Origin of the sequence: Paraburkholderia sp. SECH4 (assembly GCF_030511745.1) — a bacterium.
Classification (GTDB): Bacteria; Pseudomonadota; Gammaproteobacteria; order Burkholderiales; family Burkholderiaceae; genus Paraburkholderia; species Paraburkholderia madseniana.
This window is the reverse complement of the sequence record NZ_JALOCP010000003.1, coordinates 230,687-288,357: the sequence shown is the minus strand read 5'-3', so window position 1 is coordinate 288,357 and position 57,671 is coordinate 230,687. Positions and strand designations below refer to the sequence as shown.

Below are 57,671 nucleotides of genomic sequence, written 5' to 3'. Positions count from 1 at the left end.
CTGTTTGCGCTGCCCTACTTCGGCCGCTACAGCAGCCGTCATAGCTCACAGCGTTCTGTCGGCGACCAGGAGGCGCCGCTCGCATGAACAACGCCCCTATCGTGCGAGCTGAGCCTGCCTGGGCGTTGGTGACAGTCTAGCGGGTCGAGAACACTGAGATGCCGCCGTTGGGGAATCCTGCCGCGCCGGCCTGGAACGGCACATACACTTGCCCAAGCGAACTGTCGATGGCGACCGAATGCGCGCCTGTGCCCACGGGAATCTTAAATAGCAACTGCCGTGACGCGCCATCGATTACCCCCATCTGCGGGCTAAACCCTGAGGCGGCAGCAGTACCGCTGGTGACATAGTGCCGGGCCGGCAGGAAATAGCGATTGGAGGCCGGATCGTAATTGACCTGGTCCACCCCGCCAAATGGCAGGCTGGCTTGAATTGCGCCACTTGTACGATCGAGGATCAGCGTGATGAGGGGATTGCCGGCGGGTGGATCGCATCCAATGAGCACGTCGTTATTCGGACCGAGCACGATGCCCGTCGGTCCGCATTTCCCTAATGGAAACGACTTGCTGACAGCAGGACTTCCCGCCGCCGCGGAGCTGGCAGTGATGACATCGAGTTCGCCATCGGGATTGGCAGCGGTCCCGTCGTTGTTGATCAAAAAGCTTTTCGAGGCTGGATCATATGTGCATGCTTCCAGCCCCGACGAACCGTTGAAAGGAAGCTTTACCAGCACCGTTTGTGTCAGCGTGGAAATGAACGTGACGAACGGCGGCGAGTCTCCAGGGCTCGCGTACATCACGAGATGATCGTCAGGATCGTAGCAACCCTCATCGACGCGCTGTCCGGAATTACTGATGGTGATGGTGTTGACCGTCTTTTGCGCAGCCGTATCGATCACCTTGACCGAGTCGACGTCGCCGGCATAGATCGTGTTCGTGCCGGTGATACCTACAATACCGTCGGGACCGGACTCGTTTGTCGTGGCGCCGGCACCGATGAATGGACCCGGAATCTGGGCGATCAACGTGTTCGATTTGGTGTCTACGATATCGACTGCTTTGTTGTTGCGGTCGGTGAGAAAGTACTTGCCGGCCTCGACGTAGCCGATGTCGAAACTGAATGGCGGGCTCGAAGCATTGGGCACGGCGATGTTCGTCAGTAGCTTTGGCGATGTCGGTGTGCTGATGTTGTCTCCACCTCCACAGCCGGCCAATGCGGCCGCAGCGAGTAATATCCAGGCCATCCGGCGCTTTTCCATCGATTCGTCTCCTTTCCATTTATGGGCTTGACCGCTGGTCCACGGATTGGCCTGAGTATTTGAATTTCCCGCCGCTCTCGATCGACGAGCCATTTCTTAAGGAATCTTAAGAAATGGCTATCTGTACAGATAGCCCTATTCCCCATCGATGCGGCTGTATGGCTCACACAATGGCGGCGCGGCGGAAAATCGGAAAGTAAAACTTATTTATGGTCTGTATTCAGTGAACGCCATACCTGTAATGGATCTGAAACATTCCGTCGCGTTCGCTCATCTCGTCGATGTTCGTGTTTTCAGACGACCGTCCACTCAATACGCCGAAAGAAGTAACCAACGATGGCTTGTGAGGCCCGCGAGTTTCAGTGACCGAAATAGATCGAATGAGTATTTACGGTTGCCGTCGGCGCGCCCGCCTGCGATGAGCCATCCGACGTTCCGCCTACATCCGTGCTCCCCTGCGCCGCAACATTCTGCGCTTGGACACGCGCCTCTGCTGCCTGGATATCGTCTGGGTAGTGCACATCTTTGGCGGCCGGCCGGTACCCGGCCTGTTCTAGTCGAATCAGATCCGCGCGTACTTCCGCCCGCGTCAGCGGAGCCGCAGCCTCCTGCGCGAAAGAGGCAACTGGAGCGGCGAATACGCCGGCAATCAACGCTGCATAGATAAGGGTCTTCATGATGAAATATCTCCCGAACTTAAGTTTGGTCAGCTTCACGCCACTATGACTGAAGCCTCCGATCTCACCACCTCGTGGAAGCGGGAGTGAGTGTTCCTTATTCTGTACGGCGAAGATGGATGCACGCTGACGCTCACATTACAGTGATGTCATATTCGCTTCAGCAGCCCCCCGTTTCTTGCTGCAAGAGTGAAGATCAAGGGGTTATCCTTCGACACTCACTGCGATACAGGCACGTCGATCGTTGACAGTTATTCGCCTGGCATTTTTTGAGCACGAACTTTGCACTTGCCACAACTAGTCCGTTGTTTCACGCTGGAAATATAGCCATGGATTATTTTGCCGCGGTACGGGCCTTCATTAACGCTGCAGAACTGCAGAGCTTCAGCAAGACGGCCCATGAAATGGCAGTCAAGACCTCGACCATCTCGCGCTACGTAAGCGAGCTCGAAAAGGATCTGGGCATTGCCCTGTTCAACCGGTCGACGCGAGGGCTCGTCCTGACAGAGGGCGGCAGACTGTTTCGCGAACACGCCATAATTGCCCTGCAGGCGCTCGATGACGCGCGCCAGGTCACGTCATCGCTGAATCTCACACCGCAAGGCGTGCTGCGCGTCACGATGCCGTCGGCGTTCGGACGCCGGCATATCGTGCCGCATCTGCCGGCGTTCATGACGCGCTACCCCGACATCGGCCTCGATATCGTGTCGACGGATGAAACGCTCAACATGATCGAAGCCGGCATTGACGTGGCAATCCGTATCGGCGTGCTGCCCGACTCTTCGTTAATGGCCAAACGCATTGCGCCGCATCGTCGCATAGTCTGCGGCAGCCCGGCGTATTTCAAGCGCAGCGGAATGCCTCGTGTCCCTGAAGATCTGGCCGCGCACGATACGCTTCGCTTGTCCCTGCTGCCGGACGACAAATGGTCTTTCACGCGCGTCGCGGATGCACAGGCGTCGCCGGAACAGGTGCTGGTGGAATTGCAAGGGCGCTTGCGCGCAGACGACTCCGAAGCCGTATTGGAACTCGCTGTGGCCGGCTGCGGCCTAGCGCTCCTGCCGACGTGGCTCGCGTCTACGGCCTTGCGCGAAGGGCACCTTCAGCACGTGCTGCCTGAATGGGAGGCGCGCACGGGGCGAGCCGAACCAGCGGTCTGGGCGGTCTACCCGCCGAAGAAAATCGTCTCGTCGAAGGTACGCGCGTTCGTGGATTTCTACGCCGAGATGTTTGGCGAGCCGCCGTACTGGGACGACTGACTCGCATTGGCGCTTAAGCCTTAACGGGCGAAGCGGATGTCGAGCGTGCGCAGCCAGGTCTGCAAGCCGGCATCCTGGATCGGAATCACATAAGCGTTTTCGTTCGTTTCATTGAAATGCGCATGCCAGTATCCCGGCGGCGTAACAAACGCCATCCCGGCTTCCCAATCGACGCGTATCGGATTCGCGATATTGCCGTTCTCATCCAGTTCGCTACCGACCAGCGTATAGACGCCTGGCTTGCCCCCGGCGATGAAGTCGAGTGCAATCGACTGGTGACGGTGCGGCTTCTGAATTGAGTTGGGCGGCACAATGCCGAACATGGCCCACAACACATGCGTGACCGTTCGCGTCTGCGGGAAGTTAGCGTTGCCCATCAGCACGCTGATGCGGTTGCGGCGGCCTGCATTGGCTTCTTCCGAGACCTTGCGCAATTCCGCCTGCGCCTGGGCGGCCGGATAGAGCGTCGGCGCAAAACGCGCGCGGACGCCGGTCGTGCCGAGATACGTGAGCAGCGGCGCATCGTTGACGTAATAGAGCGTGGCCGTCGCGTCGGCGGATAGCACAGCGGCATCGCCGCCTGGCAGCGTGAAGAAATCGCCCTGCGCGAACGGGAAGCGGGTTTCGGCCTGCGTCACGCTGCCGGTCCCGCTAATGACGTAGCAGACCTGCGAGGTCGCGTTCGGGGCAAGCGTCAATGCGTCGCCTGCGTTGATGCGCAGGAAATTGGCGCTCAAGCCGGGACCGGTCGCGGGGCCGGGGCAACCCAACTCCGCGGAGAGGTCGAGCGGCACGACCCGGGTTGCGCCATCCGCGTACAGCGACGACGGGAAATTGCGGAAAGGCACGCGCGAGATGAGCTTCGCGCCGATCGGATTGGCGGACGACGTGTACTCGAAGTATTGCGCGTCCAGGGTAGCAGTAGCGGGTTCGGCGAGAAGCGCCGGGGACGTCCTGGTTAACATGGTCTGCTCCTTTGGGTTAGGCGGGCTTCGTCCGGGTCCCCTCATGAAGTTGGGGTTAGCGTCCGAAAGCTGACCTGACTATAGGTGCGGGCCGCTGGCCTCAGAAGTGCCGGAAATCGAAATCACTTTTGCGTAAAGGGGTATACCGCGCCGGGCCGCTTTTGAAAGCGCGCGTGGATCACGCCCGACTCGAATGCTCGCGCACGTAGCGGTCCCGTGTCAGTTTGTCGTTGCCCGCATTGCCCGATATTCGCGTCGCACGATATCCATCAGTTCCTCGACGGACGTGCTGGCTGCTTCCCGCTGGTAAGTGACACGTCCGCGCTGCATCAGCATCACGCGGTCCGCGATGTCGAGCGTCTGAGCGTAGTTGTGCATGATCATGATGATGGACAGGCCACCTTTATTCTTGAGTCGAAGGATCAGGTCGATGATCAGCCCAGCCTCGCGGGCGCCCATTGCGGCGAGCGGCTCGTCAAGCAGCAATATCCTGGCATTTGAATTGACCGCGCGAGCGACTGCGATTGCCTGTCGCTGTCCGCCGGAAAGTTGTTCAACCGGCAGGTCGACCGAAGGCACGTGCACGCCGATCTCCTCAAGACACTCCGCGGCACGAATACGCATGGCGCGATTGTTCAAGAGGCGAATCGGGCCTCGACGTATGATTTCCCGATTCAGAAACATGTTGTGATAGATGCTCAGCGAATTGGCGAGCGCCAGATCCTGGTAGACGCATTCAATGCCGAGTGAACGGGCGTGATCGACCGAGCGAAGCATGGTTTCCTCGCCACCTACAAAAAGCTTGCCGCTGGTCTGCTGATGAAACCCGGTCAGAATCTTGATCAGCGTCGATTTGCCCGCGCCGTTGTCGCCAAGCACGCCAAGGATCTCGCCTTGTCTTAGCGTCAGCGACACGCCGTCGAGCGCGGTAACCGCACCGAAGCGCTTGACAATATCTTCGCCGCGCAGCGCCTCCAACACCTCGGACATCACAACTCCCCTTTGCGCGCGAGACGAACCACGTGGATGTTGAAGATCATGGCCCCGAGGATCGCCGCGCCGAGAATCATGTTGAAGGTGAAGGCGTTGATGCCGATCAGCGTGAAACCGTCGTTGAGAATGCCAAGCACTGCCGCACCGATCAGCCCACCGATGATCGTGCCCGATCCACCGGCGAGCGGCGTGCCGCCAATTACGGCTGCGGCAACGGCAAGAAACATGATCTGGTTACCGCCCGCTTGCGGATCGATCGAGGTGATACGAAAACCCTCCAGAATCCCGGTCAATCCGGCCAGTAGCGCGGCAAGAATAAAGTTGCCGAGCTTCAGCCGCCTGACCTGTATCCCTGCCTCGCTCGCACCCAGCGGATTCGCTCCCGACGCGATCGTATGCAAACCCCAGCGTGTATGACGAAGCAGCACGTGCATGACCGCGGCAATGGCAAGCGTCCAGATGATCTCGCTGTATCCCCATCCCCCCATGATCGCAGCGAATACGGAATCCTCCGGAGGCGAAACCGGCGTACCTCGCGAGATCGTCAGCGTGAGGCCATTTACGAAGAACAACGTACCGAGCGTCGTCACAAAGGATGGGATGCGCAGGTACACCGTCACGGCCCCGTTAATGAGCCCGACGAGGCCTGCCGCAATGACGCCGGTTAACATCGCAAGCCATGCCGGCAGGCCTGCCTCGAGGGAAAAATGCATGATGAAAGGCGCAAACGCAAAAACCATCCCGGCGGAAAGATCGATCTCTCCCCCGATCATCAGCATGATTTCACCAAAGGCAATGATCGCCACCGGGGCGATGAACTGCGAGAGATTCTGCAGACTCGCGCCGGTCAGCAAGAAGTCGTGGTTGACCGTCTCGAAGTAGATGCAAAGAATGAGGGCGACGGCAAGGATGCGAATCTCGCTGGAACGCCCGAGCGCGCTTGACCAGCGCCTCGGACGTGTAGTGGGTGGTTGATCCGGCACGGCAGAGGTCACCCTTTGATCGCGCCTGTGCGTGGCACGATCTGGGCTTTCGTGCTTTTACCTTCATAGCGCGTCGAGGTGTTCAGGTAAGGATCGACGGTGCCCTTGGTGACGAATTTCAGACCCGTGTTGATATTGGCCGGCCCAACGAGGCCGCCGGATGAGAGAAAGATGAAGGCCTCCAGCACCGTATAAAAACCCTGTACATAAGGTTGCTGGTCGATCGTGAAGTCCAGGAAACCTTCGTGGATCAGATCAACCGTGCGCGGCAACAGATCAAAGCCGCCGCCGTGCACACCTTTGGCGGGCAGGTTGGATTCTTTCATCACCTCGGCAACGCCCTGGGTGCTGCCCGCATCGACGGCAAACATGCCTTTGAGATCCTGGTGGCCGAGAAAGAAGGACTTGATCTTCGATAGTTCTTCGTTGACCGTCGCGCCCGTTGCGATGGTCTGCACGTCGATCTTCTTGCCCGATTTCTTGATTGCGGCCGCTGCACCGTCAAGCCGTGGTTGAATGTTGAGCTGGCCTGGCGTTGCGATAAAGAGCGCGACGAGACCGCTGTCGATGAGGCTTACGATCCGCTCACCCATCTGGTAGCCAGACAGATAAAGATCCTGGCCGATATAGGCAAGGCGCGGATTCGTCGAACCCGAGGGCGCATCGGCGTTATAGGCGAACACGGGGATGCCGGCGTCGAGTGCGGCCTGGATGGGCTTGTCGAACGCCTTGGGATCGACGATCGGTACGGCGATTGCGTCAGCTTTCCCGGCAATCGCGGCGTTGACCGCGTTCACCATTTCGCCGATGTCGGCATTGGCCGAGCCGGTCCATTGATAGTCCATGCCCAGCAACGCGGTCGCATCCTGAATGCCGTATTGCGTGGGAACGAAGAACGGATTCGTTGTGACGTGGTTGACGAATACGATCTTCCACCGTTTGTGCGCCGGGAACGATCCGGCTTCCGCCGCCTGCGCCGGCGTGATCATTCCACCCATTAGCGCCAGTGCAGCGGACAGGCCCGCGCCCTGCAGCAATCCGCGACGCATGCCTTGCACTTCGTCCTTTTGGTCTTTGTCTTCCTTCGCTTGCGCCATCTCAGTCTCCCGTCTCTCAGTTGTTGAACACTTCAATGTCCATGACGGCGCAAGCAGGAAAAGCCCCGGCAAGAACAGCACCGGAGCCGGGCATCATTCCTTTCATGAAACCCACGTGCACGCGCGTACGCATGACTACCCTCCAGAAAATCCTATATCACGCCCTTTTGCCTACTAATCGATGTATACCCTTAACTAGTCCGACTAATTAATTTTTTGCGGTGCAGCGCGGCGCTCCGCATTCGCGTCCAGCCGTGCAGCGCAACACGATGATGGGACAGGTCCGGATCGCTGGCTGCAGGTCGTGCGTTTTCGAAATGATCTGCACGATATGCAGCTTTAATAGTATGACTATCGAGTTGGCGCTCGGAAAGCAAGGGACGTGAAGAACAGTAAGCGCCCGCTGCGCTCTGCCCGGGGGTTCGACTCAGCCAACCCGTTCGCATCAGGGTTGTGTCTGAAACTGGCTACCGGTTTCCAGAACGCGCTCGGCGTCTGCGCGTGCATTGTCGAGCTGGACCAGACTTGCATGCCGCGCGCCCAACGGGTCACGACTCTGGATTGCAGTGAGAATCGCCTTGTGCCGCGGCAACGAAAGCGCGTGTGTGTCGGGATGACGGCTCGTCAGCTTGATCGATTCCGTCAGGGCAAGTGACAGCATGTTGCCGATATAGGCCAGCAGGTCGTTGTGAGTGGCCGCCATGATTGCGCGATGAAACTCGAGGTCAGGATCCAGTAGCGCGCTTGCGGTTTCCGCACGCTCCATCTGGTCGTAAGCCGATGCAATGCGCGCAAGATCGTCGCTTGTTGCAGCCGTGGCGGCAAGTGCCGCCGCCGCGGGTTCGATAACGCGGCGCACGGTCAGGAGCGAGCTGAAGAACTCGCCTTCCGGAACACTGTTGATCGTCCAGAACAGGACATCGGGGTCAAGCATGTGCCACTCCGCGCGAGGCTTCACAACACTGCCTACACGCGGTTTCGACACGACCAGCCCTTTCGCCACGAGCACACGGGTGGCCTCGCGCAGCACGGGGCGGCTAACGCCATAGCGCTCGCATAAGTCGGCCTCAGCAGGCAAGCGCTGGCCCGGCTGTACCTTGCCGCCGACGATATCCATGCCGAGCTCCTGCACAATGCGGCCGTGCAAGCTCTTGCGCTGCTGCAGATGACGATAGTCCATGGTCAACGATCGCAGTCGTGTCCGGCTCGGTTTTGCGCCGACCGGTGCGGCGTTCTGGATGGCACTTACCTCATCGTCGGCACGGATAGCGGTGGGTAGCGCGGAGATACTTGCCGGTCCAAGCATAGCACGCGACATTTGGCGCTAATACTGTTCGATTTGCCCTGCTGCAATGTCCTCGAGCGATCTTCCGCGTGTCGGCACCCCCATGAGTACCACGGCCATCGCACCGGTCAGCAGCACAAGCGTTGTCGCACCGAACACCCCGCCAAAACCAAGCTTCGGATAGACGTACCCGACAAGAATAGGCGCTGCAATCGCGCCCAACCGGCCAATTGACGAAGCGAGCCCCGTGCCCGTTGCGCGCACGTCGGTGGGAAACACCTCCGGGGTATAGGCGTAAACGCCGGCATAGGTGCCGTTCATGAAGAACGACAGCAGGATGCCCGACACCATGATGCCGGTATCCGTACGCGTCAATGCAAGCCCAAGCGCCGATACGCCGCCCAATATCATGTATGACGCGATCGTCGCCTGCCGGCCGATCTTCTCGTTGAGCCACGCACCTGAAAAGTATCCCGGGATCTGTGCAATGTAAATCACGAGCGAATACGAAAAGCTTCGCGTGATCGTCATTCCGTTCTGAACCAGCAAGCCGGGAATCCACGTGAAAAAAGCGTAATAGCTGAACGTGATGGATAGCCACATCAACCACGTCATGGCTGTGATGCGCGCGAGTTTCGTCGCCCACAACGCCTTGACGTTCGCGACGATCGAGGCTCGTCCGGCTGCGAGCGGAACGGTTCCGTCACGCACCGGAGACAGCGGCTCCAACTGCACGCCCGCTTGGGTGACCTCCGCCTCCATCCTCGACACGATCGCATCGGCCTCCGCGTGCCGGTCGCGCGCCTCCAGCCAGCGCGGCGACTCGGGCAACGCGCGGCGCCACCACAGCAGCATCAGAATGGGCAGCGCGGTGATGACCATCACGGCGCGCCATGCATTGGGTGCGAGCGGGATCACCAGATAGCCGAGCAATGCAGCCGCTACGAAGCCGAAGGAGAAAAAACCCGCGAGGCTGCCCGTGAAACTCCCGCGATACCGCCGCGCCACGAACTCCGAGAGAAACGGCGCGACGATGGCGCTTTCCGCTCCCGTTCCTAACCCGGCGACAATCCGCGTCGCGAGAAAAAATCCCCAGTCGTTCGCCAATGCACTGGCAAGCGACGCGACACAGTAAATCACGAGCGCATACATCATGACCTTGCGCCGGCCGATGATATCGCCGAGCATGCCCGCCAGCATCGCGCCGAAGAAATAGCCCATGAACGTGCCGCTTCCCAGTACGCCCGTCTGTACGCTCGTCAGCCCCCATTGCGTGCGCAACACCGGCAGCAGGAAAGCGAGCACGGCGGCGTCCATCGCATCGAAGGTGTAGCCGAGGCCGCCCATCAATAGCAGACGGCGGTGAAAAGCTGAAAACGGCAGGCGCTCGATGCGGGCGGAAATCATCGTCATAGACAGGCTCCGACAGGGACTGCGGGGCGCCGCGGACGCAGCGTCAAACGGTCAAACTCTTTCGAGTTCGTTGACGAAGAGCCGGCCATCCTTCATCACGAGCGGAATATGCTCACCCTGACCCAGCAGACAATCGACGGACTTCAGAGGATTGCCATCGACCACCAGCACATCGGCATGGGCACCCGGCATGATTCTGCCGAGCTTGTCCTGCATGCCCAGCACTTCCGCGCCAACGAGGGTCGCGCTTGCGATCACCTCGCCCGGTGACAGAACCTCCGCCAGGATCCGGAATTCATCGCTTTGCAAACGCTGTGCCTCGCCGAGCAAGTCCGTGCCGAAGCCCATCTTGACCCCGGCGCGCTTCATGATTTCGATCGAGTGCATGCCGGCGCCGTGCACGTCCGCGACCTTGGCAATACTTTCGGGCGGCAAACCATATTTCTCGCCTTCGCTTGCAAGGGCATCGTAAGTAACAAGGGTCGGCACGACATACGCGCCATGCTCCGCGACGAGGCGGGCGGTCTCATCGTCAATCAGATTGCCGTGCTCGATCGTGCGCACGCCGCAACGCACCGCGCGCGCGATCGCTGCAGCCGTATAAGCATGCGCGAGCACATAGGTGCCACGCCCCTGAGCTTCCGCTACGATCGCGCGGATCTCATCTTCGGAGTAACCGAATGCGCCGACCGGATCGGTCGGTGACGCAACGCCGCCCGAAGCCATGATCTTGATCTGGTCGGCGCCCATCTGCAGTTCCTCGCGCACGGCCCGGCGCACTTCATCGACGCCGTCCGCCACGCGGCCAAGCGCCCCCACGCGCACGCAGCATCCGCAGGGTGAATCGGGCGGCATGTAGTCGGAGCGGGCGCGCGGATCGGCGTGACCACCGGTCTGGCTTAACGCGCGGCCGGATACGAAGAGGCGCGGACCTTCGATCAGCCCTGACTCGACCGCCTGCTTGAATGGATACCCGGCACCCCCTGCGTCACGCACGGTGGTGAAGCCGCGGCGCAGCATCGCACGCATGATCGGCACGGCGCGCAGCGTAACCAGCACGTTGGGTAGCGTTGCAACGCGCGGCAGGTTGAACTCGATCGCGACGACGTGCACATGCAGATCGATCAACCCCGGCATGATCGTTTTGCCTTTCACATCAATTACGTGCGCGCTGCCGCTTTTTATCGGCTTGTCGGAAACCTCGCGGATGAAACCGTCCTCGATGAGGACTTCGAAGCCTTCTAGCAGATCAGGATGGGTAGGGTCGAGAAGTGCGCCGTTACGTAGGAGGAAGGTGGTCAACGGTTGTCTCCTTCAGGTTTCGATCGCAGCGCCCGGCATCCTGCACTCACCTCGAGTATGCAGACGGGCGTATGGAAGCGCTGCCAGAGTAGTCGTCGGGATCAGTGTGACACGCATCACGTCTGTGCGCTGACGAACACGTTGTGCGAAGCGGCACGCGATTGCCGGTCAACGGGTCATGCTGCGCCGCGACGGCTTCACGAAGGTGCCGTAAAAATGCTGAAAAAGTTTTTCCCACATATTGATCTATTGGACAACTCAGCATTAAGATGAGTGCCATGGCGCGCGACATGCCACCCGAACGTGAGGTGACAGCCTGCAGCAGCCATCCCCGAATTGATCCTGCTCGCGTAGCGAGGCCAACGGATCACGTTCCCAGCAAAGCAGGTTTAGCCAGGAGACGGCGATGCTCAGTCCGCATGAATTCGCGACCCTCATGCTACTCAAGGATGCGCCGGATTGGCTGAGTCTGGACGGTTCCGATCTGGAAGCGCTTCTGGACCGTCAGCTCGTCACGCTGGAGAACCTCCCTTCCGGGCAACAGCGCCCTCTCATCACTCACGACGGACAGATGTTTCTGAAGGCTGCCGCTCGTATCCTGAACGACGAATGACACGTATCGCTTGATCAGTTTCACAGTCAAGGAGTGTTCCGTGGCCGAATCGTGGACAGGAATCGTCGTGGGGCTGTGTGGGTTGAGCGCCGCCGTGCTGCTGGTCGCCGTTCACTATTGGCGCGAAATGACGCGGCGGCGCAAACTCAGCCGAATGGACCATCGCGATTGCTGGGAAGTGATGCGCCACAGGCGCTGATGGCAAGTGCACGTCGCTAACGAAAGATGTATGCACACCCGTTGCCCGGAATCCCAGAATATTAGAGGGCGAAGGTGCCTCGATACTTCTCGTCGGCATCCGAACGGGTATTGAATTCGACGAGGACGCCGCCCGGTACTTCACAGAAGAATCGCGAGCTGCGTTCATGCTTGAACACGCCGGTTTTCATCACGACGTCTGCTGCAACCATCTCGTCATAGAGCGTGCGCCGCGACGGCCACGTCCTCTTGCGGTGGCAAACCGTCACGCGCGAGGACTTCCAATAACACGCTGCGCACCGATCCGGTGCTGGCCAGCGCCACGCGCAGTTGCGGCCTGCTCTCCTCGACGTCGAGTAGCTGTGCAAGCGTAGGTCTCGCGAACTGCTGCCGCACTGAGACGCCGATCAGATGCCTGAACGCGATCGGTCCAAGTGGCGTGCCGCGCTCCGGATGACTTCATTTGTCTGCATGCGTCGTCATGCACGCCATTCATGTCGTTCATTTTTGTCCTGAATTTGACCGCCTTTTGCCTCGGCCATATTGTGCGGACATGCCTACCCCGTTCGCATCGTCGTACCTGCCGATCTGTGTTGTCGAGAGGCGGGATCTCCAACACTGTGATCTGCGAAATGCCATGAATCCTGACGCAACAGCTACGCTTGCTCCCCTATCCAATCTGCGTCCGACCAGCAAGGTTCGCCGCGCGGTGACGACTGCAGTGCTCGGCCAGATTCTCGAGTGGTACGACTTTTTTCTCTATGGAACCGCCGCCGCGCTGGTGTTCGGCCACCTGTTCTTCCCCATCGGCACCGATCCACTGACTGGGACCATTGCGGCGTTCGGCGGCTTTACGGTCGGCTTCATCGCCCGCCCGATCGGTGGCGTGCTCTGCGGTCACATCGGGGACCGATACGGCCGCAAGACGGTCATGATGCTGACGCTGTTGATGATGGGCAGCGCGACCGTCTGCATGGGTCTCTTGCCGACCTATCAGCAAATCGGCATCGCGGCCCCCATCATGCTGGTCCTGCTGCGCATCGTGCAGGGTCTTGCTGCGGGTGGGGAATGGAGCGGCAGTATTCTGCTCATCCATGAAAACGCGCCTGCATCGAAACGCGGTGCACTCGCTGCATGGAGTCCCTGCGGCGCAGCATTCGGCTTCGTTCTCTCCACCGTTGCGTTCCTGCTCGTCCAGACGCTGTCGTCTTCCGACTTTCTGAGTTGGGGCTGGCGCGTGCCGTTCCTGTGCAGCGCCGTGTTAGTCGCGCTCGGACTGTGGATGCGCCGCTCCGTGGACGAAAGTGCCGAGTTCGCCGAGGTCAAGGCCGCGCACCGCGGCAGCCGCATGCCGATTATCGAAGTGCTTCGCCAATGTCCACGTCAGGTGCTGACTGTTTTCGGCCTGCGCTTTGGCGAAGGCGCTGCGTCGTACATCTTCTTCGCTTTCTCGATTGCCTACGGCCGGTTTGTCGGCCTGCCATCGAGCTGGATTCTGGGTGGATTGACGGTGTCGATGCTGTTGATGATCCCCGTTTCGCTCGTAATGGGTCACGTGACGGACAAAATCGGCCGCAAGCCGGTTTATCTCGTCGGAGCGATCGCAATGGTTCTGGTCGCCTACCCCTACTTCCTGTTGCTCGGCTCGGGCGTGCTGTGGAAAGTCATCCTGGCGCTCGTCCTCGCCAACAGCATCACACTGGGCATCCTCGAAGGCGCTCAACCTGCTTTCATCAGCGAATTGTTGCCCGTGCATCTGCGTTTCTCGGGCCTTGGCATTGGCCGCGAGATGTCGTCGGTACTCGGCGGCGGCCTGTCGCCGATGATCGCGACCGCGCTGCTCGCTCACTACCGCAGCGCCACGCCAGTCGTCATTTATCTCGTTGTTCTCGGACTGATCACCGTACTCGCGACCTGTCTTGCGCCCGAGACTTTCCCAAAGACTCTGAGACTTCAGGCGAAAGAAAGCGCTTAACACCGTCAAGAGACGGCGCCGAGGCGCCGCCGCACCAGACGGATCGATTTTTCAATTCCTACACCCTGCCATCATGCAAAGCCTCCAGAGTGCCAGCCTTCCGACTTACGCCTATGAACCTCGCGTCATGGATCAAGCCGACCCGTATCCGGAGTACGCGGGTCCCCTTTCCCTCGATGTTCTGATCGAGGAAATAGAGCGTCGAAGAGACGAGTTCGATCACTTGTCGCATGTTCCGCGTGACATGATCGCGAAGATGAAACGCGCGGGTATCTTTCGGGCAAGTACGCCGCGGCGGTTTGGTGGAGACGCGCTGCCGCCGCCGCAGTTTTTGCGCATACTCGAGCGCATCGCAATCGCCGACGGGTCGACCGCGTGGGTCGCCGCGTTCGGATCGGCGAATACCTATCTCGCGTCGCTCCCAATCGAAACGCAGCAGCATATCTATGCAAAAGGACCCGACCAGGTTTTTGCCGGCGGACTCTATCCATTGCAGCCAGCCGCCAAAGTGCCGGGTGGCTTCATGGTCAGCGGCCAATGGCGATTTGCAAGCGGCTGCAAGGGCGCGGACTGGATCGGCGTAGGGATCGGCGGCACGCCCGCCAATTCGGGTGACACACGCGCAGGGAAACCTTTCACCGCCGTATTCCCCGCGCACGAAGTCGAGATCGTCGAGAACTGGAACGTCGTCGGCATGCAGGGCACCGGCAGCCATGATCTGCGGCTTCGCGACAAATTCGTCGACGCGCAATGGACATTCGTGCGCGGCGGCCAAGCGCTGATCGACGAACCGCTCTATCGCTATCCCGCCGTTGCGTACCAGGCGCAAGTACACGCCGCCGTCAACATCGGCCTCGCGCGTGCAGCGCTCGATCTGCTGACCGACATGTCCGGATCGACTAAAACCACCACCGGCGCCCCGCGTCTTGCCGACCGCGGTTACTACCGCTCCGGCCTCGCGAAAGCGGAGGCCAACTGGCGCAGTGCTCGCGCGTTCTTCTACGAGTCCGCCGAATCGACGTGGCAAACCATCATCGCCGGCGATCCTGTGACACAGCATCAAGCCAATCTGATGCGCCTCAGCGCAACGCACGCCGCACAAGTGTGTGCCGAGGTCGTGATGCAGGCGTATCAGTTGGCGGGCATCGCGGCGATCTACCGCGAGAATCGGCTGCAGCGATTGGTGCGCGACTCGATTGTCGTGACGCAGCACGCGTTCCTTGGAGAAGGCACCTACGACGCATCGGGCGCACTGTTTGCCGGCATCGCGCCGGTAACGCCGTATCCCTGATGAGGGCCATGCCACATGAAAGCGACAGGACAATCATGACGATCGACGACACCAAACGGCGTTTCCGCGATGCGATGGCGTGCCTGCCCGCGGCCGTCAACATCATCACCACGGATGGCCCGAGCGGACGTTGCGGGATTACCGCAAGCGCAGTCTGTTCCGTGACGGATGCGCCGCCTACGATGCTCGTTTGTATCAACCAGGCCAGTTATGTACACGATGTTCTGCATCACAACCGGAACGTGTGCATCAATGTGCTGGCTGCGGAATGTCAGGACGTCGCGCGTGATTTCGCGGGCATGACAGCCTGCTCGATGGACGAGCGATTCGCACGTCACGCATGGACGATCGGGCATCAGTCGGCCCCGGTCCTCTCGCATGCGATTGCAAGTCTCGAAGGCGAGATAGTCGACCTCAAGAGTGTTGGATCGCATTCGGTCATGTTTGTAGAAATCGGGCATATCTCGACCAGATCGGAGGGCGACGGACTGATCTATTTTGGTCGGCAGTTCCACCGCCTTGTGCGGCCAGAAGCAACGGCGCAATCCGTCGTAGCAAGTGCTCCGAGGTGAACGTGGAAGTCTGTCTGTTTCTTATCGGCTACCGCAATGGCATACATCGGGAGCCGCGCGACATCGATATATCGCTGATTCAGGCGGTGTCCCAGAACGTAGAAGGACTGCGGCGTTTCGTGATCCATCGCTCTGCGGAGTCGGCGAATGGCGACCCTCATTCAAACGAACATGCTTTGAAGCCACGCTGGGTGCTGCAGTGGTATTTCGACGATCTCAATCCTGCCGAAGCGGCGCTTCAACGCGGCGGTGCCACACATACGATCGTGGAGCAAGCGATCGACGCCGTCCAGGACCGCCTTGCACTCGCGCAGCAACTCATGGCGGTGAGAAAATTTGCTACGCCGAATGCCCCCGACATTGACGATCCGTCTGAGAAATGCACGTATCTCGTCGGCTATGAAGGAGAAGCCCAGAATTTCAATGCGTGGTTGACGCACTATCTGAAGCATCATCCCCCGCTCATGGCACAGCTGCCCCACATTCGTGAGCTGGAAATCTATACGCGGGTCGACTATCGGACCGGTTTAGATATTCCGCAAGCAACCGCCATGCAGCGGAACAAAGTGGTCTTCGACGATTCCGCGGCGCTGACCGCAGCGCTGGCCTCGCCGGTACGTGCGCAGATGAAGCAGGATTTCGACGCATTCCCGCCATACAGCGGACCGGCCTCGCATTTCCCTATGCACAGCATTTACGGTAACCTGCAGCGGACGTAAAGCCGGACGCGGATAGCCCTAAGCAGTAGGCGGCTGTCAGGTCCCGCCCTGCGAACCGGATACTGTCGCACCGAAAGTTGCGCGTCCGTCTTAACAGCCAGAGCCTGACGCAACGCGATCGTCAGACTCCTTCACTGCCGCGATCCGAACGTCATGACAAAGTCGCACTCTGGCATTACGGATTTGAATCTGCTGCGCGTGTTTCTGGCCATCTCGGATCTACGCAGCCTGACTGCCGCGGGCGAACGCCTCGGACTCACGCAACCTGCGGTGAGTCACGCGCTCCGCCGGCTGCGTGGGTTATTCGACGATCCGCTCTTCGTGCGCACACCCAGCGGCATGGTGCCCACGGATGCGGCACTGCGTTTGCACGCACCGCTCACGCAGGCGTTCGAGATCATCAACGGGGCAGTGCAGCAGCTCGCGAAATTCGACCCCGCTACGACGACGCGCGTATTCCGCGTGTCAATGTCGGATATGTCGGAGTACTTTTTCCTGCCGCCGCTGCTCTCGATGCTCGACCGTACTGCACGCGGCATCCGGATCGAGATCGCCAATGTCTCCGTCGATTCAGTGAGTGCCGCGATGCGCAGCGGTGAAATCGATCTCGCGCTCGGTTACGTTCCGGGTCTGGATTCAGGTTGTGTGAGCAGGACGCTATTCTTCGACGAACACGTTTGCGTCGTGCGGGCGGGTCACCCTTTGCGCAAACTGAAACCAACCAAAGAAGACCTCGCGGGTTTGCGCTACGTCTATGCGAGCACAAACGCAACCGGACACCGGATGGTTGAGCAATGGCTGGAGGAATTGAATCTGCGCCGGGATATCGTGCTGCGTCTGCCTCATTTTGTCGTTGCGCCCGAGATCGTTCAGAACACCGATCTTGCCGTCATTTTCCCAAGGAGCATCGCGCAGCGCTTTAACCGCAACAAGTCCTTCCGCATCCTCCCGTTGCCTTTCTCGTTGCCACGCATTGAAATTCAAGTCCATTGTCACGCCCAGTTCTCGGCGGATCCGGGAATCGCCTGGCTGGTCGACGCCATTTACGATATGTTTCATCAGGCCGGTTGACCGGATTTGCCCGGACGGCGCTAGTGTCCCGCGCGCAATCTTGCCGACGCCGATTCGAGATCACGCCAGGCCGGCTGCCCTGGCGCGTAGCGCGCGCGGATATACGACGCGAGTTCGGCCATCTGCTTGTCGTCGAATACATCTCCGAATCCGGGCATGTAGCCCAGCGATTCCGTTGCGGGCTGATCGATTCCGTGTTGCAGCACATGCAGAAGATTGTCCGGTGAAGCCTGGGCAACGCTCGTGTTCAGCCCCATCAACGGGCGCACGCCGAAATGGCCAACGCCGCCCGATTCCGCATGACACACCGCGCACGATGCTTCGAAAATGCGACGGCCGTTTTCGAAGCCAAGTGTCGTCGTCGAACCCGCGTCCGTAGCAATCGCATGCGCGGCCGCGGCACGGGCGGACACCTCCGCGTCAACGGGTGGCGACAACGACGCGACGTAGTGAGCCATTGCGCGCACGTCGGATTCCGGCAGCGTAGCGAGCCCGGCGACGACAGGTGCCATCGGTCCCGCCGCCACACCGTGTTCTGCAGAAAAGCCCGTGCGCAAATAGTCGAATAGCGCAGCCTCGGACCACGGCACCGGCGACGCACGCGAAGCCACCAGCGACGGCGCGTCCCAGCCTTCCGCACTCCCGCCCGACAGATACGCAAAACCGCCCTTCTCCGCGCCGATCGCATTGCGCGGTGTATGACACGCGCCGCAATGCCCCGCGCCGTCGACCAGATACTTGCCGCGATTCCACTGCGCCGAGCGCGTCTCGTCAGGGACGAACGCACGCGTGTCATGAAACAGCCAATTCCAGCCGGCCACCAGCCGTCTTTGATTGAGCGGGAATGGCAAGTTCGTTTTCGGTGGCGCGTTTTTGACCGGCGCTTGCGACATCAGATACGCGTAGAGCGCCATCATGTCGGACTCGCTCATCCTGGCGAACGCGGTGTACGGAAACGCCGGGTAAAGATGCGAGCCGTCGCGCGAAACACCTTCGCGCATCGCCCGCGCAAACGCTTCGTACGACCAGGTGCCGATGCCGGTCTGCGCATCGGGCGTGAGATTGGTCGAGTAGACGGTGCCGAACGGCGTGTCGAGCGCGAAACCGCCGGCATTGGTCTTGCCGCCCGGCGCGGTGTGGCAGACCGCGCAATCTCCCGCGGCGGCGATCTGACGACCGCGTTCGAGCGTGGCCGGCGACCACAGCGAAGTGTCGACTGAGGCAATCGGGGCGATCGGCGCCGGCCCCGGCAGGACCGAGCACGCGAGGCCGATCAAACCACCCATCACGCCACCGACGCCGCCCCCGGCCAACCAGCGCCGCCAACGCGACGGACGACGCGTTTGCGCAGGTGCCGCAGCCAACGTAGCGGAAGGTGCGTCGGCCAACGCGCGGCGGATGCGCTCCGCGTCGAACGGGGGCGCACGGAAACGCACGCCGGTTGCGTCGAACAAGGCATTCGCAATCGCGGCCGCGGCGGGCGCGGCAGCACGCTCTATCGTGTCGGCCTCCGCGCTCGTCAAGGTACGCGCCGTCCCGGCAGTCGACTCGTTCAGCGCTCTCCCCGTTACGCTCAGTTCATGCGACACCGCGGCATCACCATTCGCAGAGCCGGTTTCATCGTGGGCTGACCGGGCAAGAAAGCGCACGCCGGTGGAGCGCTCGATCGCATCGGTCACCTGCCATGACGGCACGCCCGAGACGCGCGCGGCACCCGGTTCGCCCGAACCACGGCCCGCAACCACGCGTCTGATCGCGACATCGCCAGTTTCACGATTCACGTCGACATCCACGACCCACGCCGTCCAGCTATCGGCACTCGGATTCGGCGTTGCAGTCGTGACGCGCACAGGCAAACTCCCCTTCTCATCCGACGATAGCGGCGCGCTGTGTTCAAGCGCTTCGCCGTCGAACGCGAAGCCGCGTCCGCGCACCCAGGGTGACGCCGGCTCAACCTGAGCCGCAAGCGCCCCGCCCCACGCGGCACGCTCGGTCACCATGCGGATCGTTTCGCGCGCGCCGCCGTCACGCTGCGCGTCGAGGTGCTGCAGGCGCAACGCGACGGGATCGCGTTGCAACGCATGGGCGAGTTCGTCGATGAACGATTCGCGGGCAAATGCATGCGCCTGAACAGGAATTGTCCGGGCCGCAGAAGCTTCGACCGCCACGGACGCCTGAGCGTGCCGGTATACCAGCAAAGGCACACCAGACTCGACGTCGTCATCGCACGCTGAAGCCTCTTTGTGTTCCAGCCGCGCACGGTATTGCCACGTTGTCATCGTGCCGTCGCGCTCGTGGCCGGTCTCGACCATCAGGTCCGCATAGGCCATGGCGGCCGCGTCGACCGTTTGCGCTTGTACGGGCCATTGATACCGTTCCGACCGGTACAGCGCCGCGCCGGACTTTTCGTCCCCGACAGATTGCGCACGTACAGACTCAAGCCCGCGATCATCCTCACGCACCGATACGAGGTCGTCACCGTTCTGATTCATGCGCACCTTCATGCCGCAGATATTGCGCAGCGCGACGCACCGCGTTGACGATCTCGAAGTGCGTGCCGCATCGGCACAGATTGAAGCGCAGCGCGTCGCGGATCGCGTCGTCGTCAGGCTCCGGGTTACGGTCGAGCAACGCCTTCGCGCTCATGATCATGCCGTTCAGGCAGTAACCGCACTGCGCCGCCTGTTCGTCGATGAATGCGCGCTGCACCGGGTGCAGCGCGTCGACCGTCCCTAGTCCTTCCAGCGTCGTGACTTCGCGCCCGATCGCAATACTCGCGGGCACGACGCACGAACGCGTCGGCTGGTCGTCGACGATCACCGTGCACGCGCCACACTGCCCGAGGCCGCACCCGTACTTCGGCCCATTCAGTTCGAAGTCGTTGCGCAGGATATACAGCAGTGGCGTATCCGGCGTGGCGCCCTGAACGGTGCGACGAACGCCGTTGACGGTGAGTGTCAGCGGACCGGCGGGCGGACTCGAATGCGCCATATCTGAGCCTGTTCACAAATGAAAGGGGACGACGTTATAGCGGAAGCACGCGGCGTGCTATGGCGCCGGCGCCGCGCGCTTCCGGATTGCATGCTTGCCACTCACACTCAGGCCGAAGCAACCTCGGCGGCCGGCGACACGAGCGGTACGTTGAACACGTCGTAGCCAAAGACCCACGACGGGTCTTCATTCGTACGCAGCCACGTGTTGTTGTGGGAGACCAGTTGGACCTTGGAGGCGCGCGTCGCACGATTCGCTTCGTACAGCGCGAAGGCACCCGCGTAATCGGTTGCGCCCACTTCGTCGAGGCAGCGCGTCAACATGGCTGCGTCTTCGATCGCCATCGCCGCGCCCTGTGCCATGTGCGGCTTCATCGGATGACATGCGTCGCCGAGCAGCACCAGACGGTCACGGCTCCACAACGGCAGCGGATCGCGTTCGAGCAACGGCCATTTCGTAATGGACGGCGACACGTCGATCAGATTCTGCACGTCCGGATGAAAGCCCGCGAACGCCTCGCGCATTTCTTCGCGGCTGCTTTCCATCATCGACACCCCCGCGGGCCACTCGGCCTGCGGCACGCCCGTGACGTAGTAGTACTCGTCGCGCGCCTCGGTCACGTAGTAGACCATCATGTGACGGTCTTCCGACCACCACTTCACGCACATGTCATACGGTTTGTGGCCGAGCAGCGACGCGGGGAAGACCGCGCGATGCGCAACATAGCCCGTATAACGCGGCGGCTCCGAGCCCAGCAGGTGATCGCGAATCTTCGAGTTGACGCCGTCCGCGCCGATCACGATGTCTGCCGTCTCGACCGAGCCGTCCGCGAAGGTCATGCGCACGTCGCTACCGGTGTCCTCGACAGCCTTCAGGCATTTGCCGAAGACGATCGTGCCGGGCGCCACCGCCTCGGTCATCAGCGCATGAAAGTCGCCACGATGGACCGTCAGATAGCTCGCGCCATAGGCCTTGAGCGCGTGATCGCCGAGCGGAATCTGCGAGATCGCTTCTGCCGTTTTCCAGTCACGGCTGTACCAGAAGTCGGGATGCGAGCCCATCAGGTTCAAAGCGTCTTCGCAGCCGATGCGACGCATGATCTTCATCACATTCGGCCCCAGGTGAATACCCGCACCCAGGCGCGAAAACGCCTGAGCCTGCTCGTAGAGCCTGACGTCATAACCGCTGCGTTGCAACAACGCGGCAGCCGCCGTGCCGCCGAGGCCTGCGCCGATAACGGCGATACGGGTTTTTCTCATGATGTTCTCCTGTTCGTGCGCCCGCCCAGCGACATGCTTCGACGGTCCGGTTGAGTTCGATTAAATGTAGCGTACACATTAGACATTCTTTCAACAACAAAAATTTTTCGTGCACTCGAACGCCGAATTTGTCGCCTATATACGTGCATTCACGCTTTCATTCCTCCTGCCGCTCATCTGGGGAATTTTTATTCTGTTGAATTTTTATAACGTACACACTAGACTTTGCCTCAACGCACGACGCCCTTCGCCGTCGCAAGGCGCCGGGCATCACTCACATTGACCGGAGAGCATCACAATGACCAGGACATACCGGATCGGCCAGATCGTGCCGAGCTCGAACACCACGATGGAAACGGAGATCCCGGCCATGCTGCGACTGCGTGAGACGATCCGCCCGCAGCGCTTCACCTTCCATTCGAGCCGGATGCGCATGAAGAAGGTCGTCAAGGAAGAGCTGGCGGCAATGGACGCCGAGTCGGACCGCTGCGCACTCGAGTTGTCCGACGCGCGCGTCGACGTGCTCGGCTATGCCTGCCTCGTCGCGATCATGGCCATGGGTCACGGTTATCACCGCGTGTCGCAGGCGCGCCTGACGCAACGCACGGCGGAAAACGGCGGGCAGGCGCCCGTCCTGACGAGCGCCGGTGCGCTCGTCGATGCACTGCGTGTGATCGGTGCCAAACGCGTCATCGTCGTGGCGCCGTACATGAAGCCCTTGACCGAGCTCGTGGTCGACTACATTCGCCACGAAGGTTATGAAGTCATCGACTATCGCGCGCTCGAAATCCCCGACAACCTGGACGTGGGCCGTCACGATCCCGCACGCTTGCCCGACATCGTCAAAAGCATGTCTTTCGAGCGGGCCGATGCAATCGTGCTGTCCGCCTGCGTACAGATGCCGTCGCTGCCGGCGGTCGCCAAGGTCGAGGCCATGACAGGCAAGCCGGTAATTACGGCCGCGATCGCCACCACCTACGCGATGCTGCGCGAGCTCGATCTCGAACCGATCGTACCGGGCGCAGGTGCCCTGCTGTCGGGCGCTTACTGACCGCCACCGCAAGAGGACGCACCATGACTACCTTCCTGTACGGCGCGAACGTTGCGGCCAACGGCATCCGTCAGCACTATCTGCGCTACGGCGGCGCCGACGGTTCACGCGCGAAACGCCCCGCTATCGTGCTGATTCCAGGCATCACCAGTCCGGCGATCACGTGGGGCTTCGTCGGCGAAGTGCTGGGCCGCACGCACGACACCTACGTACTCGACGTGCGCGGCCGCGGCCTGTCGTCGGCATCGCCGACCCTCGACTACAGCCTCGACGCGCAAGCCGCCGACGTGGCCGCGTTCGTCGCGGCGCTCGGTCTGCGTGAATTCAGCCTGGTCGGCCATTCCATGGGCGCGCGCATCGCGGCGCGCGCGGCGCTGCATGCGCCGCGCGGACTCGCATCGGTGGCGCTGATCGATCCGCCGGTTTCCGGGCCCGACCGCCGTGACTATCCGGGCAAGCTGCCCTGGTACGTCGATTCGATGGCCCTCGCGCGAAGCGGCACCGACGCCGAAGGCATGCGCGCGTTCTGCCCGACCTGGACGGAAGCCGAACGCCAGTTGCGCGCCGAATGGCTGCATACCTGCGACGAGCGCGCGGTACTCGCCTCCTATGAAGGCTTCCACACCGACGATTTCCACGCGGACGCCGCCCGTCTTACCGTGCCCTCGCTGCTGATGACCGCGCAGAACGGCGACGTGGTGCGCGACGAGGACGTCGCCGAACTGCAGCGCGCCACACCGGCGATGCTGCACGTACGCGTGCCCAACGCCGGCCACATGATTCCGTGGGACAACGCTGCCGGCTTTTACGCCGCCTTCAGCGACTTCCTCGGCGCGCCGCTCGCCTACTGACCGTAAAAAGGAACCATCGATGCCAGTCAGCGACTACCAATTGATCGAAGCGTGGAAGGAAGTCCTCACGCTGTCCCGCCTCGAGCCCGGCCAGAGCGTCACGATCCTGACGAGCCCGGCCACGCATCCGCAGACCTTGTCGTGCGCACTCATCGCGACGCAATCGATGGGCGCGATCGTCAATCGGCTCGATCTGCCGCCGGTGAACGGCGAGAAAGCGTTCAGCCGCGATTCGCTCGCCTATCTGGGCACCACGCCGCTCACCGGCAACGGCCCCGCGATCGCCGCGCTGAAAGCCAGCGATCTCGTGCTCGATCTGATGACCCTGCTGTTCTCCCCCGAGCAGCACGACATCCTGAAGTCCGGCACAAAAATCCTGCTGGCCGTCGAACCTCCCGAGGTGCTCGCGCGCATGGTGCCGACCCAGGCCGACCGCACGCGGGTGCTGGGCGCCGCGAAGCGCATTTCCGCCGCACGGGAAATGCGCGTGACGTCCCCGGCAGGCACGTCGCTCGTGTGCCCGCTTGGCGAGTTCGGACCCACCGCCGAATACGGTTTCGTCGACGAACCCGGCCGCTGGGATCACTGGCCGAGCGGCTTCGCTCTGACCTATCCCAACGATCGCACCGCGCACGGCACGATCGTGATCGATCGCGGCGACATCCTGCTGCCGCAGAAGCGCTATGTGAGCGAGCCGATCGTGCTGACTGTTGAACGCGGCTATGCGACAAAGATCGAAGGGGGTGTCGATGCCGCGTTACTGCGCGACTACATGGAAACCTTCAATGATCCTGAAGGCTATGCGATCTCGCATATCGGCTGGGGGCTGCAGCCGCGTGCGCGCTGGTCGACGCTCGGTCTCTACGATCGTGAAGCGACCATCGGTATGGATGCGCGCGCGTTCGAGGGTAATTTCCTCTTCTCGCTCGGCCCGAACAACGAAGGCGGCGGCAGCCGCACGACAACCTGCCACATCGATATCCCGCTGCGCCACTGCACCGTGCTGCTCGACGACGATGTCGTCGTGCGCGACGGCCGCGTAATCGAATCGACACTCTGAGATCTGATGCGATGAATGCTCCCCAAACGCACGCCGAAGCCCATGTGTATCAGCAGCAAGGGTTCGGCACACCGCTGCCCGTGCACGGCAATATTGGCCTGTTGATTGTCGACTTCGTGGTCGGCTTTGCTGATCCCTTTACATTCGGCGGCGGCAATATCGCGCCGGCGATTGCACGTACCGTGAAGGCGCTTGCACACGCCCGCGCCGCGGGTTGGCCGGTCGCGCACAGCCGCATCGTCTACGCGGAGGACGGCAGCGACGACAACGTGTTCTCGCTGAAGGTGCCGGGCATGGCGACGCTCACCGAAGACCATCCCAATAGCGCGATCGTGCCGGAGCTGACACCCGCGAAAGGCGAACTGGTGGTGCGCAAGACCGTGCCGTCCGCGTTCTTCGGCACGCAACTCGCGCCGTGGCTCACGCAGCGCGCCGTGCAGACGCTGCTCGTGGCCGGCGCGGTGACGAGTGGTTGCGTGCGGGCCAGCGTTGTCGATGCGATGTCGTATGGGTTCCGGCCGCTGGTGTTGTCCGACTGCGTCGGCGATCGAGCCATCGGCCCGCACGACGCGAACCTGTTCGACATGCAGCAGAAGTATGCCGCGGTGATGCCGCTCGCGGACGCGCTGGTCGCGATCGAGCAGCGCGTGCGTTGACGCATGAGCGTGGTACACACCTTGGGACCCTGCCCGTGAACCGCTCCGAACTTCTGGCAAGTGTCGGCCGCCTTGCCGTGATCCGCCGGCCGGCCGCGCCGGTCAGGCCCGCCGCCGGACAGCCTGGCAGCCTCTCGACCTACGTGCCGGACGTACCCGAGGTCTTCGTCGCGATACTCGATGACGGGCGGATCCTCGCGTTCAACGGTCACGTCGATCTCGGCACGGGCATACGCACATCGCTCGGCCAGATCGTCGCGGAAGAACTCGACGTGCCGGCGAAGCGCGTCACGGTACTGCTCGGCGACACCGCCGCCACGCCGAATCAGGGTCCCACGATCGCCAGCGCGACGATCCAGATTTCGGCGGTGCCGCTGCGTTGTGCGGCGGCGCAGGCGCGCGGCGCGCTCTTCGAACTCGCGGCGCAGCGCCTCGGCGTCCCCATCGAGCAGCTTGCTACCGACGACGCCCAGATTTTCTGCGCGGCCAACCCGGACGGCGCACGCGTGACGTTTGCCGAACTGGTCGCTGGCCGCAGCATGACGCTTGAACTCGACATCGGCACGCCCATCAAGGATCCGTCGACATACCGGCTCGTCGGGCGTTCATCGCCGCGCGTCGATCTGCCGGCGAAGGCGACCGGCGCGTTGACCTTTGTGCATGACATGCGCGTGCCCGGCATGCTGCATGGACGGGTGGTACGTCCGCCTTATAGCGGCATCGATAGCGGCGCTTTTGTCGGCACATCTCTCGAGCGGGTTGAACGCGAATCCGTCGCTCATATTGCGGGTGTACGAGACGTGGTCGTGATCGGCGATTTCGTGGGCGTCGTGGCCGAGCGCGAAGAACAGGCGATTCGTGCCGCACGCGAGTTGCGCGTCAAATGGAAGCCGCTGCCGCCGCTCGATTCCCTGGATGATCCAGGCGCTGCGATCTCCGCTGCGCCGGCAAAACGACGGCCTCTGCTGGAAGAAGGCGACGTCGAATCCGTGCGCGGCCTGCCCGGCACGATCACGCTGTCACGCACCTACGTGTGGCCTTATCAGATGCATGGCTCGATCGGTCCATCGTGTTCGGTGGCCGATTACCGGGAGCCCGGCAAGGGACGCATCACCGTCTGGTCGGGCACGCAGAACCCGGTCTCGCTACGCTGCGACCTCGCGACCCTCCTGCAACGCGACGAAGCCGACATCGACGTCGTCCGCATGGAGGCGGCAGGTTGCTACGGACGCAATTGTGCGGACGACGTCTGTGGTGACGCGCTGCTGCTCTCGCGCGCGGTCGGTGCACCGGTGCGCGTGCAGCTCTCGCGTGCCGACGAACACACGTGGGAGCCGAAAGGCTGTGGCCAGGTGGTGGACGTCACCGGCACGGTGAGCGACGACGGCCGTCTGCTCGGCTACGACTTCGCGACGCGCTATCCGTCGAACGATGCGCCGCTGCTCGCGTCGCTGCTGACAGGCGCCGTCGCCCCACAAGCGCGCGTCTTCGAAATGGGCGACCGCACCGCCGTCTCGCCGTACGAAAGCCCGCACCGCCGTTTCGCATGCGACGATCTCGCCCCTCTCGTGCGTTCGTCATGGTTTCGCGGTGTGTCGGCGCTGCCCAACTCGTTCGCGCACGATTCGTTCGCCGATGAAATGGCCGCGCTAACCGGCAGCGACCCACTGGAATTTCGTTTGCGCCATCTGAAGGACACACGCGCTGCCGAACTGCTCGAAGCGGTTGCCGCACGTGCCGGGTGGAAGCATCGCAAGCGCGGCATTGAAGCCGCTGACGAGCGCTATGCGCGCGGACATGGCCTCGCTTACGCACGCTACGTGCACAGCCGCTTTACAGGCTTTGGCGCGGCATGGTCGGCATGGGCGGTGGAACTCGTTGTTGATCGCGTGACCGGGCAGGTGCGAGTCGAGCGCATCACGGTCGGCCAGGACACCGGCACGATGATCAACCCCGACGGCGTGCGCCATCAGATTCACGGCAACGTGATCCAGGTACTGAGCCGCTCGCTCAAGGAGCGCGTGCGATTCGTCGACGGCAAGGTGGCGAGCCGCGAATGGGGCAGCTACCCGATCCTGACTTTTCCGGAGTTGCCGGCCGTCGATATCGTGCTGATGCCGCACCAAGGCGAACCGCCGCTGGGCGCCGGCGAATCGGCCTCCGTGCCGGGACCCGCCGCGCTCGCGAATACGATCTACGACGCGACCGGGGTGCGCCTGCTCGCGCCGCCGTTCACGCAAGAGACCGTGCGCGAGGGTTTGCGCGCCGCCGGCAAGCTGCTGGCGGCTGAACCGGCGCATGCGGCGAATACTTAGGAGCCACGCAAGACGATCGCGGCGTGACTCGCCTACTCGGCGTCCGAGTCCGACTCCATCATTTTGCGCAGCAGAAACAGCATGGCGACGCGCTCGCCCGCATTCAGCGCGCCGTAAGTGCGCTCCGTGACCTCCTCTGCGAACGGCACGGTGCGCTCGATCAGTGCGAGGCCCGCCGCGGTGGGACGCACGACGAGCTTGCGTCCGTCGTTCGGGTCGGCGCCCACCTCGATCAGCGCGCGCGCCTTCAGGCGCTCGACGACGCCGCGGATCGTCGCCTGATCGATTGCAGTTGCTTTGACGATGTCATTTAGCGAGCACGGTTGCTGCTCTTTGACCGCACACAGTGCGACGAACTGCGCGGCGGTCAGATCGGAATCGGGAATCGCTTCCTGAAAAATCGCGACATGCCGTTGATACGCACGACGCAACAAGTGGCCGATCTGATCGTGAAAGTCGTAGGAATCCTTGCGCGGCGCCATAGGGTACAAGGCCGGGCGGCCTGAAGACGAAAGAGAAAGAGTGTACACCCTCTAACCGGACCCTCAATACGACCTTGATCAAGCTGCCGCGTCGTGCAGCTGATTTGTAGCTAACACGCTTTACATTTTTCATGCACTTCCGCTGTACAGGAGGTACGTACACGCTCGCATAAAAGCACGAATTACAGGTATTTCTACGAGAAATTGAGCGAATCGATGAGGAAATTTTATGGGCTTTGGCCGGTATTTTTCCACACCGTATTTTTGAGCGTATACGCTACGTTTTTAGCGTGATACACAGACATCTGCAAGCGAAGTGCGAGTGATCTCTGTCGCACGACATCCACCTTTTTTCGCACCACCTTCCGGGAGTGGCAGTCATGGCGAATGTTTATCAGGGCAGTGCCGTGCTCGACACGAGCAGCACCGACAATAGCGAGCTCTATCGCAAGGTTACGATCCGTCTCATCACGTTCTTCTGTCTGTGTTATTTCGCGGCGTATCTCGACCGAATCAACATCGGTCTCGCGAAGCTGCAGATGCTCGACGCGCTCAAGTTCAGCGATACCGTCTACGGCCTCGGCGCAGGCCTGTTCTTCGCCGGCTATATCCTCTTCGAAGTACCGAGCAATCTGATTCTGCAGCGGGTGGGTGCGCGCTTGTGGATCGCCCGCATCATGATTACCTGGGGTCTGCTGTCGGGCGCGACGATGTTCGTCACCACGCCGATGCAGTTCTATACCGTGCGCTTCCTGCTCGGCGTCGCCGAAGCCGGATTTCTGCCGGGCGTGCTGCTCTATCTGACGCAGTGGTATCCCGATGCGCGCCGTGCTCGCATCGTGGCGCTGTTCATGGTCGGCTTGCCGCTGTCGAGCATGATCGGCAGCCCCATTTCCGGCTGGATCATGGCGTTCTTCAACGGCGCGCACGGCCTGGGCGGCTGGCAATGGCTGTTCCTGCTCGAAGCGCTGCCGTCGATTGCGCTCGGCATTGCGATCCTCGCGTGGCTGCCGAATAACATCGAATCCGCCCGCTGGCTCAGCGCCGCGGAGAAGAAAACGCTGCGTGCGAATCTCGACGCGGAGCCGTCCGGGAACAAGAGTCACTCGCTGAGCGGCGCATTCGTCGACTTCAAGGTCTGGGCGCTCGGCCTCATCGATCTGTGCGTGCTGCTTGGGCTGTACGCGACGAGCTTCTGGCTGCCGTCGATCCTGCGCGACACCGGTGTAGCAGATCCGTATCACATCGGTTGGCTGATGGCGATTCCGAATGCGCTAGCCGTGCTGAGCACGCTTTACTGCGGCGCCAGCTCCGACCGGATGCGCGAACGCCGCTGGCATATCGTGGTCCCGTTCCTCGTGGCGGCGGTTGCGCTGGTTATCGCCGGTTCGGGTCACCACGGCACAGTCGCGACGGTCATTCTGTTCTCGCTGATCAACGCGGGCGCGGCCGCTGCGATGCCCGTGGTGTGGTCGCTACCTTCGACCTTCCTGAAGGGCCCCGCTGCGGCGGCGGGTATCGCCTTCGCCTGTTCGATCGCGAACCTCGGCGGCTTCGGCAGCACGTATTTCATCGGCTGGCTGCGCGATACGTTCCATTCGCAAAGCGCAGGTCTGTTCGGCTTCGCCGCATGCATGATCGTCGGCTGCGCGCTTGCGTTGACCTATTCCGCCAAGCTCGTGAACCGCTGATCGGTTCGTTGCGATGCGCCCGCCTCGCTGCGGCGCATCGTAACGCTTGCCGGCGTAGCAAAAGAATCGCGGAGGGAAGCGGTTAGCAAGCCGGGTGTCGGCCTGTTTTATGGGAGTTTGCCGAGAAGAGCGCTGAATTCGTCTTTCTTTAATGCACGGAGCGTTTGCGTGCGGACATTGCCTGCGGCGCCGAGCGCCAGGCCGAATGACATGAAGCTTTGCTCATCCGGTGCTTCCACGATCGTGACAATGTCATATTGGCCCATCGTCCAGTAGATCTCTTTCATTTCACAGCCAAAACTCTTGGCCATCTCAGCCGCTTGACCGGCCCGCTGTGCGCTGTTTTTGACGGCGCGAATACCCTGATCAGTAAACTGTGCAAGAACCACATAAGTCGCCATGACGATTCCCCTTACGAATAGCACGAGTTGGGATTCAGACGCGCAGGCTCGACAGCGAACGCTACTGCAATCGAGTTGCTCGAAAGCGTTCTGCGCGTAACCTGATTCTAGGTAATGGAATCGCGTGTCACCGCATCAATCTCGACACGCAGCGTTTCCGATGGGAAAAGTTGCTCGGTGGTCGCACGAGCCGGACGCTACCCAGACCCTCCCTTCCCAAATGTTATTATCGGAAACATCGAACGCCGCGCAAGGCGAGCATTTAAGCCAGCCCCATGGACACCCACCTCACCAAACCCGCCGACCCATCGACAACCGACCTCGGCCGCCGCGTCCGCGCCGCCCGCCAGGCGCAGGACTTGACGCTCGAAACCGCGAGCCGCCTCTGCGGCGTCTCCCGCTCGACCCTCTCCAAAGTCGAAAACGGTCTGATGTCCCCGACTTTCGACGTCCTGCAGAAAATCGTGCTCGGTCTGAAGATTGAAATCGGCGAGCTCTTCGGCTCGACGCCCAAAGTCAGCGCCAGCGGCCGCCGCGCGTTGACCCGCAAAAACGAAGGCCAGCGTCACGCCTACCGCGGCTATCAGATGGAGTTGCTCGCCACGGATCTGGCGCACAAAGCGATGTTGCCGTTTCGCATCCGCATTTCGGCGCACACGCTGGATGCCTTCGATGACTGGGGCCGTCACGAGGGCGAAGAATTCCTGTACGTGATCAGCGGCAGCGTGTGTCTCTATTCCGAGTTGTACGCACCGACGCATCTGAATGCAGGCGACAGTCTTTACTTCGACAGCCGTACCGGCCACGCAGCCGTGTCCACTAGCGACGAAGACGCCGAGGTGTTGTGGATGGCAACCAGCGCCGACATCCCGCAGACGTCGGCTACCTCAGAGCCGGCGAAAAAATAGCGACGGCGCTACGGCCCCTTAACAGCGTGCCGCCAACGCCCGCTGCGCTAGTTGCGCGATATGCATCGCGTGTTGCCCGGTCCCCTGTTCGATCTGCTCCCGGCAACTGAAGCCGTTGGTTAGTACGATCGTTTCCGCGTTTGCCGCCGCAGCAGCACGCACCGCTGGAAACAGCGTGTCTTCGCCGATCTTCTCCGAAAGCGCGTGATGCTCGTCGTTAAAGCCGAACGATCCCGCCATGCCACAGCATCCCGTATCGAGCAATTTCCACTTCACGCCAAGCTTGTTCAGCAGCGCGGTATCGCCTTGCATACCGAACAGCGCCTTCTGATGACAATGCCCGTGCACGATCACGTCCGCTGCAAGCGTCGGCCAATCGAACGGCTGACGCGCGACGAAATCGGAAAATAGAAACGTCTGCGCCGACAGTTGCGTCGCTAAAGCGTGATCGGGGAACTGCTTCAGCAGTTCATCCTTGAACACCGATAAGCAACCGGGTTCGAGCCCGACCAACGGCACCCCCGCGGCGATGTCCTCCCCGAGATCATCGAGAATGGTGGTCAGCAACTCGCGCGCACGGTCGAGTAAACCGAAGTCATACAGCGGACGCCCGCAGCACAAACGGTTCTTCGGTAGCACGACGTGCCAACCCATTTGCGTCAGCACATCGGCCGCGGCCTGCGCGATCTCTGGCGTGAAGTGATCGTTGAACGTATCGACCCACAGGATGACTTTCTTCACGTCACCACGAGAACGAGCATCAAGCTCCGTCTGAGGCGAACGCCGGGCAATCTGTCGATACGTCCGCGTCGCAAACTTCGGCAACTCACGTGCTTGCGCGACACCGGCGACCCACTTCCCAACCGCAGCCAACCCAGGCGCCGACGTCATAAAATTCGTGAAACGCGGAAAGCGCGCCGCCCACGGCGCCCATTCGCCAATGCGCCCCATAAACAACGCCTGACGCGGTCGGCGAATCGTCTCGTAGTAATGCGAAAGAAACTCCGCTTTGTACGACGCCATATCCGTATGCGTCGGGCAGTCGGATTTGCAGCCCTTGCACGCGAGGCAGGTATCAAGCGCCTCTTTCACTTCACGGCTTTGCCAGCCATCGGTGATCACGTCGCCTTGCAGCATTTCCCAGAACAGATGCGCGCGGCCACGTGTCGAGAATTTCTCTTCACGTGTCGCACGAAAGCTCGGGCACATCGTGCCGCCTTCGAGCGAGCGGCACTTGCCCATGCCGATGCATCGTTCGATCTCACGCTGAAAACCGTCGCCTTCCTGGCTCGCGAAGGTGAGCTTCGTTTGCAGTGTCACGGGCTTGTAGGCCGGACCCATGCGCAGGTTTTCGTCGGCGCGATACGCATGCACGACCTTGCCGGGATTCAATCGATTGGCCGGGTCCCAGATCGCTTTGAATTGCTCCATCGCCTGCATCAGTTCGGGGCCGTACATGATCGGCAGGAACTCAGCCTTGGCCTGGCCGTCGCCGTGTTCGCCCGAGAGCGAGCCACCGAATTCGACGACCAGTTCCGCCGCTTCGCGCAGAAACTTGCGCCACGTCGCGACACCTTCCACGCTGCGCAGATCGAAGGTAATGCGCGCGTGGACACAGCCGTCGCCGAAATGACCGTATAGACTCGTCTCGTAGCCATAGCGATCCACCAGCGCCTGAAACGCACGCAGATAATCGCCGAGACGCATTGGATCGACCGCTGCATCCTCCCAGCCGACCACTGGATCGGGCGTGCCCGAATCCACCGACAAGGCCACCGCCGACGCGCCCGTCTCGCGGATCGACCACACCTTCGCCTGCAGAGCACGATCTTCGACAAGCATCGCGGACACGTTCGGTCCTGCTGCGCCCGACGAGAAATATGCCTCAGCGGTTTGCGCCTGATGCACGGCGTCGTCTTGCGTATCAGCACCGAATTCGAGCACGACCCAGGCATCGCCTTCCGGCAAGAGCGCGATCTCGTCCTTCTTCAACCCGCGCGCCTGCAAGCCGCGAATGATCGCACGGTCGAGCCCTTCGATCGCGATCGGCCCGCAGCGCATGAAATGCGGCACGGCGTCCGCGGCGGTGTAGATATCGGTGAAACCGACCACGACGATCACGCGTTTCGCCGGGCTCTTTACGAGCCGAACTTTCGCCTGCAAGGTCACCGCACAGGTGCCCTCGGTGCCGACCAACGCACGTGCGACATTGAAGCCGTTTTCCGGCAGCAGTTGATCGAGGTTGAAGCCCGACACGCGCCGCTTGATCTGCGGGAATTTCGCGCGAATCTGATCGGCGTAGGTGTCGCGTAGTTGCTTGAGCGCGGCGTAGATTTCGCCCTGGCGGCCACCTGCGGCGATGATGCGTTCGAGTTCGTCGTCCGGAGTAGGGCCGACCCAGAAACGGGCGCCATCGAAGGTTGCGATTTCCAACGCCTCGACGTTCTCCACCGTCTTGCCGGCCATTACCGAATGCGCGCCGCAAGAGTTGTTGGCGATCATGCCGCCGAGCGTGCAGCGACTGTGCGTCGCGGGATCGGGTGCGAACGTGAGGCCGTGTGCTTCGGCGGCGTCGCGCAACGTGTCGCAGATCACGCCTGGTTCGACGATCGCTACGCCCGCGACAGGGTCGACCGACACGACGCGGTTTACATACTTGCTCGCGTCGGCCACCACCGCGACGTTCACGCATTGGCCGTTCTGCGAGGTGCCACCGCCGCGCGGAAGAAAGGGCACGTCATTGCGGCGGCACGCAGCGAGCGTTTCGAGCAGATCGTCGACGTCCGATGGCACCACCACGGCGAGCGGGACTTGCCGATAGTTCGACGCATCCGCCGCATAGAGCGCTTTCGAGCCCTGATCGAAGCGCACTTCGCCGTGTACGTTGCGGCGGAGGTCAGCTTCGAGCGCCTGCATAACAGCAGCGGTCCCTTGAAAGGGCTTGGCAACGCGCGGCGCTTTTGACGGGCCATGAGCCGCGTCGCTCAACGAAGCACTCATGCCCGCGCCCTGCTCTTCATCCAATGACGTTCCCACTCCGCCTCTCATGTCTCGTGTCCGACGCTCGCGCTATCACCCTGCGCTTACAAATTAAGCCGCCTGGCTCGCGGTCATCTTGAAGATGCCCTGCGCGTTGCCCGCGTCGAAACGCAGGTCCGTTTCCCAGCGACGCGCGTCCTGATCGAAGGTCCGCTTGCGCGTGATGAACTCGTAGAACGAACCCGGCACCTCGCGCGTCACGATGCTGCCATCGGCCGCGCGGAATTCGCGCCGCACGATGTCCGCACGGTATGCGGTCTGAAACACACGGCCCGAACGCGAACGCTCGACTTCAGGCTTCATCGGACGACCCTTCGCCTTTTCGTCGTCGGAGAGCTTGAACACATCCGCGACGCGATCGGTAGCGTGATTGAAAGCGTTGCCCTCGGTCGCGATCCACGCCATTTCGGCCGACTCCTTCAACAATACTTCGTAATCGGCTTCGCGTGGCGTCTCATGCTGACGCGCGAACGCGCCAACGATTACCGGCAGCAACGCATGCGCCGCCTCGAGCGGCAACACGCCTTCGCGTTCGAGCTCCCACAACTGGCCGTCCGCTTGAGGCGTCAACGGATCGCGTGAGGCGCCGATCACGTTCGTCACCGCCTGCTGAAACTCTGCCGAGAAACGCTCGGGATGCAATTCGCTGACGAAGAACTGCGCGATCTCATCGGGGGCGTCATCGTGCGCCCAGGCGCGGCCGGTCATGCCCAGACGGTCGAGCGGATAACGGCCGTTGATGCTGAAGCCGAGCGGCCGCAGGATGCGCGCGAAGGCAGCTTCGCCCGGCGGCAGCGCGCCGCTCGCCGCCCAGCGCACCGTGCGCAATGCGCCGTGGTCGAAGTAGACGCTGCCGCCGCCAGCGATCGTCTCCTCTGTGTACTGCCGGCCATTCGCCGAGCGCGCCAGCAGGTCTTCGAACAGCGCCATGTTCATCGCCTGCGCCAGTTCGGCACGGGTGACGGTGCCGTCCTCCCATTCATTGAGGATCTGCGGATGGTTCAGGGTGGCGAACAGCCTCGCGGTTTTCTCTGCGCCGAGCAGTTTCAGCAGCAGTTGTTCGACATTCGCATTCTTGATGTTTCGCATATCGGTTCCGGGCGGGGTGCGGTGAGCACGCGTTCGTCTGTTTGAAGGTGGCCAGCCGGCGTGCCTTCAAGGCGCAAGCACGGCATCGTTGGATGCGAGATTATTCAAATTCGCAGCCTCGCCGTAAAGCGAGATAAAATCGCCACTTGATGCGTTTTTGGAATTAACGTGCGAAAGTTCAAGATCCCCAACATGGGCGCGCTGCTCGCTTTCGAAGCCGCCGCGCGGCACGAGAGCTTCACGCATGCGGCGCGCGAGCTATTCCTCACCGAAAGCGCGGTGTCCCGGCAGATCAATACGCTGGAGAGCAATCTCGGCGTGCGGCTGTTCGTGCGCGTCAAACAGCGCGTCGTGCTGACCAAGGCGGGCAAGGTCTATAGCAAGCAGGTGCGGCGCTCGCTGGAACAACTGGACCGCGACACGCTGTCGATCATTGCACATGGCAGCGGCGGTGGTTATCTGGAACTGGCGGTGCTGCCGACTTTCGCATCGCAATGGCTGATTCCGCGCCTGGCGGCATTCAATGCGCAGTATCCGGATGTGCGGGTCAATATGGGCGTGCGCACCGGCACCTTCCCGTTCGCCGAGACGCATTTCGAAGCCGCGATTCACTACGGCAAGCCGACATGGCCGGGTACTTCGGCGGACTTTCTGTTTAGCGAGGAAGTCGTGCCGGTGTGTGCGGCGAGTCTGCTGGCCCGGCCCGCGGAAACTGCGGCAGATCTGCTGGACTACCCGCTACTGCATTCCACCACCCGGCCTGACGGCTGGGCGTCGTGGTTCGCCAGTCTCGGTGTCGACGATAACCGGACGATGCAAGGGGTCCGCTACGAACTCCACACGATGCTGATCAGCGCCGCCGCGGCCGGTCTCGGCATCGCGCTGGTGCCGCGCTTTTTCGTCGACGCACAGCTCGAACAGCTCGGACTTGTGATTCCGCTCGACGCGCCCGCAGTCGCGGACTCGGCGTATTACCTCGTTTATCCGACGGAGTTGAGCCACGGCAAGCCGCTCACGAGCTTTCGCGAGTGGCTGTTGCGGGAAGCGGCGGCATACAGCGCGGTGAATCCTGGGCTGGCCGGCAACCCCGATACCGATTGATTCAGCGGCAGGTGCCGAGTAGCAAACGCTAAGCGTTAAGCGCCGGCTTGCTCGCGTGCCTGCGCCAACGCACTCAAATTGCCTTCGCCGAAACCGTGATGACCCTGCCGTTGCACGATCTCAAAGAAGATCTCGCCGGCACCGCGCCGCACAAAGGTCTGAAAGAACAGCAGTGGCACGCCGTCGGCACCGATCTCGCCATCCACCAGAACGTGCGTGCGCTTGAGCCGCTCGACATCGAGCCCATGACCCGGCAAACGGGCATCGAGTTGCTCGTAATAGCGCGGCGGTGGCTCGACGAATTCGACGCCGTTCGCGAGGAGTTGCTCGACGCACGCAAAGATATCGTCGGTGGCGAGCGCGATGTGCTGTACGCCTTCGCCCGGATGATCCGGCAGATAGTCGTGCATCAGATTCGTGCGGCGCGTGCCTTCTTCATACAAAGGCACGCGGATCGCGCCGCATGGAGACACCATCACGCGCGATTCCGCCGACACATGCCAGTTCGCGTGCAGCTCGTGAATCTCGCGGAAGTTAAGCAGGTCGCGATAAAAGTCGAGCCATTCCTGCATCCGGCCCTCACCGACCGTTTGCGTCAGATGATCGACCGCAACTAGGCCGGTGCCCGCGTGACTCAGATCGGCGTGCGCGGTATCGATCTCGATCGGACGGAAGTCGATGTCGAAGATCGAGATGTCGCCGAGGCCGCCGCGCTGGCCGCCACGGCCGCGCCACCGGTCGACGAAATAGATGTGCGAATCGCCAATGCCCTGGATTGCCGGAATCAGCAACTCGCCCGCACCGAGGCGTTCGCCTTCGAACGCCCATGCGCCGAGTTCGATCGCGCGGTCGAAGGCGCGCTGCGCGTTGGCCACGCGAATGCCGATCGCGCAGATGCCGGCGCCGTATTCCTCGGCGTAGCGCTCGGCAAACGAATCCGGCTCCGCGTTGATCAGGAAATGCATCTCGCCCTGGCGATACAGCGTGACGTCCTTGCTGATATGGCGCGCAATCGCCTTGAAGCCGAGTTTCGTGAAGGTCTCGCCGAGCGCCTTCGGCTCGCGCGAGGCGAACTCCACGAATTCGAGGCCGGCGGTGCCGAGCGGATTGTGCTCAGGCGCCGACACGGCGCGCAGCGCGGCGTCTGGAGTGGGCAAGTCGCTGGGCATGGCAATCTCCTTGTGCAGTCTTTCGTACGCTGTTGCGCGTGTTCGTGATGTTTCTGCTGTTCGGTGCGCACCGTCATTCACCTGAAGTGAGCTGCAGTGTGACACCACATGCGTGGTGTGCCGCAGCAATGCGGCCCGCGACGGCTTTTGCACCGTGTTTGTACACCGGGTAGCAGGGCGTTCGCAACCTTCATTTTGTACTGGATGGTTCACGCGCGGTGAATCAAGGCGCAGCGTAGGGCTTCTGTGGCGCTCGTGTCCGTCGCGTCTGTGGTGGCTCTCTTCGCTCTTGTGGCTCCTGCACCGTACCATCGCGGCGCGGCATGCGTCAGATGTTGGGCGTCCCGCCGCGACTGCGTTTGGACGCACGTTTAACCGCAGGCTTGCCAGCGGCCGCCGCCATGCGCAACTGCGCAACCTCGCGCACGGCATCGATAAACGCCCGTCCCACCGGCGACGGCTGCGTGTCCGAGCGCCGGATCAGCCCCACAGGCTCGCCGGTGCCCGCGAACGGCAAGGGCAAACGCACCAACATACCGTGCACCAGTTCATATTCGACGGCGCTCAGTGGCACGAACCACACCGCGTCATTCTCCAGCGTCAACGCACGCCCCGTCGACACCGACAGCACTTCGACAAACCCCGACAACGGCGGCACGCCCCACGCGCTCAGCAAGCTTTCAGCCGATTGCCGGATCAGCGTGCCGAACGGCGGCAGCACAACCGGAAAATCCTCCAGCGACGTGGCCGGCAAGCCGGCCCCCAGCGCCAGCGGATGCCCGGCGCGGACCACGGCAATCAACGGCTCGCTGAAAAGCTGCTCGAAACTGAGCCCGACCATCCGTTCCGGGTCCGCCAGACGCCCGATCGCGAATTCGATCGTGCCGGCCTTTAAACGCTCGAGCAATTCGGGGTTGGCGCCGGTGGCAAGGCGCACGATCACACGCGGCCAAAGCGCGGCGAAGCGCTTCAGCACCGGCGGCACCAGCGCAGCCGCGACGGTCGGCAGAATGCCGATTTCCAGCGTGGCGGCCGCCGCGCCTTCCGCGCGCGCCAGCAAGTCCACACCCTGTCGCAACGCACTGACACAGGCGCTCGCATGCGGCATGAAAAGCTGCCCCTCGCGGGTCGGCACGGCGCCGTGGCGGCCGCGCTCGAAGAGCTTCACGCCGAGAATCGCCTCCAGTTCGGCAACCGTCTTGGAGACCGCGGGCTGCGTAATGGACAGGCTTTCGGCCGCCCGCTGCACGCCGCCGAACTGGGCGACGGCCAGGAAGCACTGGAGATGACGGAATTTGACGCGGCTGTCCGCGAGGCTGCGTTGCATAACGGTAGGTTATACGAAATGGGCGAAAACGTCATTTTGCATAACCTCTCAGGTTAGATAAAGTCGCTCCATACGCTGTATCCCACAATTCCCCGAAGGAGACACTGATGGACGATTCCTTTCTCACCGCGCGCGACTTCGCGTCCCACCCCGCCTACGTCTATCCCGGCTACGGTTCTTCGGTCAAACGCGGCCCGACGCGTCCGCTGATTCCGCTGAAGGAAAAACTGCGCGACCAGCGCGTGCCGGTCTACGGCACGGAAGACCTAGGCGCGCTCGATCACGATCTGACGCGCAATGCGGTGCGCAACGGCGAACCGCTCGGCGAGCGCATCATCGTGACGGGCCGTGTGCTCGACGAAGGCGGCCGCCCGGTGCGCAATACGCTGGTTGAGATCTGGCAAGCCAATGCTGCCGGCCGCTATGTGCACAAGAACGATCAGCACGACGCACCGCTCGACCCGAACTTCCTCGGCGCAGGCCGCTGCATCACCGACAACGAAGGCCGCTATCGCTTTCTGACGATTAAACCGGGCGCTTACCCCTGGGGCAATCATCCGAACGCGTGGCGTCCGAATCATATTCACTTCTCGCTGTTCGGCGACCATTTCGGCTCGCGCCTCGTCACGCAGATGTATTTCCCCGGCGACCCGCTGCTGGCCTTCGACCCGATTTTCCAAGGCACGCCCGAGCACGCACGCGACCGCCTGATTGCAAATTTTTCGCTCGATACGACGCAAGAGGCCTATGCGCTCGGCTACGACTTCGACATCGTGCTGCGCGGCCGCAACGAAACCCCGATGGAGCGCTAAGCCATGACGACCCTCAAGCAAACGCCTTCGCAAACGGTTGGACCGTACTTCGCCTACGGTCTGTGCCCGCAGCAATACGACTTCGCCTTCAAGAGCCTGTTTACGCCAGTTCTGGCCGACCGCGAAGCGGCCGGCGAGCACATCACGATCGTCGGCCAGGTGTTCGACGGCGACGGCAAGGTGATCGGCGATGCGATGCTGGAAATGTCGCAGGTGGACGCGCAAGGCCACTACCCGGAATCACGCGAGGAAATCCTGAAGACCGGTTTTCGCGGCTTCGCCCGCGTCGGTACGGGCACCGATCCACTCCAACGCTTTGTCGTTGAAACGGTGAAACCCGGCCGCGCAAACCCGAACGAAGCGCCGCATCTAAACGTGATTGTGACGATGCGCGGCATGCTGCTGCACACCTTCACGCGCATCTATTTCGAGGACGAAGCCGAGGCTAACGAGCGGGATGCCGTGCTGGCAGCGGTTCCGGCGGACCGGCGCGGCACGCTGATCGCGCGCTGCGAGCCGAACACGGCCAATGTGTACCGGTTCGATATCTATATGCAGGGCGACAAGGAAACCGTGTTTTTCGATCTGTGACGCGGATTTTCTACACTTTCATATAGCTTTCACATACACTGGAGATGATCCGTCTAGCGACTGGATCGCGAAACTCCGAGTAGGTTAAGCCCGCCCCGCGCGGGCTTTTTTTTGGATGCCGAATCAATTGGCACAACGCGATATCGCGCAGCCACGCAGGAAAACGATTAGCAGAAGAAACTGAGGCCCCGCTCAACAGCGGAAATGGTCGATGTTCTGTCCAGCGTAGATTGCACGCGCGAGCCAATCCGGCTTTTCGCCATGACCGTCCCACGTATTTCCGTAGGCGTCGCGATACATCACGGCCCGCACTGCGGCTTTGTCGGCCTCGATTGCATCAGCAAGCGCTTCAATCGTAATGCCGTATTCGTCCATGCGTCGGCGGATCCACACGATCAGGCGCTCACGCGCATTCCCGTCGAGGTCGAACAGCCGTTGTTCTTCTCGCTCTTTCATAACGTACCGGTTTCGCGGCTGATAGTGCTCGCGTTGGAAAAACAAAGGCTTCGCTAAACAACGCGAAGCCTATGCGTGAATCAGATGGGTTGAGTGCGAATCGAACTCACGACGCCGCTCCTGATGCGCGACAACTCGCATCGGGAATCATGCCCAATAAATCCTGGATTTAGGGGAATTCGTCGACAAACGGCTCGAATCGCGCCCGATCGGCCTTGGTGCTCCAAGGCTGCTTTAGCGTATGGAAGGGGATTCTAGCATCCAATTTCCGCTGCTTGCAGCAACTGATTGGCTGCGTGCGGTGATGGGCTTTCTTTGTCATTCGGTTGGCGTTCGTTACCGGCTTTTTCGATTCTTATTGGTTCTTTATTGGTTCTATTGGCGCTGACCGAAAACAAAACCTCGCCCTCCCATGCTATGTTCACTGATCCGCATCGCCGCCTGTAGGAGACACACAAAAATGCCCGCCTCGACCGCCATCGTCACAATCCTGGCCGCACTGCTGCTCGGTGCAATGAGCCCAGGACCGAGCTTCGTTATCGTTGCACGCAATGCAATCGGACTCTCGCGCGGCGACGGCCTTGCGACAGCGGCCGGCATGGGCATCGGCGGCGTGTTCTTTAGCGGTATCGCCTTGCTCGGCCTGTACACCTTGCTGGCGACAGTGGAATGGCTGTACGTCGGCTTGAAAGTGGCGGGCGGCCTTTATCTGATCTACCTTGCGTCGAAGATCTGGCGCGGTGCGGCCAAACCGCTCGCGTTCGACGCTGCGCAAGCCGCCGCTACCAACGTGCGCAAATCGTTCTGGATCGGTTTGAGCACACAACTCAGCAATCCGAAGACAGCGGTCTACTACGGCAGTATCTTCGCGGCCTTGCTTCCGCAACATCCGCCGCTGTGGTGCTACTTTGCATTGCCCCCTGCGATCTTCGCCATTGAAGCCGGCTGGTACACCGTGGTCGCCTTGTGCTTTTCGAGCAAACGTCCGCGTGAAATCTATCTGCAGTGGAAGGCCTGGATCGATCGCGTCGCCGCAAGCGCAGTTGCCGCGCTCGGATTACGCCTGATCCTGACGGCGCATAAAGTGGGCATCTGAAACCGAAACCCAGTTGGAATGACTTGCCGTGCCGCGCGACACGGCAAGCGAGCAACGAGGGTCACATGGCCACACGCCCCTCATGCACAAACGGTGCCCATAACAAAACAGTTACAAGATAAGTGTTGACGCTGGCATGCCCGGCGGTTACTGTGGCACCCGAAGTTCAAGAAGTTCGATTGCTGTTCATCAATGTCTCGCTCCTCAGCGGTATTCGTTGTCCTCTCCCTCCTTGACGCTTCACGCGCTCCTCAACCGAGCAAATTTTTCTATTTTTACTCAAGGATTCTTCATGGATACCGGTACCGTTAAGTGGTTCAACGACAGCAAAGGCTTTGGCTTCATCACCCCGGACAAGGGCGGCGACGACCTGTTCGCGCACTTCTCCGAAATCAGCGGCGACGGCTTCAAGACGCTGGCTGAAAATCAGAAGGTGAGCTTCGAAACGAAGCAAGGCCCGAAGGGTCTGCAAGCGGCTAACATCAAGCCGATGTAAGTTTGAAGGGCTCGGTGTCCGGCAACGGACATCGGGCTGCAGCGACATCCTCGCGGAGCTTTGTCTCCCACAGTTGGCGCGATCGCTTTTAGCTGCATATATAGTTCAGCTAGCCTAAACGCCAAACGCCTCGTTGCACCTCATTCTCCCCTCTGGCTTTAACGCCCTTTTTAGCTTTCCGACTGCGTTTGGATTCGGCTCGCAATGGCTTGAATCGGCTCGTCCGCGTGACCCGTATAACGGCTCGCACGGCAGGCGCGCACTCGAACATTATTAAAATATAAAATGCAAAACAAACATATTCATCATTACAACGGCTATGCCGTCAAACCCTCGGCGCATCGTTTGCCCGACGGTAGCTTTTCATCCAACCTATTGCTCGAGCGCGCCGACAGCGCGCGTACCGAAGGGCGCTACCAGTTCTATTCGCTCGACTACTTCCCGAACGAAGAACAGGCACTGCAGCACTCGGCACGCTGGGCACGCCGCTGGGTCGACACACGCGGTTAAACGCGAGTCGAAGCTGATGCGCGCGGAACCCCGCGCTTGCATCGCTCAGCACCACATAGCGCGCCGCTGGGCGCGCTAGACCACCGCGCGCGGTCTATTCGGTTTGTTCCGCCTTGATCCGCGCGCGCAGTTCGAACTTCTGAATTTTTCCCGTCGACGTCTTCGGCAATTCGCCGAAGCGCACCGCTTTTGGCAACTTGTATCCTGCAAGAAACAGCCGGCAGTGCGCGATGATCTCTTCTGCGCTCACCTGAGCGCCCTCCTTGAGTTCGACGAACGCGCAGGGTACCTCTCCCCACTTCGGATCGGCCATCGCCACCACGGCGGCAACCGACACCGCAGGGTGACGGTACAGCGTGTCTTCGACCTCGATGCTCGAGATGTTCTCGCCGCCCGAAATGATGATGTCCTTGCTGCGATCACGGATACGGATGTAGCCGTCAGGCATCCGCACGCCGAGATCCCCCGTATGGAACCAGCCGCCACGGAAGGTCGCTTCCGTGGCGCGCTCGTTCTTCAGATAACCCTTCATGCAGATATTGCCGCGGAACATGATCTCGCCGAGCGTTTCGCCGTCGTCAGGCACGGGCGCGAGCGTGTCCGGATCGAGTACCGTAACGGCCGCCTGCAAGTGATAACGCACACCTTGCCGCGCGTTCATTTCGGCGCGCGCGTTGTCGTCGAGCGTGTCCCATTCTTCCTGTTTTGCGCAGACCGCGGCCGGGCCGTAGGTTTCGGTGAGTCCATACACGTGCGTCAGATCGAAGCCGATCTCCTTCATCTTCGCGATCACCGCCGGTGCGGGGGCCGCGCCCGCCACCATCGTCGACACGCGATGCGTGATGCCCTCACGCCATTCGGCGGGCGCATTCGCGAGCGCGCTTTGCACGATCGGTGCGCCGCAATAATGCGTGACGCCTTCGTGGCGAATCAGTTCGAATACCGTCTTCGCGTCGAATTTGCGTAGACAGACGTTGACGCCGGCACGCGCGGCAACGGTCCATGGGAAACACCAGCCGTTGCAGTGAAAGAGCGGCAAGGTCCATAGGTAGACCGCATGCTTGGGCATATCCCATTCGAGGATATTGCTGAGCGCATTCAGATACGCGCCGCGATGGTGGTAAACCACGCCTTTAGGATCGCCCGTCGTGCCCGACGTGTAGTTCAACGCGATAGCGTCCCACTCGTCGGCGGGCAAGGTCCAGGCGAACTCGGGGTCGCCGGTTTGCAGGAAGGCTTCGTAGTCGGTTGCGCGGATAAACTTGCTGGCGTCGGCGGGCATCGCATCGGCCACGCTGATCACGCGCAACTCGGGGAATTCCAGCGCGGCGCGGTGCGCCAATTCGCTGTACTCCGTATCGACGATCAAGGCCTTCGCCTCGCCATGACGCAACATGAACAGCAGCGACGACACGTCGAGCCGCGTATTCAGCGTATTGAGCACGGCGCCGGCCATCGGCACGCCGAAATGCGCTTCTATCATCGGAGGAATATTCGGCAGCAAAGCGGCAACCGTGTCGCCGCGTTCTATACCGGCCTGCTGCAACGCACTGGCCAGACGCCGCGCGCGCTCGTAGGTTTCGCGCCAGTTACGGCGAATCTCCCCATGGACGACCGCCAGCCGCTCACCGTAGACTTCCGCTGCGCGCACGATGAAATCGATGGGCGTCAGCGGGACATAATTGGCCTCGCGCCGCTGGAGGCCTTCTTCGAACATGTGTGTCATCGCTTTGTCTCCTGAAGCGCTGGCCGCGCCGTCGATTTTTCTGATTGATGAGCTAGCCTAGCAATTGTCATGGTGAACTGTCTGTCATTCAAATGACAGAGTGACGCGCCCTGGTTCTATTCAGCCGACTTCACCCGCCTACACCCCGCTCGCCGCTTATGGATGACGCACCGTTTACCGCCGTCGCAGACTCCCGCCCGCACCGGCCTGAACGGGTCCCGCGCGCCGATCTGCCGCGGCTATTCGGCACCTGCGCATGGTTCAGGGCGCTTGCCCCCGAGCACCAAGCCATGGTCCTTGCCAACGCGCACGCGGAGCGGCTGGAAGGCGGAGCTTGGATCGCGCGCCGCCAGGAGCCATCAGACTACTGGATCGGCGTCCATTCCGGCCTCATCAAACTCGCCATCTACAACGCCTCGGGACGCAGTTGCACGCTCTCCGGCGTGCCACCCGGCGGCTGGTTCGGCGAAGGCAGCGTGATCAAGCGCGAATTGCGCAAATACGAAGTGGCCGCCATTCAGCCTTCGCTCGTGATGTTCGTGCCGTCGGAGACGTTCCATGCGCTGCTCGAATCGAGCCTACCGTTCACCGGTTTTGTGATCCGGCAGTTGAACAACCGCATGGGCGAATTCATCGCGTCGATCCAGAATAGCCGTCTGCTGGATGTCGACGCGCGCGTCGCCCAGTCGCTCGCGCAACTGTTCAATCCGGACCTCTACCCCGATACCGGTCGCACGCTGGCCATTTCGCAGGAAGAAGTCGGCCTGCTGGCAGGCGTGTCGCGGCAACGGATCAACCAGGCACTGCAAAACCTCGAAAGGCTGCAGATTTTGCGCCTCTCGTACAACCAGATCGACGTGCTGGACCTCGAACGCCTCTCAGCGTTTGGTCAGGAGCAGATCTAGGGTAAGCGCGTGCGCCATGCTGCCCGCCGCAGTTTTCCGCAGCTTTCTACGGGTTTGACTCCACTTTCCCCGATTTTCCTCGACGTTTCCCGTATTTCATCGGTCGCCTCGGGCCGGAAATTCACGTTTCAGACAGCAATTTCGGACGCCGGAATAAAGAATCCACAGCATTAGCCGTTATGCCGGCTATGCAACGCTGATTGCAGCCCCTCCCTATTCCGAGTTCAACGTATTGTCGAAACCGATAATGAACCGTCTGACACTAAAACAGAAATTGTGGGTGCCGATACTGCTTTGCTGGGCGGCGCTTCTGATCGTGACCGTTGTGAATGCGTTCGATGCCCGAAACGCTCAAATGGACGCACGGCGCGCGGATCTGGCCGACGTCACCGACATGGCGGTGTCGCTCGTCGCGGACTACGCGAAGCAGGCCGACGCGGGCAAGCTCCCGGTCGATGAGGCCAAACAGCAGGCCATCGCCCGCATCACTGCGCAACGTTACGGCGCATCGGGCTACGTGACGATCGTGCGCAGCGATTCGGTGATGGTCGCTCATCCGATGAGTCCGAAGCTGAACGGCAAGGACATGAGCAGCTTCCGCGACGCCAAAGGCAATGCGCTGTATCACGACATCGCGCAGGCAGGCGGCTCGGCGAGCGGCGCAGGCTATCTGCGCTACTGGTGGCCGAAACCCGGCGAGACGGCGCCGAGCGAAAAGATCGGCTATGTGAAGCGCTTCGGCCTGTGGAACTGGGACTTTATCGCCGGCGCCTATATGGATGACATCCAGGCGCAGTTCTACGCGACCCTCGCGCGCTCGGCCGGCATGCTGGTGCTGCTGGGTGTGCTGGTGTCGTTCGTGGCTTCGCGGGTGGTGCGCAACGTATCGCGCTCGATCGGCGGAGAGCCTTCCACAGCGGCGGCGATTGCCATGCAGATCGCGCGCGGCGACCTCGCCACTCACATCGACCTACGGCGCGACGACGCGTCGAGCCTGTTGTTCTCGCTGCGCGAGATGCGCAATCAACTGGCTGCGACCGTCGCGCGGATCAAGACGTCCGCCGAAACGATCACTATCGCCTCGAAAGAGATCGCCGCGGGCAACCTGGATCTGTCGAGCCGTACCGAAGACCAGGCCGCATCGTTGCAGCAGACTGCCGCCAGCATGGACGAACTCACCAAGACCGTCACGCAGAACGCCGACAATGCGGCGACCGCGTCAGAACTCGCGGCGGATGCATCGAACATTGCCGCGCGTGGCGGCCAGGTCGTCAATGACGTGGTCGAGAAAATGGCCGGCATCACCGATAGTTCGCGCAAGATCGGCGAGATCATCAGCGTGATCGAAGGCATCGCCTTCCAGACCAATATCCTCGCGCTGAACGCAGCGGTGGAAGCGGCGCGCGCCGGTGAAGAAGGCCGCGGCTTCGCGGTCGTTGCGGGCGAAGTGCGCAATCTCGCGCAGCGCAGCGCGACGGCAGCCAAAGAGATCAAGGTGCTGATCCATCAGTCCGTCGCGCAGGTCGGCGAAGGCTCGACGCTGGCAGGCAAAGCCGGCAGCACGATCAGCGAGGTGGTCGACGCCGTGCGCCGCGTGACGGCGATCATGAACGAGATCTCAGCGGCTTCGAAAGAACAGAGTTCGGGTATCGGCGAAGTCAATCTCGCGATCCGCCAGATGGACGATGTGACGCAGCGCAATGCTGCGCTAGTCGAACAGGCAGCGGCTGCAGCCGGTTCACTCGACGAGCAGACCGAACGTCTGCGAAATGCGGTTGCAGTGTTCAAGGTCGAACAACATGCGTGATTGAGCGGTGCATTCGATCAGCACCTTCATGCAGCGGACCAAAGCATGTGATTGAAAAGGCCGTCATCCGGTAACCGGATGACGGCCTTTCTGCTTGTTATGCCGAAACGGTTCTGAGCCTGCTACGCTGTGCGCGGATAGCCCCTGCGAGTGACAGGCCGCGTCAGCATGGCATCGGTATCGAACAAGGTAAAGGCGATATTGGCCAGCACCCCTGAATTCTTCCAGCGCAAATAATAGCGATGCGCGGTCTGATAAGGCGCATAGCGGTCGGGCATTGCGTGCCATGGCTTGCCGGTGTGCAGCACCCACAGCACGCTGTTCACCACGCAACGGATGTCGATGCTGGGACGGCCGCGCCGAGGTCCGTGATCTTTCATTTCCGGCAGGAGCGGCACGATGAGATGCCATTGCTCGTCGGTGAGATCCTGAATGGCTGGCGAACGAGCCAGCGGGTTTGAAGCGGGAGTATCCATGCAGTAAGAACGCGCACCTGCAGCACACGTGCTAGCGTCGCCGCGAAAAATGTCTATAACTCAATCGTTTCAGACTACCCCAAGCGCGCTGTCCCGAAAGTCAATTATTGTCAGACTCGTGTGCACAATTGTTAGAAATCGCCATACGTTATTGCGCCAATGGATTAATGGCGCGGCGGAGGTGGTGGTCTATCATCGGCGCGCCCGGCGCGTAGTAAGCCTGCGCGTCCCGCCCTTGAATGGCGCACCACGGCATCCGGCATTCACGCCGGGTGCCGACCACCAAAGTGGCGCGCCCATAAAAAAAGGTGCCGCGAACGGCACCTTTTCTGCAACAACTAGCTTCTTCTGCTGAAGCTTAGAAGCGGTGACGCAGACCGACCGTAGCGGCCGTCTGGTTCTTCGACGACGACGGCAGTTGCGTCACGTCGCCGCTGTAGATCGAAGCAACACCGCCGTCGCCCATTGCGTGCTGGTACACGGCTTGAGCGTAGACGTCCGTACGACGCGACAGCGAGTAGTCAGCTTGCAGGCCGATCTGGTGGTAGCGAACCGACTCCGAACCACCGTTTGCAGCAACGCCGTAGCCCTTGCCGTCGGTGAACGTGTAAGCAACGCCCAGGCCCAGAGCCGGGGTCACGTTGTACTTGCCGTTGACTTCGTAGTTGTTGGCGCGCAGCGATTGTTGTGCGCCAGCGACGTTGTCGATACGCGATTGCGTCCATGCCAGACCGACGGTAGCCGGGCCGAACGAGTACGAACCTGCTGCGCCGAATTCACGCTGACGGAAGTTACCGGTGAGGCCCAGGATCGAACCGTCCGAAGCTCCGCCGTTGCTTGCCGTGCCTGCTGCGTTCCTTGCGCCCGGGTTGTTCTGCTGTGCGTAAGCAGCGCCCAGGTGCAGGCCTTGCCACTGGTATGCAGCGCCCACGCTGTATTCGCGGTTGTTTGCGAATGCGCCAGCCTGGTTCGAGAAGCCGTACGTGCCGCCGAACGTGAAGCCAGCGTAGTTAGCGCTCGAGTACTTGATCGAGTTGTTGACTGCGAAGCCGCCGTTCGTGTTCAGGTTGTCGTTGTTGAACGGGTGCGCGAAGTACGTACCGCCCCAGCTACCCGTTGCGGTCAGCGGTGCCAGGTAGTCTTGTGCCGCGTCGTATTGACGACCCAGCGTGACCGTACCGAATTGCGCGCTCGACAGACCGACAAACGCTTGACGGTTGAACATGCCGTTGTTGTTAGCGAACTTGCCGTTGTTGATGTTGAAGCCGCTTTCCAACGTGAAGATTGCCTTCAGACCGCCGCCCAGATCTTCCGAACCGCGCAGACCGAACATGCTTTGGTTGATGCCGCCGCTACCTGCTGCCCACTTTGCGTTGTGGTTGACGTTGCTGGTGTACGTCAAGCCTGCGTCCAGCAGACCATACAGGGTCACGCTGCTTTGTGCGTGAGCGACGGAAGCAAACGATGCGGCAACCGCAACGACGATGAGACTCTTTTTCATGCGTGGGACTCCAGTTCGATAAATTTACGCGGGGAGCAGGACCTGCCTCAGCAGCGCATGAATCATTCGCTGCCGCCCTGTTCGCCGAACCGTTTCGGATCAGCCGGGCACCCTTGAAACGAAGCGTGAGTGTAGGTGGAGACCCTAGTAGCGACTCCCGCAATTTACGCAACAGGATTTTTCAGAATCCGCAACAATCAAATCGAGATAGGCATTAAGTCTTTATCTTTCATACGCTTATCGCAAAATGTGGATGAATGTACGCCTGTCCTGGACAAAAGTTATCCGCAACATCTCAATATTAAAGTTGTGTGAATGCAACAGCATTTAATAAGCGTGACGTAATCGGGTCGGACCGTTTGAAAAATGAGAGACATCTGATTGCTCGGAAATCAGGCAATTGCGATAGGCCTAAATCGATGCGGTGTAAATTTATTTTGGAAAAGCGGGAACTTAATTGATTTAATGCAGTCGGCGATTTAACGCCGAATACTCCGAGGAACGGATATCTGCATTAGCTGTGATTAACGCGGGCCGTGAATTGTCGAGCGGCTTGGCGAAGTGGAGTCAGGCGAGGTGAAGCCTTCAGCACGGGCATTGCCCGGAGGTGGACTGCGGCGCCGGCCGCCGCGTGACAAGAACCCGTGCTGAAAGCGGACGGCATACATCGAACAGCCTTCCGTATTCACATAACGGCACAGCCGTGCGCTTTTTTACACGGAGTTTCCCCTACTTCCCGGTCGCCGGTCTATATCGCCCGCCGTGGAGCCGGTTAAGCGTTAATAGTCGGCGCACGCTTGCGCCAAGTTCGCCGATCTCATCTCGAAGTGAAGCGTGATATTGCCGTGGGAACATGCGACGCTTAATAAGCGACATATTGCCGCATCTGATATTGGATTCTCACCACGAAACAAAAAGGGTTCCGAAAACTCGGAACCCTTCTTTACATCTTTGGTGGGCCGGGTCGGAGTCGAACCGACGATGTCCTTTCGGAGGCGGATTATGAGTCCGCTGCCTGCAACCAGCACGGCGTCCGGCCCAAGAAAAAGACCCGGTCATGAAGGCCGGGCCAATTCGTTGATTGGCCGACATACTACACGAAAAAGGGGCCTTCGCAACCGCTTCGCCCAAGCGAAACAACCGGAAGACCCCTTCAAACCGCTACATCATTTCGCACGACCGCCTACTTCGATCAATTCCCTTCGAGGAACGACTTCAGCTTGTCCGAACGGCTCGGGTGACGCAGTTTGCGCAGCGCCTTTGCTTCGATCTGACGGATCCGCTCACGCGTCACGTCGAACTGCTTGCCGACTTCTTCGAGCGTGTGATCGGTGCTCATTTCGATACCGAAACGCATGCGCAGCACCTTGGCTTCGCGCGGCGTCAGCGAGTCGAGCACGTCCTTCACGACGTCGCGCATGCTGGCATGCAGAGCGGCGTCGGCCGGCGCAACCGTGTTCGTATCTTCGATGAAGTCGCCCAGATGCGAATCGTCGTCGTCACCGATCGGCGTTTCCATCGAGATCGGCTCTTTCGCGATCTTCATGATCTTGCGGATCTTGTCTTCCGGCATTTCCATCTTCTCGGCCAGCGTTGCCGGATCCGGCTCGAGACCGGTTTCCTGCAAGATCTGACGCGAGATGCGGTTCATCTTGTTGATCGTTTCGATCATGTGAACCGGAATCCGGATCGTGCGCGCCTGGTCCGCAATCGAACGCGTGATGGCCTGACGGATCCACCACGTGGCATACGTGGAGAACTTGTAGCCGCGACGATATTCGAACTTGTCCACCGCCTTCATCAGGCCGATGTTGCCTTCCTGAATCAGGTCGAGGAACTGCAGACCACGGTTCGTGTACTTCTTCGCGATCGAGATCACGAGACGCAAGTTCGCCTCGGTCATTTCGCGCTTTGCCTGACGCGCCTTCAGTTCGCCGGCCGCCATCTGACGGTTGGTTTCCTTCAGGTCCTTCAGCGGCAGCACAACGCGCGCCTGCAAGTCCAGCAGACGTTGCTGCTGTTCGCGAATGGCCGGAATGTTACGCGTGAGGATCGCGCTATACGCGTGACCTTCACCGACGATCTTGTCAGCCCATTCGAGATCCGTTTCGCTGCCCGGGAAACGCGCGATAAATTCCGCACGCGGCATGCCGCACTTATCGACCACCGTATGCAGAATCTGACGCTCGACCTGACGCACTTCGTCCACTTGCGCACGCAACGTGTCGCACAGACGCTCGACGGTGCGCGCGGTAAAGCGGATCGTCATCAGCTCATTCTGGATCGTTTCCTGCGCCTTCAGATACGACTTGGACTTGTAGCCTTCCTTCTCGAACGCACGACGCATCTTGTCGAACCATTCGCTGATCATGGCGAACTTCTCGAGGGACGCACGCTTGAGCGCTTCCATCTGCGCTGCGTTGGCCGTGGCTTGCGCCGCGCCGTCGTCTTCTTCCTCGTCGTCCGATTCCTCTTCCTCGGCTTCCTCGTCTTCGCTTTCGATCGCTTCCGCTTCCTGCGCCGAGAAGCCGTCTGCATCTTCCGCGTTGGCGTCGATCAGGCCGTCGACCAGTTCGTCGATGCGGATTTCCTCGTTCGCGACGCGCTCGGCCATCGCCAGAATGTCGGCGATCGTGGTCGGGCACGCGGAGATCGCCATCACCATGTGCTTGAGGCCGTCTTCGATCCGCTTGGCGATTTCGATTTCGCCTTCACGCGTAAGCAGTTCGACCGTACCCATTTCACGCATGTACATGCGGACCGGGTCCGTTGTGCGGCCGAATTCGGAGTCGACGGTGGAGAGCGCGACTTCCGCCTCCTCTTCCACTTCGTCGTCTGACGAAGCAGCGGGTGCGTTGTCGTTCAGCAGCAGCGTTTCAGCATCCGGCGCCTGCTCGTACACAGCCACGCCCATGTCGTTGAACGTGCTGATGATGCCTTCGATCGCCTCGGTCTCGGTAAAGTTGTCCGGGAGGTGGTCGTTGATTTCCGCGTACGTGAGGAAGCCGCGCTCCTTGCCGAGCTTGATCAACGCGCGCAGTTTGGCGCGGCGCTCTTCGAGTTCCTCGACGGTGCCCGGCTGCGACGACGCAAACGCGTCCTTCAGCAGTGCTTTTTCCTTTGCACGACGATCGCGAGCCTTGACCTTTTCCACCTTGCCGGGAACGGCCGCAGGGGTTTCTTCGCTTTGGGTTGCGTCGTCATCGACGGGTGTTTCGTTCAGCTTTTTCGTCATGGAGTTCGTCGTACCGGCTGTAGTCTCGACTCGCGGCTGTTGGACAACAGCCGGTTGAACCGTGGATCCTGGAGTCTCACGCTCTACCGCATCGTCCTGCGCGGCAGGCGCTTCCCTTGCGCTTCTGACACCCGGCCGTTTTGCGGCCGGTGGTGGTACAGCTTTCGCCGCCCTGACCGGCTCCGCTCGCGCAGCGGAAGTGGTCGAGGGTTTCTTCCCGGCAGCAGGTGTGATGCTTGCGGCAGACGCCTTTCTGGGGGAAGAAGCTAACTTGGCCTCGGTGACCTTTCTGGTCGGCTCATTCGAACCTGTGCCCGTTGCTTTTTTTCCGCCTGGTGTCTTTGCCATCGCAATCGCCTTTTCGCCTTTGCTAGGAAAACCATTGAAAAAACAAACCGCTAGAAACTTTTTATTATAGCACTCAGCTTTCTGCCATCCCGCTTACAGCCCGAGCTGGCGCTTCATCTCAGCCCGCTTCTGATTCAGGCCCGTCAGCTCCGCAAACTCCTCCGGCGTGTGCCGGGATTGCCGCGAAAGCTGCTCGAGGCGATCGCAGTAAGCGTCGTATCGCATCTTCAGAATCGCCGCTTTCAACTCCTCTCCGACGATCCGTTCCTGCTCGCGCCGTTCCTCGATGACGGTCGCATCCTCCGGGTCCTTCAGCAGCAAATCCCGGACGTTTTCATCATAGTCTAGAATTTTGCGAAAGATTTCCTCGAAAGTTGGGGCATTTGCGCCGTTTCGCAATAGGTCGGACAGCAACTGAAACTCCGCCGAATCGCCCAGCGCGCGCGCATGCGTCGTCACTTCTTCGAACAGCTCGCCGTGCCGCGTGACGCTCAGAAGCGCCTGTTCGGCTTCCTCGTCGAGCACTGCCACCGTCCGCGGATACATCACCAGATTGCGCAGCGTTTTTTCTTCAATCCCGGTCACACTGCGCCGGTCCTTGCGGGCCGGCGCCGATCGGGCGGTCGCCGCGATCCGGGCATCGACTTCGCATAAAGCGGCCACTTCCTCGAACGGCACGTCGAGCCGGTCGGCGAACATATGCATGATCTGCGCGCGCAGCGCATTCGCGGGCAGTTGTTGCAGCAGCGGTTTCGCGTCGAACAGCGCACGGGCGCGGCCTTCCGGCTGATCCAGCTCCTTGCCGGCCAACACCTCGTTCAGCATGAACTGCGACAGCGGCATGGCGCGCTCGACCTGCTCGGCGAACGCTTCTGTGCCGAATTCACGCACGTAGCTGTCCGGATCGTGCTCGGACGGCAGAAACAGGAACCGGATGGTCCGGTTGTCCGCCGCGTGGGGCAGGCAGGCGTCCAGCGCACGGCGCGCGGCGCGGCGCCCCGCCGAATCGCCGTCGAAGCTGAAGATGACCGTATCGGTCTGGCGCATCAGTTTCTGCACATGAATCGGCGTACAGGCCGTGCCGAGCGTGGCCACCGCGTTCTGGAACCCCAATTGGGCCAGCGCGACCACGTCCATATAGCCTTCGACCACCAGCACGTAATGCTGTTCGCGAATCGCCAAACGGGCCTCGAACAGCCCGTACAGCTCGCTGCCTTTGTTAAATAGAGGCGTTTCCGGCGAATTCAAATATTTGGGTTCGCCGCCGTCCAGCACGCGCCCGCCGAAGCCGATCACCTGCCCTTTCACATTGCGTATCGGGAACATGATCCGCTCGCGAAAGCGGTCGTACCGCCGGTTCTGACCTTGCGCGTCCGATTTTTCGCTGACGATCACAAGACCCGATTCGACCAGCGAATCGTCCCGATAGTTGGGGAAAGCCGGTTCGAGGTTCTGCCAGCCGTCCGGTGCATAGCCGAGGCCAAAACGGGCGGCGATCTCGCCGGTCAGACCGCGTTTCTTCAGATACTGGATCGCGACCGGCGCGCCACGCAACTGCTTGCGGTAGAAATCGCAGGCGGTCTGCATGACATCGGACAGCGCCGTGGTCACCGCCTTGGACGCACCCGGCGAATACCCGCCGGAGCCGCCACCGCCGCCATAGCCCGGCGAAGGCTCGTTCGGCACGGTCAACCCGACCGATTGCGCGAGTTCGTTGACCGCCTCGGGGAACGTGGACCCAACGTGCTCCATCAGGAAGCCGATGGCCGTACCGTGCGCGCCGCAGCCGAAGCAGTGATAGAACTGTTTAGTCGGACTAACCGTAAACGAAGGGCTCTTCTCGTTGTGAAACGGGCACAGCCCCATGAAGTTCGCGCCGCCCTTTTTCAACTGCACGTACCGGCCGACCACGTCGACGATATCGACGCGGTTGAGCAGGTCCTGCAGGAATGACGGTGGAATCACAGTGAATGACGCTACCTAAAAAGCTCAAGGCTGTGCGCGCCGTCGAACAACGGCACGCGCAGACCGGAAATACAGGAATTACTTCGCGAGCGCGGCTTTGACTTGCGCCGAGACAGCGGTCATGTCGGCGCGACCGGCCAGCTTCGGCTTGAGCACGCCCATCACCTTGCCCATGTCCTGCGGGCCCGCAGCGCCGGTTTGCGCGACCGCGGCCTGAACTTCGGCAACGATCTCCGCTTCGGACATCTGCGCCGGCATATAGGCGGACAGGATGGCCAGTTCGGCCTTTTCCTTGTCGGCCAGATCCGTGCGGCCAGCGGCTTCGAACTGGCTGATCGAGTCTTTGCGCTGCTTGATCATCTTGTCGATGACGGCGGTGATCGCCGCGTCGTCAAGGGTGACGCGTTCGTCGACTTCGCGTTGCTTGACCGCGGCGAGCAGCAGGCGGATCGTGCCGAGACGCTCGGTCTCACGCGCCCGCATGGCCGCTTTCATGTCGTCGTTGATCTGGTCCTTGAGGCTCATCACTCACCTGAATGCGTTGAAAATTTAAAAACCGGCCGCTTACGGTACCAATGCGCCGTATCAATACGCCACATCCAACACAAACGCCCGCTTGGGACTGCTTCCTCAAGCGGGTTGGCGCAATTTTGCGTAGTGGATGCGACCCTGCCGGCTGGCCCGAAGGGCCGTGTTTTCCGCGATGGCACCTGCTGTGCCGTCACCGTTGGATGTCGCCGCTCCGTTCAACGGGAACCGCGGCAACGCCAGAATCAGTAGAACTTCTTTGGCAGCATCTGGCCACGCAGACGCTTGAAATGACGCTTAACCGCAGCCGCCTTCTTGCGCTTGCGCTCAGCCGTAGGCTTTTCGTAAAACTCGCGGGCGCGAAGTTCCGTTAGCAGCCCGTTTTTCTCCATCGTGCGCTTGAAGCGGCGCATGGCCACTTCAAACGGCTCGTTGTCTTTTACATGGACGGTCGTCATTTTTCAATAACGGGACTTTGTAAAGGTTCAGGAGTATAGCAGAGCTTTCTCACAAAGCTAATGCGCCGTCAAGCCCCTAAAACGTACTCCGCGGACGCCTGGCCGGCCGCTACACCGGAGGCCCACGCCCACTGGAAATTGTAGCCGCCGAGCCAGCCAGTCACGTCGACCGCCTCGCCGATGAAGTACAAACCCGGCGTGCGGGCGCTCATCATCGTCGCCGACGACAGCTCGCGCGTGTCGATACCACCGCGCGTGACTTCGGCCTTGCGGTAGCCTTCGGTGCCGTTCGGGGTGAGCGTCCAGCGCGACAAGGCCTCACCGACGCGGCGCAGCGTCTTGTCCGGCAGATCGGCCACGCGCACCTCGGCGGGAATCTGGTGGGTTTCCAGCCAGACGTGGGCGAGCCGTTGTGGCACCCATTCCGAGAGCAGATTGGCGATCTGGCGCTTCGTGCCGGTTTTGGCTTCCAGCAACGCGGTGGTGGCGTCCTGCTCGGGCAGCAAATTGATGTGAATCGGCTCGCCGGGCTGCCAGTAGCTCGAAATCTGCAGAACCCCCGGGCCCGACAGGCCGCGGTGCGTGAGCAGCAGGTCCTCGTTGAACTCGGAGCCGGTCTTCTTGTTGCCGGTCGCCAGTTGCACTTCGAGCGACACGCCGGAGAGCGCCGAGAACGGCTCCCAGTCGGCCGGAGCAAAGGTCAGCGGCACCAGCGCGGGGCGGGTGTCGATCAGCTTATGGCCGAATTGCTTGGCGAGGCGATAGGCGAAATCAGTGGCGCCGATCTTGGGGATCGACAGGCCGCCGGTCGCCACCACGAGCGCGCGGGCCGTGATCGGGCCGGAGTGGGTGTCCAGCGTGAACCGTCCTTCGGCGTCATGCCGCACCTGGTCGACCGCGAGCGGCGTGCGCCACGCAATGCGGCCCGCGTCGCATTCGTTCTTCAGTACGTTGATGACCGCGTCGCTCGACTGGTCGCAGAACAGTTGCCCCTTATGCTTCTCGTGCCACGTCACGTGATGGCGCTTGAGCAGCGCCATGAAGTCGCGCGGCGTATAGCGCGCCAGCGCCGAGCGGCAGAAATGGGGATTGGCCGACAGGTAATTGGCCGGTCCGGCATACAGATTCGTGAAATTGCACCGGCCGCCACCGGAAATGCGGATTTTCTCCGCGAGGCGCTGCGAGTGGTCGATCAGCACCACGCGACGGCCGAGTTGCCCGGCCACGGCCGCGCACATCATGCCGGCCGCGCCCGCGCCGATCACTGCGATATCGAAGGATTCCATGGGGCCGCATTGTACCTGCGCGCCTGCGGCTCCCTGCCCGCACTGCTATACTTTCAGGCTTGCCTTTTCACTTTTGGGCGCTGGGGTGGCTTCACTCTCGCTCCCATTCAAACCCCACCCATCATGCTCGTTCTCGGCATCGAAAGCTCCTGCGACGAAACCGGTCTCGCGCTCTACGACACAGAGCGCGGACTGCTCGCGCACGCGCTGCATTCGCAAATTGCGATGCACCGGGAGTACGGCGGCGTGGTGCCGGAATTGGCGTCGCGCGACCATATTCGTCGCGCGCTGCCGCTGCTCGAAGAGGTGATGGAACGCGCCGGCACGGTGCGCAGCGACATCGACGCGATCGCCTATACGCAAGGCCCTGGCCTCGCGGGCGCGCTGCTGGTCGGCGCGAGCGTGGCGAATTCG

Annotated in this window: 53 protein-coding genes and 1 tRNA gene (2 of these 54 running past the window's edge); 25 read left to right on the top strand and 29 right to left on the bottom strand. The window is 61.3% G+C overall.

The genetic code is table 11. The features are described from left to right. Positions 1-87, top strand: the 3' portion of a protein-coding gene (locus tag M0D67_RS06730; protein WP_266238083.1) for a hypothetical protein. Its footprint begins 171 nt before the window's first position; 87 of the gene's 258 nt are visible here — the last part of the coding sequence; the start codon falls outside the window, past its left edge; the stop codon is at positions 85-87. Between the two features lie 49 nt (positions 88-136). Here M0D67_RS06730 and M0D67_RS06725 read toward each other — a convergent pair whose 3' ends face one another. Both M0D67_RS06725 and M0D67_RS06720 read right to left on the bottom strand, forming a co-directional pair. Next, positions 137-1,258 (bottom strand): hypothetical protein, encoded by a 1,122-nt coding sequence (locus M0D67_RS06725; RefSeq protein WP_266238081.1) that lies wholly within the window; start codon positions 1,256-1,258, stop codon positions 137-139. A gap of 359 nt (positions 1,259-1,617) precedes the next feature. Further along, on the bottom strand, positions 1,618-1,935 hold the full coding sequence (locus M0D67_RS06720) for a DUF4148 domain-containing protein (protein ID WP_266238079.1): 318 nt from the start codon (positions 1,933-1,935) through the stop codon (positions 1,618-1,620). Between the two features lie 329 nt (positions 1,936-2,264). Here M0D67_RS06720 and M0D67_RS06715 point away from each other — a divergent pair, with 329 nt between their 5' ends. Continuing rightward, on the top strand, positions 2,265-3,194 hold the full coding sequence (locus tag M0D67_RS06715; protein ID WP_266238076.1) for a LysR family transcriptional regulator: 930 nt from the start codon (positions 2,265-2,267) through the stop codon (positions 3,192-3,194). A 20-nt stretch (positions 3,195-3,214) separates the two neighbouring features. On the opposite strand, the gene M0D67_RS06710 is transcribed toward M0D67_RS06715, so the two are convergent. From M0D67_RS06710 to M0D67_RS06680, 7 genes are all read right to left on the bottom strand, one after another. Next, positions 3,215-4,159: a cupin domain-containing protein gene (locus tag M0D67_RS06710; RefSeq protein WP_266238074.1), complete on the bottom strand. Its 945-nt coding sequence runs from the start codon at positions 4,157-4,159 to the stop codon at positions 3,215-3,217. A gap of 219 nt (positions 4,160-4,378) precedes the next feature. Further along, entirely contained in the window at positions 4,379-5,149 is a 771-nt protein-coding gene (locus tag M0D67_RS06705) for an ATP-binding cassette domain-containing protein (RefSeq protein WP_266238072.1), read from the bottom strand. Then, complete coding sequence (locus M0D67_RS06700; RefSeq protein ID WP_266238280.1) at positions 5,149-6,135, bottom strand: ABC transporter permease; 987 nt, start codon at positions 6,133-6,135, stop codon at positions 5,149-5,151. The genes M0D67_RS06705 and M0D67_RS06700 overlap by 1 nt, the downstream gene beginning before the upstream one ends. An 8-nt stretch (positions 6,136-6,143) precedes the next feature. Then, the gene (locus M0D67_RS06695; RefSeq protein WP_266238070.1) at positions 6,144-7,232 is read right to left on the bottom strand and encodes a sugar ABC transporter substrate-binding protein; all 1,089 of its coding nucleotides are present in this window, start codon (positions 7,230-7,232) and stop codon (positions 6,144-6,146) included. A 445-nt stretch (positions 7,233-7,677) separates the two neighbouring features. Further along, positions 7,678-8,412: a FadR/GntR family transcriptional regulator gene (locus tag M0D67_RS06690; protein ID WP_171925807.1), complete on the bottom strand. Its 735-nt coding sequence runs from the start codon at positions 8,410-8,412 to the stop codon at positions 7,678-7,680. Positions 8,413-8,556: 144 nt separating this feature from the next. Further along, positions 8,557-9,930, bottom strand: coding sequence for an MFS transporter (locus M0D67_RS06685; RefSeq protein ID WP_266238067.1), 1,374 nt, complete (start codon positions 9,928-9,930; stop codon positions 8,557-8,559). Between the two features lie 51 nt (positions 9,931-9,981). Next, positions 9,982-11,232 carry an amidohydrolase family protein gene (locus tag M0D67_RS06680; RefSeq protein ID WP_266238064.1) on the bottom strand — a complete coding sequence of 417 codons (1,251 nt, stop codon included), beginning with the start codon at positions 11,230-11,232 and terminating at the stop codon, positions 9,982-9,984. A 406-nt stretch (positions 11,233-11,638) separates the two neighbouring features. Between M0D67_RS06680 and M0D67_RS06675 the strand changes: the two genes are divergently transcribed. After that, complete coding sequence (locus M0D67_RS06675; protein WP_266238061.1) at positions 11,639-11,845, top strand: hypothetical protein; 207 nt, start codon at positions 11,639-11,641, stop codon at positions 11,843-11,845. 40 nt (positions 11,846-11,885) lie between these two features. Then, the gene (locus tag M0D67_RS06670; protein ID WP_154557875.1) at positions 11,886-12,044 is read left to right on the top strand and encodes a hypothetical protein; all 159 of its coding nucleotides are present in this window, start codon (positions 11,886-11,888) and stop codon (positions 12,042-12,044) included. A 61-nt stretch (positions 12,045-12,105) separates the two neighbouring features. Here M0D67_RS06670 and M0D67_RS06665 read toward each other — a convergent pair whose 3' ends face one another. Beyond that, positions 12,106-12,312 (bottom strand): hypothetical protein, encoded by a 207-nt coding sequence (locus tag M0D67_RS06665; protein WP_266238057.1) that lies wholly within the window; start codon positions 12,310-12,312, stop codon positions 12,106-12,108. 368 nt (positions 12,313-12,680) lie between these two features. On the opposite strand from M0D67_RS06665, the gene M0D67_RS06660 reads away from it, so the two are divergent. The 5 genes from M0D67_RS06660 to M0D67_RS06640 all read left to right on the top strand — a co-directional run bounded on the left by M0D67_RS06660 (position 12,681) and on the right by M0D67_RS06640 (position 17,671). Next, positions 12,681-14,018, top strand: coding sequence for an MFS transporter (locus M0D67_RS06660; protein ID WP_266238055.1), 1,338 nt, complete (start codon positions 12,681-12,683; stop codon positions 14,016-14,018). Between the two features lie 73 nt (positions 14,019-14,091). Beyond that, positions 14,092-15,309, top strand: a complete 1,218-nt coding sequence (locus M0D67_RS06655) for an acyl-CoA dehydrogenase family protein (RefSeq protein ID WP_266238053.1) — start codon at positions 14,092-14,094, stop codon at positions 15,307-15,309. Positions 15,310-15,344: 35 nt separating this feature from the next. Then, positions 15,345-15,881 (top strand): 4-hydroxyphenylacetate 3-monooxygenase, reductase component, encoded by a 537-nt coding sequence (gene hpaC, locus M0D67_RS06650; protein WP_266238050.1) that lies wholly within the window; start codon positions 15,345-15,347, stop codon positions 15,879-15,881. 2 nt (positions 15,882-15,883) lie between these two features. After that, positions 15,884-16,600, top strand: coding sequence for an ethyl tert-butyl ether degradation protein EthD (locus tag M0D67_RS06645; protein WP_266238047.1), 717 nt, complete (start codon positions 15,884-15,886; stop codon positions 16,598-16,600). 153 nt (positions 16,601-16,753) lie between these two features. Further along, complete coding sequence (locus M0D67_RS06640) at positions 16,754-17,671, top strand: LysR family transcriptional regulator (RefSeq protein WP_266238045.1); 918 nt, start codon at positions 16,754-16,756, stop codon at positions 17,669-17,671. Positions 17,672-17,691: 20 nt separating this feature from the next. On the opposite strand, the gene M0D67_RS06635 is transcribed toward M0D67_RS06640, so the two are convergent. The 3 genes from M0D67_RS06635 to M0D67_RS06625 form a co-directional block, all read right to left on the bottom strand. After that, complete coding sequence (locus M0D67_RS06635; protein ID WP_266238042.1) at positions 17,692-20,163, bottom strand: c-type cytochrome; 2,472 nt, start codon at positions 20,161-20,163, stop codon at positions 17,692-17,694. Further along, on the bottom strand, positions 20,147-20,662 hold the full coding sequence (locus M0D67_RS06630) for a (2Fe-2S)-binding protein (protein WP_266238039.1): 516 nt from the start codon (positions 20,660-20,662) through the stop codon (positions 20,147-20,149). Before M0D67_RS06630 ends, M0D67_RS06635 begins: the two co-directional genes overlap by 17 nt. Positions 20,663-20,769: 107 nt before the next feature. Continuing rightward, entirely contained in the window at positions 20,770-21,921 is a 1,152-nt protein-coding gene (locus tag M0D67_RS06625; RefSeq protein WP_266238037.1) for an FAD-dependent monooxygenase, read from the bottom strand. Between the two features lie 298 nt (positions 21,922-22,219). Here M0D67_RS06625 and M0D67_RS06620 point away from each other — a divergent pair, with 298 nt between their 5' ends. From M0D67_RS06620 to M0D67_RS06600, 5 genes are read left to right on the top strand one after another with little or no spacing between them, the layout of a single operon-like run. Next, entirely contained in the window at positions 22,220-22,972 is a 753-nt protein-coding gene (locus M0D67_RS06620; RefSeq protein ID WP_266238035.1) for an Asp/Glu racemase, read from the top strand. Positions 22,973-22,995: 23 nt separating this feature from the next. Continuing rightward, positions 22,996-23,823, top strand: coding sequence for an alpha/beta fold hydrolase (locus M0D67_RS06615; protein ID WP_266238032.1), 828 nt, complete (start codon positions 22,996-22,998; stop codon positions 23,821-23,823). A gap of 19 nt (positions 23,824-23,842) precedes the next feature. Continuing rightward, positions 23,843-24,883, top strand: a complete 1,041-nt coding sequence (locus M0D67_RS06610) for a 2,5-dihydroxypyridine 5,6-dioxygenase (RefSeq protein ID WP_266238030.1) — start codon at positions 23,843-23,845, stop codon at positions 24,881-24,883. Between the two features lie 11 nt (positions 24,884-24,894). After that, complete coding sequence (locus tag M0D67_RS06605) at positions 24,895-25,539, top strand: isochorismatase family protein (RefSeq protein ID WP_266238028.1); 645 nt, start codon at positions 24,895-24,897, stop codon at positions 25,537-25,539. A 35-nt stretch (positions 25,540-25,574) separates the two neighbouring features. Continuing rightward, positions 25,575-27,854, top strand: coding sequence for a molybdopterin cofactor-binding domain-containing protein (locus M0D67_RS06600; RefSeq protein ID WP_266238026.1), 2,280 nt, complete (start codon positions 25,575-25,577; stop codon positions 27,852-27,854). A gap of 32 nt (positions 27,855-27,886) precedes the next feature. Here the strand turns inward: M0D67_RS06600 and M0D67_RS06595 are convergent, their stop codons facing one another. Then, a complete protein-coding gene (locus tag M0D67_RS06595; protein ID WP_266238024.1) occupies positions 27,887-28,336 on the bottom strand; it encodes a MarR family winged helix-turn-helix transcriptional regulator in 450 nt (149 codons plus the stop codon). A gap of 380 nt (positions 28,337-28,716) precedes the next feature. On the opposite strand from M0D67_RS06595, the gene M0D67_RS06590 reads away from it, so the two are divergent. Beyond that, positions 28,717-30,027: an MFS transporter gene (locus M0D67_RS06590; RefSeq protein WP_266238022.1), complete on the top strand. Its 1,311-nt coding sequence runs from the start codon at positions 28,717-28,719 to the stop codon at positions 30,025-30,027. Between the two features lie 107 nt (positions 30,028-30,134). Here the strand turns inward: M0D67_RS06590 and M0D67_RS06585 are convergent, their stop codons facing one another. Then, entirely contained in the window at positions 30,135-30,428 is a 294-nt protein-coding gene (locus M0D67_RS06585) for a GYD domain-containing protein (protein ID WP_154557888.1), read from the bottom strand. A 275-nt stretch (positions 30,429-30,703) separates the two neighbouring features. On the opposite strand from M0D67_RS06585, the gene M0D67_RS06580 reads away from it, so the two are divergent. After that, entirely contained in the window at positions 30,704-31,336 is a 633-nt protein-coding gene (locus tag M0D67_RS06580; protein ID WP_093635019.1) for a helix-turn-helix domain-containing protein, read from the top strand. An 18-nt stretch (positions 31,337-31,354) separates the two neighbouring features. Here the strand turns inward: M0D67_RS06580 and M0D67_RS06575 are convergent, their stop codons facing one another. Both M0D67_RS06575 and M0D67_RS06570 read right to left on the bottom strand, forming a co-directional pair. Continuing rightward, positions 31,355-34,336: an FAD-binding and (Fe-S)-binding domain-containing protein gene (locus tag M0D67_RS06575; protein ID WP_266238278.1), complete on the bottom strand. Its 2,982-nt coding sequence runs from the start codon at positions 34,334-34,336 to the stop codon at positions 31,355-31,357. A 90-nt stretch (positions 34,337-34,426) separates the two neighbouring features. Continuing rightward, positions 34,427-35,464 (bottom strand): DUF1338 domain-containing protein, encoded by a 1,038-nt coding sequence (locus M0D67_RS06570; RefSeq protein ID WP_266238017.1) that lies wholly within the window; start codon positions 35,462-35,464, stop codon positions 34,427-34,429. 168 nt (positions 35,465-35,632) lie between these two features. On the opposite strand from M0D67_RS06570, the gene M0D67_RS06565 reads away from it, so the two are divergent. Next, positions 35,633-36,565: a LysR substrate-binding domain-containing protein gene (locus M0D67_RS06565; protein WP_266238015.1), complete on the top strand. Its 933-nt coding sequence runs from the start codon at positions 35,633-35,635 to the stop codon at positions 36,563-36,565. Between the two features lie 35 nt (positions 36,566-36,600). Here the strand turns inward: M0D67_RS06565 and M0D67_RS06560 are convergent, their stop codons facing one another. Together M0D67_RS06560 and pcaQ are read right to left on the bottom strand one after the other, a co-directional pair. Beyond that, the gene (locus M0D67_RS06560; protein ID WP_093635016.1) at positions 36,601-37,734 is read right to left on the bottom strand and encodes a 4-hydroxyphenylpyruvate dioxygenase family protein; all 1,134 of its coding nucleotides are present in this window, start codon (positions 37,732-37,734) and stop codon (positions 36,601-36,603) included. Positions 37,735-38,062: 328 nt separating this feature from the next. Beyond that, positions 38,063-39,061, bottom strand: coding sequence for a pca operon transcription factor PcaQ (pcaQ, locus tag M0D67_RS06555; RefSeq protein ID WP_266238013.1), 999 nt, complete (start codon positions 39,059-39,061; stop codon positions 38,063-38,065). 107 nt (positions 39,062-39,168) lie between these two features. Here pcaQ and pcaH point away from each other — a divergent pair, with 107 nt between their 5' ends. Together pcaH and pcaG are read left to right on the top strand one after the other, a co-directional pair. Beyond that, positions 39,169-39,873: a protocatechuate 3,4-dioxygenase subunit beta gene (gene pcaH / locus M0D67_RS06550; protein ID WP_266238011.1), complete on the top strand. Its 705-nt coding sequence runs from the start codon at positions 39,169-39,171 to the stop codon at positions 39,871-39,873. Between the two features lie 3 nt (positions 39,874-39,876). Further along, positions 39,877-40,464, top strand: coding sequence for a protocatechuate 3,4-dioxygenase subunit alpha (gene pcaG / locus M0D67_RS06545; RefSeq protein WP_266238009.1), 588 nt, complete (start codon positions 39,877-39,879; stop codon positions 40,462-40,464). 192 nt (positions 40,465-40,656) lie between these two features. Here pcaG and M0D67_RS06540 read toward each other — a convergent pair whose 3' ends face one another. Beyond that, a complete protein-coding gene (locus M0D67_RS06540) occupies positions 40,657-40,920 on the bottom strand; it encodes an H-NS family nucleoid-associated regulatory protein (protein WP_054034930.1) in 264 nt (87 codons plus the stop codon). Between the two features lie 460 nt (positions 40,921-41,380). Here M0D67_RS06540 and M0D67_RS06535 point away from each other — a divergent pair, with 460 nt between their 5' ends. The 3 genes from M0D67_RS06535 (at position 41,381) to M0D67_RS06525 (ending at position 43,022) form a co-directional block, all read left to right on the top strand. Beyond that, positions 41,381-42,016, top strand: a complete 636-nt coding sequence (locus M0D67_RS06535) for a LysE family translocator (protein ID WP_093635011.1) — start codon at positions 41,381-41,383, stop codon at positions 42,014-42,016. Between the two features lie 292 nt (positions 42,017-42,308). Further along, complete coding sequence (locus tag M0D67_RS06530; RefSeq protein ID WP_007178877.1) at positions 42,309-42,512, top strand: cold-shock protein; 204 nt, start codon at positions 42,309-42,311, stop codon at positions 42,510-42,512. 285 nt (positions 42,513-42,797) lie between these two features. Next, positions 42,798-43,022 (top strand): hypothetical protein, encoded by a 225-nt coding sequence (locus M0D67_RS06525; protein ID WP_025495857.1) that lies wholly within the window; start codon positions 42,798-42,800, stop codon positions 43,020-43,022. A 94-nt stretch (positions 43,023-43,116) separates the two neighbouring features. On the opposite strand, the gene M0D67_RS06520 is transcribed toward M0D67_RS06525, so the two are convergent. Beyond that, positions 43,117-44,748, bottom strand: a complete 1,632-nt coding sequence (locus M0D67_RS06520) for an acyl-CoA synthetase (RefSeq protein ID WP_266238006.1) — start codon at positions 44,746-44,748, stop codon at positions 43,117-43,119. Positions 44,749-44,906: 158 nt separating this feature from the next. On the opposite strand from M0D67_RS06520, the gene M0D67_RS06515 reads away from it, so the two are divergent. Both M0D67_RS06515 and M0D67_RS06510 read left to right on the top strand, forming a co-directional pair. Further along, the gene (locus M0D67_RS06515; RefSeq protein ID WP_266238004.1) at positions 44,907-45,653 is read left to right on the top strand and encodes a Crp/Fnr family transcriptional regulator; all 747 of its coding nucleotides are present in this window, start codon (positions 44,907-44,909) and stop codon (positions 45,651-45,653) included. Positions 45,654-45,900: 247 nt separating this feature from the next. Further along, positions 45,901-47,460, top strand: a complete 1,560-nt coding sequence (locus tag M0D67_RS06510) for a methyl-accepting chemotaxis protein (protein ID WP_266238002.1) — start codon at positions 45,901-45,903, stop codon at positions 47,458-47,460. Between the two features lie 122 nt (positions 47,461-47,582). Here M0D67_RS06510 and M0D67_RS06505 read toward each other — a convergent pair whose 3' ends face one another. From M0D67_RS06505 to M0D67_RS06470, 8 genes are all read right to left on the bottom strand, one after another. After that, positions 47,583-47,936, bottom strand: a complete 354-nt coding sequence (locus M0D67_RS06505) for a transposase (protein ID WP_266238000.1) — start codon at positions 47,934-47,936, stop codon at positions 47,583-47,585. A gap of 358 nt (positions 47,937-48,294) precedes the next feature. After that, the gene (locus M0D67_RS06500; RefSeq protein ID WP_154557898.1) at positions 48,295-49,437 is read right to left on the bottom strand and encodes a porin; all 1,143 of its coding nucleotides are present in this window, start codon (positions 49,435-49,437) and stop codon (positions 48,295-48,297) included. Positions 49,438-50,389: 952 nt separating this feature from the next. After that, a tRNA-Ile gene (locus M0D67_RS06495) sits at positions 50,390-50,477 on the bottom strand. 152 nt (positions 50,478-50,629) lie between these two features. Continuing rightward, complete coding sequence (gene rpoD, locus M0D67_RS06490) at positions 50,630-53,020, bottom strand: RNA polymerase sigma factor RpoD (RefSeq protein ID WP_266237996.1); 2,391 nt, start codon at positions 53,018-53,020, stop codon at positions 50,630-50,632. A 93-nt stretch (positions 53,021-53,113) separates the two neighbouring features. Next, complete coding sequence (gene dnaG / locus M0D67_RS06485; protein WP_266237993.1) at positions 53,114-54,985, bottom strand: DNA primase; 1,872 nt, start codon at positions 54,983-54,985, stop codon at positions 53,114-53,116. A gap of 78 nt (positions 54,986-55,063) precedes the next feature. Next, positions 55,064-55,510, bottom strand: coding sequence for a GatB/YqeY domain-containing protein (locus M0D67_RS06480; RefSeq protein ID WP_028196181.1), 447 nt, complete (start codon positions 55,508-55,510; stop codon positions 55,064-55,066). A 248-nt stretch (positions 55,511-55,758) separates the two neighbouring features. After that, entirely contained in the window at positions 55,759-55,971 is a 213-nt protein-coding gene (rpsU, locus tag M0D67_RS06475; RefSeq protein ID WP_115778899.1) for a 30S ribosomal protein S21, read from the bottom strand. A 68-nt stretch (positions 55,972-56,039) separates the two neighbouring features. After that, positions 56,040-57,257, bottom strand: coding sequence for an NAD(P)/FAD-dependent oxidoreductase (locus M0D67_RS06470; RefSeq protein WP_154557902.1), 1,218 nt, complete (start codon positions 57,255-57,257; stop codon positions 56,040-56,042). A 123-nt stretch (positions 57,258-57,380) separates the two neighbouring features. Between M0D67_RS06470 and tsaD the strand changes: the two genes are divergently transcribed. Further along, a protein-coding gene (tsaD, locus tag M0D67_RS06465) for a tRNA (adenosine(37)-N6)-threonylcarbamoyltransferase complex transferase subunit TsaD (protein WP_097394777.1) crosses the window boundary here: on the top strand, positions 57,381-57,671 show its 5' portion. Its footprint extends 738 nt past the window's final position; only the first 291 of its 1,029 coding nucleotides appear in the window; its start codon is at positions 57,381-57,383; the stop codon falls past the right edge of the window.

Bases quoted from the DNA above. Each gene is read 5' to 3' on its own strand.
- M0D67_RS06580 (WP_093635019.1), top strand. From the start codon at position 30,704: ATGGACACCCACCTCACCAAACCCGCCGACCCATCGACAACCGACCTC.
- M0D67_RS06655 (WP_266238053.1), top strand. From the start codon at position 14,092: ATGCAAAGCCTCCAGAGTGCCAGCCTTCCGACTTACGCCTATGAACCT.
- M0D67_RS06685 (WP_266238067.1), bottom strand. From the start codon at position 9,930: ATGACGATGATTTCCGCCCGCATCGAGCGCCTGCCGTTTTCAGCTTTT.
- M0D67_RS06715 (WP_266238076.1), top strand. From the start codon at position 2,265: ATGGATTATTTTGCCGCGGTACGGGCCTTCATTAACGCTGCAGAACTG.
- M0D67_RS06660 (WP_266238055.1), top strand. From the start codon at position 12,681: ATGAATCCTGACGCAACAGCTACGCTTGCTCCCCTATCCAATCTGCGT.
- M0D67_RS06690 (WP_171925807.1), bottom strand. From the start codon at position 8,412: ATGGACTATCGTCATCTGCAGCAGCGCAAGAGCTTGCACGGCCGCATT.
- M0D67_RS06480 (WP_028196181.1), bottom strand. From the start codon at position 55,510: ATGAGCCTCAAGGACCAGATCAACGACGACATGAAAGCGGCCATGCGG.
- M0D67_RS06635 (WP_266238042.1), bottom strand. From the start codon at position 20,163: ATGAATCAGAACGGTGACGACCTCGTATCGGTGCGTGAGGATGATCGC.
- M0D67_RS06705 (WP_266238072.1), bottom strand. From the start codon at position 5,149: ATGTCCGAGGTGTTGGAGGCGCTGCGCGGCGAAGATATTGTCAAGCGC.
- M0D67_RS06530 (WP_007178877.1), top strand. From the start codon at position 42,309: ATGGATACCGGTACCGTTAAGTGGTTCAACGACAGCAAAGGCTTTGGC.
- M0D67_RS06540 (WP_054034930.1), bottom strand. From the start codon at position 40,920: ATGAAAGAGCGAGAAGAACAACGGCTGTTCGACCTCGACGGGAATGCG.
- M0D67_RS06695 (WP_266238070.1), bottom strand. From the start codon at position 7,232: ATGGCGCAAGCGAAGGAAGACAAAGACCAAAAGGACGAAGTGCAAGGC.
- M0D67_RS06630 (WP_266238039.1), bottom strand. From the start codon at position 20,662: ATGGCGCATTCGAGTCCGCCCGCCGGTCCGCTGACACTCACCGTCAAC.
- M0D67_RS06640 (WP_266238045.1), top strand. From the start codon at position 16,754: ATGACAAAGTCGCACTCTGGCATTACGGATTTGAATCTGCTGCGCGTG.
- M0D67_RS06520 (WP_266238006.1), bottom strand. From the start codon at position 44,748: ATGACACACATGTTCGAAGAAGGCCTCCAGCGGCGCGAGGCCAATTAT.
- M0D67_RS06615 (WP_266238032.1), top strand. From the start codon at position 22,996: ATGACTACCTTCCTGTACGGCGCGAACGTTGCGGCCAACGGCATCCGT.
- M0D67_RS06605 (WP_266238028.1), top strand. From the start codon at position 24,895: ATGAATGCTCCCCAAACGCACGCCGAAGCCCATGTGTATCAGCAGCAA.
- M0D67_RS06675 (WP_266238061.1), top strand. From the start codon at position 11,639: ATGCTCAGTCCGCATGAATTCGCGACCCTCATGCTACTCAAGGATGCG.
- M0D67_RS06575 (WP_266238278.1), bottom strand. From the start codon at position 34,336: ATGAGTGCTTCGTTGAGCGACGCGGCTCATGGCCCGTCAAAAGCGCCG.
- M0D67_RS06535 (WP_093635011.1), top strand. From the start codon at position 41,381: ATGCCCGCCTCGACCGCCATCGTCACAATCCTGGCCGCACTGCTGCTC.
- M0D67_RS06470 (WP_154557902.1), bottom strand. From the start codon at position 57,257: ATGGAATCCTTCGATATCGCAGTGATCGGCGCGGGCGCGGCCGGCATG.
- pcaQ (WP_266238013.1), bottom strand. From the start codon at position 39,061: ATGCAACGCAGCCTCGCGGACAGCCGCGTCAAATTCCGTCATCTCCAG.
- rpoD (WP_266237996.1), bottom strand. From the start codon at position 53,020: ATGGCAAAGACACCAGGCGGAAAAAAAGCAACGGGCACAGGTTCGAAT.
- M0D67_RS06710 (WP_266238074.1), bottom strand. From the start codon at position 4,159: ATGTTAACCAGGACGTCCCCGGCGCTTCTCGCCGAACCCGCTACTGCT.
- pcaH (WP_266238011.1), top strand. From the start codon at position 39,169: ATGGACGATTCCTTTCTCACCGCGCGCGACTTCGCGTCCCACCCCGCC.
- rpsU (WP_115778899.1), bottom strand. From the start codon at position 55,971: ATGACGACCGTCCATGTAAAAGACAACGAGCCGTTTGAAGTGGCCATG.
- M0D67_RS06625 (WP_266238037.1), bottom strand. From the start codon at position 21,921: ATGAGAAAAACCCGTATCGCCGTTATCGGCGCAGGCCTCGGCGGCACG.
- M0D67_RS06560 (WP_093635016.1), bottom strand. From the start codon at position 37,734: ATGCCCAGCGACTTGCCCACTCCAGACGCCGCGCTGCGCGCCGTGTCG.
- M0D67_RS06500 (WP_154557898.1), bottom strand. From the start codon at position 49,437: ATGAAAAAGAGTCTCATCGTCGTTGCGGTTGCCGCATCGTTTGCTTCC.
- M0D67_RS06510 (WP_266238002.1), top strand. From the start codon at position 45,901: ATGAACCGTCTGACACTAAAACAGAAATTGTGGGTGCCGATACTGCTT.
- pcaG (WP_266238009.1), top strand. From the start codon at position 39,877: ATGACGACCCTCAAGCAAACGCCTTCGCAAACGGTTGGACCGTACTTC.
- M0D67_RS06590 (WP_266238022.1), top strand. From the start codon at position 28,717: ATGGCGAATGTTTATCAGGGCAGTGCCGTGCTCGACACGAGCAGCACC.
- M0D67_RS06515 (WP_266238004.1), top strand. From the start codon at position 44,907: ATGGATGACGCACCGTTTACCGCCGTCGCAGACTCCCGCCCGCACCGG.
- M0D67_RS06570 (WP_266238017.1), bottom strand. From the start codon at position 35,464: ATGCGAAACATCAAGAATGCGAATGTCGAACAACTGCTGCTGAAACTG.
- hpaC (WP_266238050.1), top strand. From the start codon at position 15,345: ATGACGATCGACGACACCAAACGGCGTTTCCGCGATGCGATGGCGTGC.
- M0D67_RS06610 (WP_266238030.1), top strand. From the start codon at position 23,843: ATGCCAGTCAGCGACTACCAATTGATCGAAGCGTGGAAGGAAGTCCTC.
- M0D67_RS06585 (WP_154557888.1), bottom strand. From the start codon at position 30,428: ATGGCGACTTATGTGGTTCTTGCACAGTTTACTGATCAGGGTATTCGC.
- M0D67_RS06595 (WP_266238024.1), bottom strand. From the start codon at position 28,336: ATGGCGCCGCGCAAGGATTCCTACGACTTTCACGATCAGATCGGCCAC.
- M0D67_RS06505 (WP_266238000.1), bottom strand. From the start codon at position 47,936: ATGGATACTCCCGCTTCAAACCCGCTGGCTCGTTCGCCAGCCATTCAG.
- M0D67_RS06525 (WP_025495857.1), top strand. From the start codon at position 42,798: ATGCAAAACAAACATATTCATCATTACAACGGCTATGCCGTCAAACCC.
- M0D67_RS06725 (WP_266238081.1), bottom strand. From the start codon at position 1,258: ATGGAAAAGCGCCGGATGGCCTGGATATTACTCGCTGCGGCCGCATTG.
- M0D67_RS06720 (WP_266238079.1), bottom strand. From the start codon at position 1,935: ATGAAGACCCTTATCTATGCAGCGTTGATTGCCGGCGTATTCGCCGCT.
- M0D67_RS06620 (WP_266238035.1), top strand. From the start codon at position 22,220: ATGACCAGGACATACCGGATCGGCCAGATCGTGCCGAGCTCGAACACC.